The sequence below is a fragment of the Pseudomonas sp. NBRC 100443 genome, assembly GCF_030268185.1.
Taxonomy (GTDB): domain Bacteria; phylum Pseudomonadota; class Gammaproteobacteria; order Pseudomonadales; family Pseudomonadaceae; genus Pseudomonas; species Pseudomonas citronellolis.
Genome location: NZ_BSQE01000008.1, coordinates 170700 through 228370 on the forward strand (window position 1 = coordinate 170700; position 57671 = coordinate 228370).

General features: G+C 67.8%; 25 protein-coding genes, 1 other RNA gene and 1 pseudogene (1 of these 27 only partly in view). 5 read left to right on the forward strand and 22 right to left on the reverse strand.

Annotated elements, in window-relative coordinates; translation table 11 throughout:
• A protein-coding gene (locus QSJ95_RS12945) for a metal-dependent hydrolase (protein WP_009619445.1) crosses the window boundary here: on the forward strand, positions 1 to 569 show its 3' portion. The gene continues 262 nt to the left of window position 1, outside the view; only the last 569 of its 831 coding nucleotides appear in the window; its start codon lies off the left edge, out of view; its stop codon occupies positions 567 to 569.
• Positions 570 to 1146: 577 nt separating this feature from the next.
• Here QSJ95_RS12945 and QSJ95_RS12950 read toward each other — a convergent pair.
• Positions 1147 to 1836: a TetR family transcriptional regulator gene (locus tag QSJ95_RS12950; RefSeq protein WP_043314432.1), complete on the reverse strand. Its 690-nt coding sequence runs from the start codon at positions 1834 to 1836 to the stop codon at positions 1147 to 1149.
• A gap of 78 nt (positions 1837 to 1914) precedes the next feature.
• Between QSJ95_RS12950 and QSJ95_RS12955 the strand changes: the two are divergent.
• Positions 1915 to 3499: pseudogene (locus QSJ95_RS12955) on the forward strand (flavin-containing monooxygenase).
• Positions 3496 to 4380 carry an SDR family NAD(P)-dependent oxidoreductase gene (locus tag QSJ95_RS12960; RefSeq protein ID WP_285642850.1) on the forward strand — a complete coding sequence of 295 codons (885 nt, stop codon included), beginning with the start codon at positions 3496 to 3498 and terminating at the stop codon, positions 4378 to 4380. Before QSJ95_RS12955 ends, QSJ95_RS12960 begins: the two are co-directional and overlap by 4 nt.
• A 423-nt stretch (positions 4381 to 4803) precedes the next feature.
• On the opposite strand, the gene QSJ95_RS12965 is transcribed toward QSJ95_RS12960, so the two are convergent.
• From QSJ95_RS12965 to dnaX, 4 genes are all read right to left on the reverse strand, one after another.
• Positions 4804 to 5952: an acyl-CoA dehydrogenase family protein gene (locus tag QSJ95_RS12965; protein ID WP_285642862.1), complete on the reverse strand. Its 1149-nt coding sequence runs from the start codon at positions 5950 to 5952 to the stop codon at positions 4804 to 4806.
• A gap of 105 nt (positions 5953 to 6057) precedes the next feature.
• Positions 6058 to 6654, reverse strand: a complete 597-nt coding sequence (gene recR, locus QSJ95_RS12970; protein WP_009619440.1) for a recombination mediator RecR — start codon at positions 6652 to 6654, stop codon at positions 6058 to 6060.
• A 155-nt stretch (positions 6655 to 6809) separates the two neighbouring features.
• Positions 6810 to 7136, reverse strand: a complete 327-nt coding sequence (locus tag QSJ95_RS12975; protein WP_009619439.1) for a YbaB/EbfC family nucleoid-associated protein — start codon at positions 7134 to 7136, stop codon at positions 6810 to 6812.
• Between the two features lie 43 nt (positions 7137 to 7179).
• The gene (gene dnaX, locus QSJ95_RS12980) at positions 7180 to 9336 is read right to left on the reverse strand and encodes a DNA polymerase III subunit gamma/tau (RefSeq protein ID WP_285642869.1); all 2157 of its coding nucleotides are present in this window, start codon (positions 9334 to 9336) and stop codon (positions 7180 to 7182) included.
• A 140-nt stretch (positions 9337 to 9476) separates the two neighbouring features.
• Here dnaX and QSJ95_RS12985 point away from each other — a divergent pair, with 140 nt between their 5' ends.
• A complete protein-coding gene (locus QSJ95_RS12985) occupies positions 9477 to 10199 on the forward strand; it encodes a substrate-binding periplasmic protein (RefSeq protein ID WP_269963449.1) in 723 nt (240 codons plus the stop codon).
• A 76-nt stretch (positions 10200 to 10275) separates the two neighbouring features.
• Here QSJ95_RS12985 and QSJ95_RS12990 read toward each other — a convergent pair whose 3' ends face one another.
• From QSJ95_RS12990 to ffs, 15 genes are all read right to left on the reverse strand, one after another.
• Entirely contained in the window at positions 10276 to 11523 is a 1248-nt protein-coding gene (locus QSJ95_RS12990) for a tetratricopeptide repeat protein (RefSeq protein WP_285642870.1), read from the reverse strand.
• Between the two features lie 11 nt (positions 11524 to 11534).
• Entirely contained in the window at positions 11535 to 12734 is a 1200-nt protein-coding gene (locus tag QSJ95_RS12995) for an HlyD family type I secretion periplasmic adaptor subunit (RefSeq protein ID WP_009619435.1), read from the reverse strand.
• Between the two features lie 53 nt (positions 12735 to 12787).
• Entirely contained in the window at positions 12788 to 14953 is a 2166-nt protein-coding gene (locus QSJ95_RS13000) for a type I secretion system permease/ATPase (protein WP_009619434.1), read from the reverse strand.
• A complete protein-coding gene (locus QSJ95_RS13005) occupies positions 14950 to 16362 on the reverse strand; it encodes a TolC family outer membrane protein (protein WP_043266663.1) in 1413 nt (470 codons plus the stop codon). The genes QSJ95_RS13000 and QSJ95_RS13005 overlap by 4 nt, the downstream gene beginning before the upstream one ends.
• Before the next feature lie 294 nt (positions 16363 to 16656).
• A complete protein-coding gene (locus tag QSJ95_RS13010) occupies positions 16657 to 16977 on the reverse strand; it encodes a hypothetical protein (RefSeq protein WP_061561332.1) in 321 nt (106 codons plus the stop codon).
• A 117-nt stretch (positions 16978 to 17094) separates the two neighbouring features.
• Positions 17095 to 17484: a hypothetical protein gene (locus QSJ95_RS13015; RefSeq protein ID WP_058072141.1), complete on the reverse strand. Its 390-nt coding sequence runs from the start codon at positions 17482 to 17484 to the stop codon at positions 17095 to 17097.
• A gap of 352 nt (positions 17485 to 17836) precedes the next feature.
• Positions 17837 to 19246 (reverse strand): TolC family protein, encoded by a 1410-nt coding sequence (locus QSJ95_RS13020; protein WP_043266667.1) that lies wholly within the window; start codon positions 19244 to 19246, stop codon positions 17837 to 17839.
• A complete protein-coding gene (locus tag QSJ95_RS13025; protein ID WP_064583561.1) occupies positions 19243 to 21387 on the reverse strand; it encodes a peptidase domain-containing ABC transporter in 2145 nt (714 codons plus the stop codon). Before QSJ95_RS13025 ends, QSJ95_RS13020 begins: the two co-directional genes overlap by 4 nt.
• Positions 21388 to 21400: 13 nt before the next feature.
• Positions 21401 to 22657 carry an HlyD family secretion protein gene (locus QSJ95_RS13030; RefSeq protein ID WP_043267881.1) on the reverse strand — a complete coding sequence of 419 codons (1257 nt, stop codon included), beginning with the start codon at positions 22655 to 22657 and terminating at the stop codon, positions 21401 to 21403.
• Positions 22658 to 22946: 289 nt separating this feature from the next.
• Positions 22947 to 27035, reverse strand: a complete 4089-nt coding sequence (locus QSJ95_RS13035) for a VCBS repeat-containing protein (protein ID WP_285642880.1) — start codon at positions 27033 to 27035, stop codon at positions 22947 to 22949.
• A 1668-nt stretch (positions 27036 to 28703) separates the two neighbouring features.
• Entirely contained in the window at positions 28704 to 38846 is a 10143-nt protein-coding gene (locus QSJ95_RS13040; RefSeq protein WP_285642882.1) for an Ig-like domain-containing protein, read from the reverse strand.
• Between the two features lie 1150 nt (positions 38847 to 39996).
• Positions 39997 to 43071, reverse strand: a complete 3075-nt coding sequence (locus QSJ95_RS13045; RefSeq protein WP_285642884.1) for an Ig-like domain-containing protein — start codon at positions 43069 to 43071, stop codon at positions 39997 to 39999.
• Between the two features lie 288 nt (positions 43072 to 43359).
• The gene (locus tag QSJ95_RS13050) at positions 43360 to 54951 is read right to left on the reverse strand and encodes an Ig-like domain-containing protein (protein WP_285642886.1); all 11592 of its coding nucleotides are present in this window, start codon (positions 54949 to 54951) and stop codon (positions 43360 to 43362) included.
• 336 nt (positions 54952 to 55287) lie between these two features.
• Positions 55288 to 56007: a response regulator gene (locus tag QSJ95_RS13055; RefSeq protein WP_307761690.1), complete on the reverse strand. Its 720-nt coding sequence runs from the start codon at positions 56005 to 56007 to the stop codon at positions 55288 to 55290.
• Between the two features lie 235 nt (positions 56008 to 56242).
• Positions 56243 to 56339: signal recognition particle sRNA small type (gene ffs, locus QSJ95_RS13060), an RNA gene on the reverse strand.
• Positions 56340 to 56573: 234 nt separating this feature from the next.
• On the opposite strand from ffs, the gene QSJ95_RS13065 reads away from it, so the two are divergent.
• Positions 56574 to 56948 carry a fimbrial protein gene (locus QSJ95_RS13065; RefSeq protein ID WP_009619420.1) on the forward strand — a complete coding sequence of 125 codons (375 nt, stop codon included), beginning with the start codon at positions 56574 to 56576 and terminating at the stop codon, positions 56946 to 56948.
• 41 nt (positions 56949 to 56989) lie between these two features.
• On the opposite strand, the gene QSJ95_RS13070 is transcribed toward QSJ95_RS13065, so the two are convergent.
• Both QSJ95_RS13070 and QSJ95_RS13075 read right to left on the reverse strand, forming a co-directional pair.
• The gene (locus QSJ95_RS13070; RefSeq protein ID WP_043266688.1) at positions 56990 to 57367 is read right to left on the reverse strand and encodes a cbb3-type cytochrome c oxidase subunit 3; all 378 of its coding nucleotides are present in this window, start codon (positions 57365 to 57367) and stop codon (positions 56990 to 56992) included.
• Between the two features lie 12 nt (positions 57368 to 57379).
• Positions 57380 to 57658, reverse strand: a complete 279-nt coding sequence (locus QSJ95_RS13075) for an HU family DNA-binding protein (RefSeq protein WP_009619418.1) — start codon at positions 57656 to 57658, stop codon at positions 57380 to 57382.
• Between the last annotated feature and the right edge of the window lie 13 nt (positions 57659 to 57671).

Below are 57671 nucleotides of genomic sequence, written 5' to 3' on the forward strand. Positions count from 1 at the left end.
CGGCCTACAACGAATACGCCGAGGAACACGGCATCGACCTGGAGCGCCTGGAGCTGCGCATCAAGCACCTGCTCGGCGCGATCAGCAAGGTCACCACCAAGAAGCAGGACCTGGCCATCACCTGCGCCCTGGAGCACTTCACCGCGACCATGGCCGAGCGCCTGCTGCGCCGCGAGGACCTGAGCACGCAGATGCGCTCGCCGAAGATGTACAAGCTGTGGATGTGGCACGCCATCGAGGAGAACGAGCACAAGGCGGTGGCCTACGACGTCTACCAACAGGTCTACGGCGGCTACTTCACCCGCACCGCGGTGATGCTGCTGACCACGGTGATCTTCCTCGGCGTGATCGGCGGCTTCCAGATCCACCTGCTGCGCCGCGACCGCCAGCTGTTCAACTGGCGCAGCTGGAAGCACGGCCTGGTCACCCTGTTCGGCCTGCGCAACGGCTACTTCACCCAGCTCGTGCTGCCCTGGCTGGACTACTTCCGCCCCGGCTTCCACCCCTTCGACCACGACACCAAGACGCTGGAGAAGTACTGGAAGGACAAGCTCGACTTCGCTGGTTGAGCGCCCCTTCATCTGTAAGCGGGCCCTGCCCGCGAATCGCGCGCAGGGCGCGCTCCTACAGGTGCAGCACGGCTTCTCGTAGGAGCGAGCTTGCTCGCGAACAGACTCTCCCTACTCTCCCTGCAAGGACGGATCTCGGAACAACCGCGTTCCCTCACCCCAGCCCTCTCCCAGAGGGAGAGGGAGCCGTCCGTGCCGAGATGAGCAATGCATTGCGCCGGAAACCTCTGCGGCCGCCGGCTAACGCCATGACAGCCAAGCACACCGAACGGTCCCCTCTCCCTCTGGGAGAGAGAGGGAGCCGTCCGTGCCGGGATGAGCAATGCATTGCGCCGGAAACCTCTGCGGCCGCCGGCTAACGCCATGACAGCCAAGCACACCGAACGGTCCCCTCTCCCTCTGGGAGAGAGAGGGAGCCGTCCGTGCCGAGATGAGCAATGCATTGCGCCGGAAACCTCTGCGGCCGCCGGCTAACGCCATGACAGCCAAGCACACCGAACGGTCCCCTCTCCCTCTGGGAGAGGGTTAGGGTGAGGGAGCAGAGTCGGGTTCCGCACCCTGCACGACAGGAACGCTCCTACAACCCCAACGCCTGCAACACCGCCGCCCCGGTGAACAGCAGCAGCACCTGCCGCTCCGCCAGCGCGCAGACCTCGCCCCGTTGCCCTTCCGGCAATTCCAGGTAATCCAGCGACAGCTGGAACAGCTGCCGGCTGATCAGCCGCGACAGCTGCGCCACCTCCTGCGCCGGCACCTCCGGCAGCAGGCGGAACAGGGCGATGTCCTCGGCCATGTCGGCGCCGAAGTCGTCCATCACCTGGCCCAGCGCCTCGCGCAGCACCGCCGAAGGGCCGTGCAGTTCGCGCACGCCGATGATGAAGGCCTCGGGGTGACGTTCGACGAAGTCGAAGAACAGCCGCACAGTCTCCTCGCACACCCGCTGGCCACGGGCGAAGTCCAGGCCCAGCGGGGTGGCCGCCGCGCCGCCCGCCGCCGGCGCGCGCCCGGCCGCTTCGCGGCGCAGTTCGCGCAGCGGCTGGCGCAGCTGGGTGGCGATGTCGCGGATGATCGCCAGGCCCAGGTCGTCGACGTCGGCGAAGTGGCGGTAGAAGGTGTTGGGGTTCAGCCCGGCCTCGCGGGCCAGTTCGCGCAGGCCGATGCTGCTCAGGCTGCGCCGGCTGGAGGCCAGGCGCAGCGCCGCCTCCATCAGCAGGCGCTTGCCCGGTGCATCCTGGCGTTGTGTTACCGCATCCGGTTCCAGACTCATCCTTGCCCCACCTCGCCCACCCTAAAGATTGGTTGCCCGCGAAGTATACAGATGTCTACATTGGCACCACGTAGACAGTTGTATACGCCTGCACACAAGCATAACAGGAGCCAGGTAAATGGGAACTCAACCTAAGACTGCCGCGGTCAGACACTGCAAGGTGGCCATCATCGGCACCGGTTTCTCCGGCCTGGGCATGGCCATCCGCCTCAGCCAGGAGGGCGAGGACGACTTCCTGCTGTTCGAGAAGGACGCCGGCGTCGGCGGCACCTGGCGGGTCAACAACTACCCCGGCTGCGCCTGCGACGTGCAGTCCCACGTCTACTCCTTCTCCTTCGAGCCGAACCCGGAATGGACGCGCATGTTCGCCCGCCAGCCGGAAATCCGCGGCTACCTGGAGAACTGCTGGAAGAAATACCGCCTGGAAGGCCGCACCCTGCTGAACACCGAGATCCAGCGCCTGGAATGGGACGAGGCGCGCGACCTCTGGCACCTGCGCGACGCCGCCGGCAACCACTACACCGCCCAGGCGGTGGTCTCCGGCATGGGCGCCCTGTCGATCCCCTCGATCCCCGACCTCAAGGGCCTGGACAGCTTCAAGGGCCACGCCTTCCACTCGCAGCACTGGGACCACGACTACGACCTGAAGGGCAAGCGCGTGGCGGTGATCGGCACCGGCGCCTCGGCCATCCAGTTCGTTCCGGAAATCCAGCCGCTGGTGGCCAGCCTGGACCTCTACCAGCGCACCGCGCCCTGGATCCTGCCCAAGCCCGACCGCGCCATCAGCGACAAGGAACGGGCGCGCTTCAAGCACTTCCCGCTGGTGCAGAAGCTCTGGCGCGGCGCGCTCTACAGCATGCTCGAAGGCCGCGTGCTGGGCTTCACCTTCGCGCCCTGGGCGATGAAGATGATCGGCAAGCTGGCGGTGCGCTACATCCACCAGCAGGTCAAGGACCCGGAACTGCGCCGCAAGCTGACCCCGGACTACACCATCGGCTGCAAGCGCATCCTGATGTCGCCGAACTACTACCCGGCGCTGGCCGCGCCGAACGCCTCGGTGATCACCGACGGCATCCGCGAGATCCGCGAGCACAGCATCGTCACCGCCGACGGCCAGGAGCGCGAGGTGGACGCGATCATCTTCGGCACCGGCTTCACCGCCAACGACCCCATCCCCCGCGGCACCGTGTTCGGCCGCGGCGGCGTGGACCTGCTGGACACCTGGCCGCAGGGTCCGGAGGCCTACAAGGGCACCGTCACCCGCGGCTTCCCCAACCTGTTCTTCCTGATGGGCCCGAACACCGGCCTGGGCCACAACTCCATGGTCTACATGATCGAGTCGCAGATCGCCTACGTGCTCGGCGCGCTGAAGCTGATGCGGCGCCGCGAGCTGCTCAGCCTGGAGGTCAAGGAAGACGAGCAGCAGCGCTGGAACCTCAAGCTGCAGCGCGGGCTCAACCATAGCGTGTGGAACACCGGCGGCTGCAAGAGCTGGTACCTGCACCCGGTGAGCGGGCGCAACTGCACTCTGTGGCCGGGCTTCACCTGGCGCTTCCGCCTGCTCACCCGCAGTTTCGACGCCGCCGCCTATCATCTGAAGGCCAGGCCGTTCGAGGAAACCGCAGTCACCCAGCAACCCCGCGCCGAGGAGGTCCCGGCATGAAGTCCTTCGAGAACAAAGTCGCCGCCATCACCGGCGCCGGTTCCGGCATCGGCCGCGCCCTGGCCCGCGAGCTGGCCTCGCGCGGCTGCCACCTGGCGCTGGCCGACGTCAACGCCAGCGGCCTCGAGGAAACCCGCCAGGCCCTGGCCTCCTACGGCGTGCGCATCTCCACCGAGGTGGTCAACGTCGCCGAGCGCGAGCAGGTCCACGCCTGGGCCGACAAGGTGGTGGCCGAGCACGGCAAGGTCAACCTGGTGTTCAACAACGCCGGGGTGGCCCATGCCGGCACCGTGGAAGGCAGCGAGTACGAAGAGTACGAGTGGATCACCAACATCAACTTCTGGGGCGTGGTCTACGGCACCAAGGCCTTCCTGCCGCACATCAAGGCCAGCGGCGAGGGGCACGTCGTCAACGTCTCCAGCGTGTTCGGGCTGTTCTCGCAGCCGGGCATGAGCGCCTACAACGCCACCAAGTTCGCCGTGCGCGGCTTCACCGAATCGCTGCGCCAGGAGTTGGACATGGAAGGCGGCGCGGTCTCGGCCAGTTGCGTGCACCCCGGCGGGATCAAGACCAACATCGCCCGCACCGCGCGGATGAACGACAGCCTGGCCAAGGTCACCGGGCAGAACGCCAACGCCGCGCGCCAGCAGTTCAACGACCAGCTGCTGCGCACCACCCCGGACAAGGCGGCCCAGGTGATCATCCGCGGCGTGGAGCGCGACGCACGGCGCATCCTCATCGGCGCGGATGCCCATGCCATCGACGTGATGCTGCGGCTGTTGCCGGTCTGGTACCAGAAGGTGGTTACCGTCAGCATGCGTCTGGCGGCGCGTTTTGCGCCCAAGGGCAAGGCGCGGACGGAGGGGTATGAGGCCAAGTAGGGAGTAGTGAAAGGGGAAGCCCGCTTCTTGGAGCGGGCTTTCTTTTTGATGGGTATCGCTTCGCTCAACGCCATCCTACGGGGTGCTTGCTCTTCGCTCTTCGTAGGAGCGAGCTTGCTCGCGAACAATGGCGTTTCCCGGCGGCTGCGGTGTTTGGGATTGACTCCGCTCCCTCTCCCCAGCCCTCTCCCTGAAGGGAGAGGGGGCAGTCCGTGCCGAGAGAAGGAATGGTTTCAACCGGAAACCGTCGGAGTTGCCGGCTGACTCCAGAACACCGAACTCTGCCCAACGGTCCCCTCTCCCTTCAGGGCGGGGCGCGCAGCCGAGGGTTAGGGAGAGGGGCGTAGTTGAACCACACACCAGCGCAGCCAGGTAACTCCATGGGTTCGCGAGCAAGCTCGCTCCTACAAACAGCCCGCCCCCTCAGAGCCCCATCTGCTTGGCGATGATCTCGTTCATGATCTCCCGCGTCCCGCCGCCGATGGAGAGGATGCGGTTGTCGCGGTACAACCGCTCCACCAGGCTCTCGCGCATATACCCCATGCCACCCAGCAGTTGCACCGCGTCATAGACCACCCGGTCGGCAACATCGGTGGCGAAGTTCTTGGCCATGGAGATTTCCTTCACCACGCTCTGCCCAACGGCCATCTTCGCCGCCTGGCGGTAAGTGAACTCGCGGGAGACTTCCACCTGGGTGGCCATCTCCGCCAGGCGGTGCTTGAGCACCTGGAACTTGCCGATGGGCTTGCCGAAGGCTTCGCGCTCGGCGCCCCATTTCAGGGCTTCTTCCAGGGCCAGTTGGGCGGTCATGTTGGCCATGGTGGCCAGGGCCAGGCGCTCGCTCTGGAAGTTGGCCATGATGCAGGCGAAGCCCATGTTCTCCATGCCGATCAGGTTTTCCGCCGGCACCTTGCAGTCGTCGAAGAACAGCTCGGCGGTGTCCGAGGCCCACCAGCCCATCTTCTTCAGCTTGCGGCCCACCGTGAAGCCGGGCGTGCCCTTCTCCACCAGCAGCAGGCTGACGCCGCCGTAGCCTTCGCCGCCGGTGCGCACCGCCACCGTGTAGTAGTCGGCGCGCACGCCGCTGGTGATGAAGGTTTTGCTGCCGGTCACGCGGTAATGGTCACCGTCGCGCACGGCGCGGGTCTTCAGGCTGGCCACGTCGGAGCCGCCGGAGGGCTCGGTGACCGCCAGGGCCATGATCTTCTCGCCGGCCAGCACCTGCGGCACGATGCGCTCGCGCAGTTCCGCGCGGCCCCACTTGAGCAGCGGCGGCAGGCCGATGTCCAGCGAGCCCAGGCCGGCCACCAGGCCGCCGGAGCCGCTGCGCATCAGTTCCTCGCTGGCCGCCAGCTTGGCGAACAGGTCGCCCTCGTGGCTGCCGCCGTAGGCTTCGGGGTAGCCGATGCCGAGGATGCCGGCCTCGCCGGCCTTGCGGTAGAGCTCGCGGGGGAACTCCTCGGCTTCTTCCCAATCGGCGATGTGCGGGAGGATTTCCCGCTCGACGAAACGCCGCACCGAGTCGCGGACCAGGCGGTGGCTGTCGTCGAAGTATTCGGTGAATGCGGACATGGTGGGCCTCCAGGCGGGTTGCCTGAAAACTTACCGAGCGCTTGCTTGGTTTTCAAGGCGAGACTTGCGCCATCGCCTGGGCCGTTTCGGCCCGATGCCTCTGGACTAGACGATCGGCCGGCGCCCGGCCAGGGCGTGGGCCAGGGTGCCGCCGTCCACCAGCTCCAGCTCGCCGCCCAGGGGCACGCCATGGGCGATGCGGCTGAGCACCAGGCCGCTGCCGGCCAGCAGCTGGGCGATGTAGTGGGCGGTGGCCTCGCCTTCCACCGTGGGGTTGGTGGCGAGGATGATCTCGGCGAAGTTGCCGGCCTTGATCCGCGCTTCCAGCTCGGGAATGCCGATGGCCTCCGGGCCCAGGCCGTCCAGCGGCGAGAGGTGGCCCTTGAGCACGAAGAAGCGCCCGCGGTAGCCGGTCTGCTCCACCGCGAACACGTCCAGCGGGCCTTCCACCACGCACAGCAGCGAGTCGTCGCGGCGCGGGTCGGCGCACTGCGGGCAGAGTTCCTCCTCGCTCAGCGTGCGGCACTGCTTGCAGTGCCCTACCCCTTCCATGGCCTGGGTCAGCGCCTGGGCCAGGCGCAGCCCGCCCGTGCGGTCACGCTCCAGCAACTGCAGCGCCATGCGCTGGGCGCTCTTCTGCCCCACCCCGGGGAGAATGCGCAGGGCGTCGATGAGTTGGCGGATCAGCGGGCTGAAGCTCATGGAAGTATCTGACTGCAAGGGGTGAAAGAAGGGCTAAAAGCTGGAAGCTGGAAGCTGGAAGCTGGAAGCTGGAAGCTGGAAGCTGGAAGCTGGAAGCTGGAAGCTGGAAGAGCCTGCGGCTTTTGCTTCTGGCCTCCAGCTTCCAGCTCACTTGCTTAGAACGGCATCTTGAAGCCGGGGGGCAGCTGCATGCCGGCGGTCATGCCCGCCATCTTCTCCTGGTTGTTCTGCTCGATCTTGCGCACGGCGTCGTTCACCGCGGCGGCGATCAGGTCTTCGAGGATTTCCTTGTCCTCCTGCATCAGGCTGTCGTCCAGGCTGACGCGCTTGACGTCGTGCCGGCCGGTCATCACCACGCTCACCAGGCCGGCGCCGGACTGGCCGGTGACTTCGGCGTTGGCCAGCTCCTCCTGCATCTTCTGCATCTTTTCCTGCATCTGCTGGGCCTGCTTCATCAGGCCGGCCATGCCACCTTTCATCATATCGATCACCTTCTGTCGTTCAGGGTTGGTTGGGCGCCGGCCTTCAGGCCTTCGCCGCCAGGGGTTCGATGGTACCGGCGCGAACCACCGCGCCGAACTGCTGCCGCATCTGCTGCACGTAAGGGTCCGCCTCGATGGAGCGCTCGGCCTCGCGCTGGCGCTCGGCGCGCTTGCGCGCCGCGGCCTGGGCCGGGGTTTCCTGCTCGGGCTTCTGGATGGTCACTTCCAGCTTCAGGGTGCGCCCGTGGTACTGGCTCAGCGCGTCGTTCAGGCGGCGCTGCTGGGTGGCGTTGTACAACGCGCTCTGCCCCGGGTCCAGGTGCAGGTGCCAGGTGTCGTCCTCCACCGCGACCAGGGTGCAGTTGGCGCCGATGCTCGCGGTCAGGCCGCCCAGGCCCAGGCGCGGGAACAGGTCCAGCCACTCGGCGGCAAGGCCGGTGGCCGGCAGGGCCGCCGGTTCCGGTTCGGGCTCGGGTTGGGCGCTGGCCTGCGACTCGTCGCCGCCTTCCAGGTAGCTGAGCGAGTCCATGTCGACTTCATAGTAGTCCTCGGCCGGCGGCGGCTCCTCGTCGCGGTCGTCGTCCTCGCTGTCGAGCATGGCGATCGGCGCCGGTTCGTGCGCCGCAACGGGCTCGGGCGCAGGTTCGGGCTCGACCGGCGGCTGCGCGGCGGCGGCCGGCGCGGCGGGTTCTTCCCAGGGCAGGTCGACGACGGGCGGCGGTTCGGCCGGAGCGGCCTGCGCTTCGACCGCCGGCACCTCGACGGGCACGGCCTGCGGGGCGGGCTCGACGGGTGCGGGCGCAGCCTCGACGACAGGCGCCGGCGCAGGTTCGGGCGCAACCTCGGCTACCGGAGCCGGAGCCGGAGCCGGAGCCGGAGCCGGAGCCGGAGCCGGAGCCGGAGCCGGAGCCGGAGCCGGAGCCGCCACAGGCTGCGGCGCGGGTGCCGGTTGCGCAACGGCGGCGGGCACGGTGGACACCACCGGCACGCTGGCCGCGCTGGCAACGGCTGCCGGCGCCGCGACGGCGGCGCCGGCCACTGGGTTGCGGTTGGAATCAGCCGTGGCCGTGCTGATCCCCACCTCCTTTAGCGGTGACCTCGGTGGCGCCCCGCCATCGGCCGGGCGGAAGGCCAGCATGCGCAGCAGCACCATCTCGAAGCCGCTGCGCGGGTCCGGCGCCAGGGGCAGGTCGCGGCGGCCGATCAGGCCCATCTGGTAGTAGAACTGCACGTCCTCGCCGGGCAGCGCTTGCGCCAAGGCCAGCACCCTGTCACGGTCGCCCTGGCCGTTGTCGACGGCGTCCGGCAGCACCTGGGCAATGGCCACGCGGTGCAGCACGTTGAGGATCTCGGCCAGCACCCCGCCCCAGTCCGGGCCTTGTTCGGCCAGGTGGCGCACGGCATCCAGCAGCGCCCGGGCGTCGCCTTCGAGCAGCGCGTGGAGCACGCCGTAGACCTGGCCGTGGTCGAGGGTGCCGAGCATGGCGCGCACGTCGGCGGCCAGCACCTTGCCCTCGCCGAAGGCGATGGCCTGGTCGGTCAGGCTCATGGCATCGCGCATGGAGCCGTCGGCCGCGCGGCCGAGCAGCCACAGGGCGTCTTCCTCGAAGGGCACGTTCTCGGCGCCGAGCACGTGGGTCAGGTGCTCCACCACGCGCTCCGGCGGCATGTTCTTCAGGCTGAACTGCAGGCAGCGCGAGAGGATGGTCACCGGCAGCTTCTGCGGGTCGGTGGTGGCCAGCAGGAACTTGACGTGGGGCGGCGGCTCTTCGAGGGTCTTGAGCAGGGCGTTGAACGAGTGCGAGGAGAGCATGTGCACTTCGTCGATCAGGTAGACCTTGTAGCGCCCGCGGCTCGGCGCGTACTGCACGTTGTCCAGCAGTTCGCGGGTGTCCTCGACCTTGGTGCGGCTGGCGGCGTCCACTTCGATGAGGTCGACGAAGCGGCCCTCGTCGATCTCCCGGCACACCGAGCACTGGCCGCAGGGGGTGGAGCTGATGCCGGTCTCGCAGTTCAGGCACTTGGCCAGGATGCGCGCGATGGTGGTCTTGCCCACGCCGCGGGTCCCGGTGAACAGGTAGGCGTGGTGCAGGCGCTGGTTGTCGAGCGCGTTGATCAGGGCCTTGAGGACGTGGGTCTGGCCGACCATTTCGCGGAACGAACGCGGACGCCATTTGCGGGCAAGAACCTGATAACTCATTGAAATCCATCGCGGCTGGTAGGCGGAAGTGGGCTAATCCTAGCGAAGAGGACCGGAAATTGCACCCGATGCCGGGCCAGGCTTGGCAAGAACCCTCCGAAACAGGCATTGTGTCCTGCTTCCGCACGTCCGGAGCCCGAATGCGCGCACTCCTCCCCGCCCTCCTGCTGGTCGCCGGCCTGGCCCAGGCCGATCCCCGGCAGCTGAGTTTCTCGGTGATCGAGGGCTGGGCCATGCCGCTGGCGCAGGTCGAGGACGGCCAGCTGACCGGCGGTATCCTCTTCGAGCTGTTCACCCGCACCGCGCACAAGGTAGGCATGGCCCCGTCTTTCCATATCCTGCCGCGGGCCCGGGTGGAACAGGCGCTGCACAGCCACAGCATCGACGTGCGCTGCTACATCGCCCCGGCCTGGCTCAGCGAGGCGTTCAGCGACTACCGCTGGAGCGTGCCGCTGCTGACCCAGCGCGACCTGCTGGTGGCCCGGGAGCGGGCGCCGGTGGAGGTCGCCACGCTGGCCGGGCAGAGCATCGGCACCGTGCTGGGCTATTCCTACCCGCACCTGCAGCGCTCGTTCGCCAGCGGGCGCCTGCACCGCGACGATGCGCGCAACCAGGAGCTGGTGCTGAAGAAGCTGGAAGCCGGGCGCTACGACTATGCGGTGTCCAGCGAGGTGGCGCTGAACTGGTTCAACCTCCAGCGGCCGGTCGAGCGCCGCCTCTACCCCGCCGCCAAGCTCGATCAGGCCGAACTGGGCTGCATGGTCCTCGACGATCCGCAACTGCCGACCCAGGCGGTGCTCGACGCCCTGGCCGAGCTCAAGGCCTCCGGGGAAATCGAGCGCATCCTCGATCATTATCGCTGATGGCCGCGCCAGGGCTGGCGATGACGTTGGCGATGAGGAAGGTGAAGCGGCGGATAACCGCGAACGGTTATTCGCCCTACACTTCCGGGGCCACCCCTATGCGGGCTTCGCCGCGACGGATCCACTCGGCATAGCGTGCCGGGATGTGCCCTTGCACCCTGCCTGCGTTCACCGTGGCGGCGTAGTCGCAGATCGCCTGCTCGCCCTCCCCTTCGCGCCGGTACAGGGTCCAGCGCACCCGGCTGCCTTCGGCCAGGGCGCAGGGCAGTTCGAAGCGGGGCGAGCCTTCGGCGTAGCCGACGTGGAAGTCGTCCGGCATGGGCCCGCCGGGGAAGCCGGCGGCGTCGAGGAAACCGAACATCGAGTCGTGCTGCAGCAGGCTGCGCCGGGCATAGGGCCAGACGTAGCGGCGCAGGAAGTGCTGGTCGGCGAAATGCCGCGAAGCCACCGGTTCGGCGAAGAACAGCCGGGCCAGTTGCGCCAGCGGCGGCAGCGCCCCGCCGACGACGCCCCAGAGCCCGGCCAGCAGCAGTTCGGTATGGGTGCCGTTGTCGCGCAGCGCGTGGAAGTGCTTGTCGCTGGCCAGCCACTGGGCCACCGCCTCGGCCTCGCGCTCGCTGATCACCGAGTCGGCGTCGCGGAACAGGATGCGCTGGGCCTGGGCGTCGTCCAGGGCGAGGAAGCGCCACATCGGCCCCGGCCACTGGCGCGCGGCCTCGTCCACCCGCACCACCTGGCCACCGTTGTCGAGCAGGCGGCGGACGATGGCCTCGGGCACGCTGTCGTCGATATAGAAGCGGCAGGTCCAGTGCGGGTAGATGCGCGGCTGCTCCAGCACGTTGAGCACCGCCGTCTCGCAGTATTTGGCGCTGGCGCCGAACAGCGAGAAGGCGATCAGGTTGCGCTCGCGGGTGGCGGCGCCGGGCGGCGGCGGCAATGCCGGCAGGGCATGGGCGATCGGCGGTTCGACGCCGAACTGGCGCTCGCGCAGGCTCAGCGCGTGCAGGCCATGGCGGCGCACCTGGTCCCACTGGCGCAGGGCGCAATGGGCGTGGGACAGGGCGTCGAACAGCGCCAGGCTGTCGCCGCCGGCGGCCAGGGCGCGGCCGGCATGCTCGATGGCTTCCTGCCAGCGCTCCAGCTTGATGCAGTTCACCGCCGCGTCGGTCCAGGCCACCGCCAGCTGCGGCCAGCGCCGGGCGGTCTGCAGGCACAGTTGCAGGGCCTGCTCGTGCCGGCCCTGGGCGTAGAGGGCGCTGGCGCGCCGGCCGGCGGCCTCGACCTCGCGGCGTTCGCGGTAGCTGGGCGTGCGTTGCTTGGCCATGCTTGCCCTCCTCAGCGTTCGCGCAGCGCTTCGCGGGCGCGGTTGAGCGGCTTGGTCAGGTAGTCCCAGACGGTCTTGCTGCCGGTGTGCACGTCCACCGTGGCGACCATGCCGGGGAAGATCGGGAAGCTCTTGCCGTCCTTGTTCTGCAGCGAGTCGGTCTCGGTGCGCACGAACACCCGGTAGTAGTACTGGTCGCGGCGCACCTCGTCCTGGATGGTGTCCGGCGAGATGTGCGTCACCTTGCCCTCCAGGCCGCCGTAGATGGCGTAGTCGTAGGCGCTGATCTTCACCGTGGCGCGCTGCCCGGGGTGGATGAAGGCCACGTCGCGCGGGGAGATGCGCGCCTCCACCAGCAACTGGTCCTCCACCGGCACTATGACCATGAAGCGGCCGTTGGGCGGGATGACGCCGCCGACGGTGTTCACCTCGATGTCCTTGACGATGCCGCGCACCGGCGAGAGCACGGTCAGGCGCGTCAGCGAGTCGGCGCGCCCGCGCGTCACCGACTGCTGCGCCTCCACTTCGCCGTTGGCCTTGGCCAGCTCCTCGCGGGCCTTGACGTAGTATTGGTTGCGCGTCTCGGTGGCCTTGAGTTCCAGCTCGTTGGCCTGGCGCTTCAGGCGCAGCACCTCGACGTTGCTCGCCGCGCCGATCTCGGCCAGGCGCGTGGTCAGCTTGAGTTCCTTGTCAACCAGGGCCAGGGCCTCGTTGATGCCCTTGAGGCTCTTCTCCAGGCTGTTGCGCCGCGACTTGTACAGGGCGGTCTCGGACTTCACCAGGTCCGGCTCCTCCAGCACTTGCGCGGGAAACACCAGTTCGCCGCCGTCCACTTCCGCCCGCAGGCGCGCGGCCATGGCCAGGGCGGCGCGCAGGCGCGAGGTGCTCTCGCCCACCGAGGATTCGGTCTTGGTGCGGTCGAGCTGGGCGAGCACCTGGCCCGCGTCGACGCGGTCGCCCTCCTTGACCCGCAGCTCGGCGAGGATGCCGCCCTCCAGCGACTGCACCACCTGCTCGCGGGAGCTGGGGATCACCTTGCCGGTGCCGGTGGAAACCTCGTCGAGCTCGAACAGGTAGGCCCAGGCGAACAGCAGCAGCATGCCGCCGAGTACGCTCCAGATCAGCCAGGTGGCGCGCGGCGCGTGCTCCTTCGCCTGGAAGTAGGGGGCCAGGGGCGCGGCCCCGGGCGCTTGAATCGAATTGGCTTGCATGGTCACTCCCGACGCGGGCCAGGGCCCGCGTCCTCTGCGAATTCAGTGGTGGCTCAGGCGACGGCCGGGGCCTTCTCGCCGGGCTTGGCCGCCGGCCCGCCGGCGAGCTTGGCCAGCACCGCCTGCTTGGTGTCGTCGAGGACGACGCGGCCGTTGTCGACCACGATGATGCGGTCGACCCACTTGAGCACCGCCGGGCGGTGCGTCGCCACCACCAGGGTGCGCGAGGCCAGCCAGGGCTCCAGGTGGCGGATCAGGCCCTGCTCGCCGACTTCGTCGAGCCAGGCGGTGGGTTCGTCGAGCAGCAGCACACGCGGCTGGCGCAGCAGCGTGCGGGCCAGCAGCAGGCTCTGGCGCTGGCCGCCGGAGAGGCCGCGGCCGCCTTCCTGGACCATGTGCTCCAGGCCGTCGGGCAGCGCCTGCACCATGCCCAGGGCGCCGCTCAGGCGCAGGGCCTCGAGCAGTTCCTCGTCGCTGGCGTTGGGCCGGCCCATGGTCAGGTTGTCGCGCAGGGTGCCGAAGAACAGGTTGGCCTGCTGGCTGAGGAAGGCCACGTCGCGGCGCACGTCGTAGGGGTCGATCAGTTCCAGGCGCAGCGAGTCGAGCAGCAGGCTGCCCTCCTGCGGCCGGTACATGCCGGCCAGCAGTTGCAGCAGGCTGGACTTGCCGGCGCCGTTGCGGCCGAGGATGGCCACCTTCTCGCCGGCGGCGATGCGCAGCTGGCCCACTTCGATGGCCGCGCGCTTGTCGTCCTGGCCGTAGCGGAAGCGCACGCCTTCGAGCTGGTAGTCGCCGTGCAGCACCGGGCGGTGCAGGCGCTTGCCGCCCTCGGCGCTTTCCACCGGGCGCTGCATCAGCTCCTCCAGGCCCTCGCGAGCGACCTTGGCCTGCTGCCAGCGCGACATGATCCCGGAGATCTGCGCCAGCGGCGCGATCATCCGCGAGGACAGGATGGACATGCCGATCAGCGCGCCGGTGGTCATGTCGCCGCTCATCACCTGGAAGCAGCCGACCAGCACCACCAGCACGTAGACCAGCGTCTGCACTTCCTGGGTCCAGGCCATGAGCGCGCCGGAGATGAAGCGCTGGCGCATGCTGACGGTGGCCGAGACCTCGTTGAGGTGGTTCCACTGGTTCTGGAAGCGCTGTTCGGCGCGCAGCTGCTTGACGTCTTCGATGCCCTGCACCGCCTCCACCAGGATGGCGTTGCGGATCGCCGACTCGCGCATGCCTTCCTTGGACAGCCGCGCCAGCGGCTTCTGCGCCAGCAGGCCGGGGATCAGCAGCAGCGGCAGCACCGCCAGCGGCACCAGGGCCATGACCCCGCCCACCGACCAGAGCACCACCAGGAACAGGAAGAAGAACGGCAGGTCGGCCAGCGCGCCCAGGGTGGTCGAGGTGATCAGTTCGCGCACCTGCTCCATCTCGCGGATCTGCGAGATGAACGAGCCGGTGGACTTGGACATGGCCTCGTTGCGCAGGCGCAGGGCGTGGCCGAAGACGCGGTCGGAAATGCGCAGGTCGGCGCGCTTGCCGATCAGGTCGGAGATGTGGGTGCGCGCCAGGCGCATGCCAAAGCCGATGAGCACCGCCAGCAGCACCCCGCCGAACAATACCCAGAGGGTCGGCTCGGACTGCGACGGCACCACGCGGTCGTAGACCTGCATGGAGAACAGCATGGAGGCCAGGGCCAGGACGTTGGCCACCAGCGAGGCGAGCATGACGTCGCCGTAGCGCCGCCAGTCGCGCAGCACCAGGCTCCAGAACCAGTTGGGCTGGTAGGGCTTGATGTAGTCGTCGACGCGCACGTCGGCCACCGCGACCTCGGGGCGCAGGCAGTAGACGCGCTCCACCCGCTCGACCACTTCCTCTGCCGGCAGGGCCTGCAGCACGCCCTGCTCGCCGCTCAGGCGCACGCCGACGCGGCCCTGGCCGTCGATGCTTTCGATGACGCCGACCTGGCCGCCGGAGAACTGCGCCAGCACCGGCAGGCGCCAGGGGTCGAGCACGCCCTTGTCCAGGGCTTCGGCGCGCAGCGTCAGACCCATGTCGCGGGCCATGTGCTGCAGCTGCCCGTCCAGGTCCTGGCCCTGGCGCCATTGCAGGCCGACGCGGACGCGTTCTTCGGAAACGTCCAGGCGGTAATGCCGGGCCACCATCAGCATGGCTTCCAGCCACGGGCTGCTGACGGCATCCGGGCGTTGCGCTTGCGCGGTCATAGGGAATCACTCTCGAGTTGGAAGACGTCGTGCATCCGCCCGGTGGCGTTGATGAAGGCCACCTGGGCGCTCCACAGGTCGTGGCGGGCGTTCACCGAATCGCTCTGCGCCTGGTAGATCTCCTGCTCGGCGTTGAGCAGGTCGAGCAGCGTGCGGGTGCCCAGCGAGAGGTACTGCTCGCGGTACAGGCGCTGGGTGTCGACGATGCTTTTCTGGCGGTCGGCGAGCACGCGCAGGCGCTCGTCGAGGCCGCCCATCTGTTCCTGCAGGGCGACCCACTGGTCGCGGGCCTCCAGCTGCCGGGTGTGCAGGCGCTCCTCGGCCGCCCGCAGCGCCTGGCCGGCGCCGCGCACCCGCGCCGAGGGCGCGCCGCCGGCGAAGAGGTCGTGCTTGACGCCGAGGGTCAGGGTGTAGACGCGCTCGCCGGCCATGTCGCCGGCATTGCCGAAGTACTTGTTGACGCCGCCGTCGACGGTGAAGGTCGGCCGCGTGTTGGCGCGCGCCAGGGACAGCTGGGCCTCGGCCTCCTCGCGCTCGGCCACCGCCATGCGCACGCCGACCGGCATCCGCGGGTTCGGCTCGATCAGCCGCACGGCCTGTTGCAGGCGCTCGGCGGGCACGTCCACGGCGGCCTCGTCCACCTCGCGGCCGATCATGGTGCGCAGCTTGCTCTTCTGCTGGCGCAGCTGCGTCTCGATGGCCAGCAGCGAGGCTTCGGCCGCCTCCACCCGCGACTGCGCCTGGATCAGGTCGGCCTGGGTGCTGGCGCCTTCGCTGGCGCGCTGCCGGGCCAACTGGCGCAGGCGCTGCAGGCCGTCCACCAGGGTCCGGGCGCTGTCGCGCAGGGCGCGGTAGCGGGCCACTTCGATCAGCGCCTGGGCCGACTGCCGGGCGACCTCGTCCACCTCGCTCATCAGCTGGAAGCGCTGCACCTGCACGCCGGCTTCGGCGCCCTTGACCGCGTTGGCCACCTTGCCGAAGTCGTAGATCATCTGCGAGGCGGACAGCGACAGGTTCTGGCCGCTGCCGTAGGCGCCCTGCTTGCCGGTGTTCAGGCCGGTCTGGATGGTCGGCAGGTAGCCGGCCCTGGCCACGTTGATGGCCTCGCGCTGCTGGTCGAGCTGGGCCGCGGCATCGCGGATCGACGGGTAGGTCTGTACCGCCAGGCTGACCGCATGCCACAGGTCCAGGGTACCGCCCTGCCCCGCTCCGGCGTCCGACGACTGCCAGTCGCGGGTCAGGTGGTCGACCGACAGGTCCAGTTTCTTCCGCGGGGCATCCTGCCACCCGCATTCGGGCTGGCAGAGCAGGCGCTTGCCGCCCTTGCCCTCCGGCTCGGCGCCGAGGACCACCAGCGGGGTGAATGCCAGCCAGGCCAGCGCACCCCAGTGCAACTTGTTGAGAAACATCTGAACCACCCTGAAAAATCGAGCCGCAATGCTACGAGTCAGGTCGTGGACATTCTTCGGGGATATCCTGAAAAAGCCTCGAACCGCTAAAGAATCAGGCAATAGGCTATTACGCGAGCCGAATAGCCAGACAGTGGAGAAATCCAACCTGACTTGTAGGAAATCTCTTATAGATAAAATTAAGAAAATTCCGATTGATATATTTAAGAAATCAACCAGGGACTATCGCCAGACAACAAAAAAAGCCACTACCGAAGTAGTGGCTTATTTTCGATAAGACAGCGTACTGCGATATCAACGCGGCCCGTTTCCAGAGCCGGAATTATTGCCGGAGAATGGATTGCCCAAGAGACTTCCCAAGGATTGGAGTTGCGAGGAAGTCCCCTGTGCCAGGCCATTGAACAACCCGGAGATGGCACCGAAGATCGTGCCCACGGTGACGTTGAGGATAGCGCCGATCGGGTTGCCGCCCAGCAGGCTGGAAAGCCCCTGGGTGATGCCCCCCAGCGCACCGCTCAAGGTGCCGAAGAGCGCACCGCCGATGCTGTCGAGGAAGCCGGAAGAGGCTCCGCCGGCGACCATTTCCAGTTCCTGCCCATTGAGTTCTTTCATCATGCCTCCATCATCGAGCGCATAGAGGAGCCTGCCGGATACCGGCAGGCTCCCTGTTCCACCGAACAGATGGGAATGCCACCCAGCCAAGCGGTGGCATTCATTCGGGTCGATGCCGGATCAACGCGGGCCGGTGGAGGAACCGCCGCCCAGCAGGCCGCCGAGCAGACCGCCGCTATTGCCGACCTGCGGAGCCGGATAATCCATACGCCACCAGCCTTCGGCGTTGGAGTTGAAGGTTTCCAGCGACATGCCCCAGCCATTCACCAGGCCGTAGGTAACGGCATGGATAACGCCGAGAACGCCACCGATGACGCCACCGAAGGCACCGCTGGCGACGCCGACGCCCAGAATGCCGCCCACCGAACCACCGGTTACCACGCCCTTCGCCACGCCGGTGCTGAGGGACAGCGGAATCAGCATGATGGCGGCGCCGATGCGGCCGACAACGTCTTCGATGATGCCGGCGCCGGCGACCATCTCTACTTCGTGAATGTTCAACTCTTGCATTTTCATACTCCTTGCACATTGAGTGCTTATGTTGGCTTTCTTACTGCGCTACCACTTATGTGGCGCGACCAGGTCATTGTTCTGTATGGAAATACCCATGACAACCTTAAATCGGCGAACTCAATCGCCATTCAGATTTCCTGGCAAAAGGCCATAAAAATACAACCAGCGAACCTGGAAGTTTCGTACAAGACAATCTCATAAATAGCGGACAAATATGATCCAAAAGATAATTCGAGCGCCGCCTATATAAATGGCCACCCTCCCCTAACGACAAAAAAGCCGCTTCGATTCATACCGAAGCGGCTTTCTTATTTACCGGCCGGAAATATCCGCTACTTGCCGCCGCGCCTCACTGAAGCGCCCAGAACCCCAGACGGCCCAATCCCGCCGCCAGTTGCAGGCGGGCATTCTGCCAGTCGGCCAGGGCGCGGATGTGCTGCTCCTGGGCATCAGCGTAGGCGCTCAGGGCGTTGAGCAGTTCGATCATGCTGCCGACCCCGGAACGGTAGCGCCCGCGGGTCACCTCCAGGGCCTGGCGCGATTGTTCGACCAGGGCGTCGGTGCTCTTCAGGCTGCGGGTATCGACCATCAGCCGCTGGTAGCTGCCCCACACCAGCAGCGACACCTGCTGCTCGGCGCCGGCCAGGGCCGCGCGGCTGGCCTCGACCTGGGCCCGCGCGCCACGCACCCGGTAGTTGCGTTCGAAGCCCTCGAACAGCGGGATGTTCAGTTGCAGGCCCAGGCTCGAATCGCGCTGCCGGGTGTCGCCGTTCAGCGCCAGCGGCAGGTCGTTGCGCGCATGGCTGAGACTGCCGGTCAGGGCCAGGGTCGGCCGGCCTTCGGCGCGCGCCTCGCGGACCTTTTCCTGGGCCGCGTCCAGCCGCGCCTGGGCGGCGATCAGCTCGGGGTGATGGCTGCGCGCCTGGGCCAGCAGCCGGTCGATGGCGCCGACGAAGCCGGTATCGGGCATCGGCGTCAGTTCGCTGGACAGCTTCAGCGCGCTGTCCGGCGCCAGCCCCATGCGCAACGCCAGCGTGCCCAGGGCGTTGTCCAGGTTGCCGCGGGCGCGCACCAGGCGCAGCTCGGACTGGGACGCGGCGGTCTGCGCCTGCAGGCGGTCGGAAAGCGCCGCCGCGCCGGCCCGGTACTTGGCGTCGGCGGCCTGGAAGTTCTCCTCGGCCATGTCCTTGACCTGCTGCGCCGCGGCCAGGGCATCCTGGGCGGCCAGGGCGTCGTAGTAGACCTGGGCGGCGTTGACGAAGGCGTTCTGCAGTATCGCGTCGTGGCTGGCGTTGGCCGCCACCAGCAGGTGCCGGGCGCTGCGCAGCGCGGCGCGGCGCTTGCCGAAGTCGAACAGCACCCAGCTCAGGTCGAGGCGGGCATCGAGGCTCTTCTGGCGGGTCGAGGTCTCGACGCCGTCGAAGTCCAGGTAGTCGGTGCGGCTGCGACCGTCGCTGGCGCCGACGCTGGCGCCCAGGCGCGGCAGGTAGGCCGACCAGGCGACGCCCATCTGCGCCGCCTGGGCCTTGGCCTCGGCCCAGGCCTGGCGGGTCTGCGGGTCCTGGCAGAGCATGCGCTCGATAGCCTCGTCCAGCGCCAGTTCCGCCTGGACGCCGTTGAACAGGCAGGGCACGCCGCCGTGCCGCGCCTCGCTGACCGGCGCCTGGGGCAGCGTGCGCTCGGTGCGGAAGACGTCCGGCCCGGCCAGGGCCTCGGGGCCCGCGGCCAGCGCCAGGGCGAACGGGAGGATGCGCTTCATGCCGGCTCGCCCTCCAGCAGCCCGGGGTCGACGGCCCGCTCGCCCACCACCTTGCCGCCGGCGATGACCACCACGCGGTCGGCCGAGGCGATGGTCTCGGGACGGTGGGCGACCATCACCCGGGTGATGTTCAGCGAGCGGATGGCCTCGTTGACGCGGCGTTCGCAGTCCACGTCGAGGTGGCTGGTGGCCTCGTCGAGGAACAGGATCTGCGGCCGCTTGTACAGCGCCCGGGCCAGCAGGATGCGCTGCTTCTGGCCGCCGGAGAGCACCGTGCCCATGTCGCCGACCAGGGTGTTGTAGCCCATGGGCGCGATCATGATCTCGTCGTGGATGGCCGCCAGGCGCGCGCACTCCATCACCCACTCCATGTCCATCGCAGGATCGAAGAAGGCGATGTTCTCCGCCAGCGAGCCGGCGAACAGGCTGTCGTCCTGCAGCACCGTGCCGACCACGCTGCGCAGGCCGTCGAGGCCGATCTGCGACAGCTCCATGCCGGCCACGCGGATCGTTCCGTCGGACGGCGGCAGGATGCCGAGCATGATGTTGACCAGGGTGCTCTTGCCGCAGCCGGAGGGCCCGACGATGGCCACCGACTCGCCGGCGCGGATGTCCAGGTCGATGCCGTCGAGCACGTAGGGCTCGTGTTCCGAGTAGCGGTAGCGCAGGCCGCGCAGCTCGATGCCGAACTCGCGCTGGCGCAGCAGGTCGGGGTCGATGCCGCTGCCGCCCTGCTCCGGCGCTTCGAGGACGATGTCGGCCAGGCGCTCGCCCTGCAGCTGCAGCATGCGCAGCTCGAAGAACTTGTCGATCAGGCTGCCCACGCGGCTGTCGAACTGGCCCTTGTAGGACTGGAAGGCCATGAGCGCGCCCACGGTGAAGTGGCCGTCCATCACCATGTTCGCCCCCAGGTAGATCACCAGCAGGTTCTCGATGCCGAACAGCAGGCCGTTGACCTGGCCGTAGAGCAGCCCCAGCTTCTGCGTGCGCAGGCCGGCGTTGACCTGCTCCACCAGCAGGCTCAGCCAGGTGGCGCGGCGCTCGGTCTGGCGCTGGAACAGCTTCAGCGGGCGCACGCCGCGCATGGTTTCGAGGAAGTGCGTCTGCTGCCGCGCGCCATGGATGATCTCTTCCTCGGTGGCGTTGCGCAGCGGCTGGTACGAGACCCAGCGCACCAGGGCGTAGAGCACCATGCAGACGATGGCGATGCTGGCCAGCAGCGGGCTGTAGACCAGCATCATGCCCAGGGTGGCGATGGTCATCAGGCCGTCGAGCACCGCCACCAGGAAAGCCGAGGTCAGGGTCGACTGGATGCTGTCGACGGCGCCGAAGCGCGAGACGATGTCGCCCAGGTGGCGCTTCTCGAAATACTGCGTGGGCAGGTTGAGCAGGTGGGTGAAGACGTTGGCCCGCCACTGCACGTTGAGCAGCGTACCCATGTGCATGCCCACCCATTGGCGCACGGCGCCGATGATCTGCTGCATCAGCATCATCAGGCCGAAGCCGATCAGCAGCGTGGTCAGCAGGTCGCGGTCGTTGCTGGGGATGACGTTGTCGATGGTCCACTGCATGAAGAACGGGCTGACCAGGGCGAACACCTCCAGGGCCAGCGACAGCAGCAGCACCTGGCCCAGGGAGCGGTACAGGCCGCTGACCTTGCCGAGCATGCCGAGCAGGCGCAGGTTCGGCTTGGCCTCCTTCTTCTCGAAGGCGGCGTCGGGCCACAGCTCCAGGGCCACGCCGGTGAAGGAACGCGACAGCGTCTCCACGCCCACCTTGCGGATGCCGTGGGCCGGGTCGTGGATCACCGCGCCGCGGCGGCTCACCGACTTGAGCACGACGAAGTGCTTGAAGTCCCAGTGCAGGATGCACGGGGTGCGCAGCTTGGGCAGGTCGGCCAGGCCCAGCTTCAGCGGGCGCGTGGCCATGCCCATCTGCTGCGCCGCCTCGATCAGTTGCTTGAGGGTGATGCCCTTGAGCGAGACGTTGAAGCGCTGGCGCATTTCGCGCAGGTCGTGGTGGCTGCCGTGGTAGCCGGCGACCATGGCCAGGCAGGCGATGCCGCACTCGGCGGCCTCGGTCTGCTGGATGCTGGGCAGGCGCCGGCCGAAGCGCAGCGCGAGGGAGTCGAAGATAGCCATACGGCGCGATACCTCAGAGTTTGCCGGACAGGCTGTAGAGGGGTTCGAGGACCCATTCGTAGAGTTTGCGGGTTTCCTGCAGCAGGTCGGCCTCCAGCAGCATGCCGCTCTGCAGCGGGCGCGGCTGGCCGTAGGCGCGCACCTGCTGTTCGTCCAGTCGCACGCGGATGCGGTAGTACTGCTCGCCGCTCTGGCCGACGCCCGGCACGCTGCCGGCCATGGCCGCCAGCTCGTTGTACGGCAGCGAGGTGCGCGAGATGGACAGCACCTTGCCGTTGTACTGGCCGAATTTCTGGTAGGGGTAGGCCTGGTAGCGGATCCGCGCCGTATCGCCAACCTTGATGAAGCCCACCGCGCGGCTCGGCGCATAGAGTTCGGCGATCAGTTCTGCATTCTCGGGGACGATACTCAGCAGCGGCCGCGAGGGGTCGACCAGTTGGCCGACCTCGGCCAGCACGGCGGTGGCGATGCCCGCTTCCGGCGCGACGATGCGCAGGGTGCGCTTGGCCTCGCTCTCGCCCAGTTGCTGGCGCACGCCGTTGAGCTGGCGTTGCAGCTCGGCGCGCTGGTTGGCGTGGCGCGCATCGAGCCCGTCGAGGGTGGCCTGTTGTTCGCGCAGTTGCTGTTGCAGCGCCGTGCGCTCGCGCTCCAGGCGCTGCAGGGTCTGGCGCTGGCCGAGCAGCTCGGCCTGGCGCTGCTGGAACTGGTCCATGGAGATGTAGCCCTTCTCCATCAGCCCGCGGTAACGGCCCTCGGCGTCGCTGGCGATGGCCAGCAGCTTGCGCTGGCTCTGCAGCTGGGCGGCCTGGGTGGCCAGCTCCTCGCGCAGGCTGACGACCTTGGCCTGCAGGCTGCGGCGTTCGTCGGCCTGCAGCCGCTGCAGCTTCTCCAGCTGCTGTTCCAGGGACTCGCGGCTGGCCTCCAGCTGATGGCTGATGCCGGCCTGCACCGCCTGGTCCTGGCCACTGTAGCGTTCGCTGGACAGGCGCAGGAGGGTCTGGCCGCGCTCGACCTTCTGCCCTTCGCGGACGGATTTCTCGATGATCACGCCCATCTGCGGCGCGTGCACCTTGGCCTGGCCGTTGACCGGCAGCAGTTGCCCGACCACGGTGCTGCGCTTGGTGTAGCTGCCCCAGATGAAGAGACCCGCCACCAGCAGGGCGAACAGGGTGGCCAGGGCGGTGAGCACGCTGAAGGATAGCGGGCGTATGAGGATGATCGGGCCCAGCCAGTGGGCGCCCTGCCCTTGCAGGGCCTCGGTGCGGAACAGGGGTGTTTCGGTACTCAAGGTCAGGAGCCTTTGGGTTGTCGTTCGGCGATGGGTCTTTCTACCGATGGAGCCCGGGCGGAAACACCGGGGATGTCCGAATCTGGGGAAGCAAAACGACCTACATCAGCCAGATTTTTCTGAACTTCGAAGAAAGGCCGCCAGGCCGATGTGGGGTCACGAGCCTGCTCGCGCCCGGAAAGAAAAAAGCGGCGCCACCAAGGGGGAGAAAATTCGGCGCCGCTGAAAACGAATCGGTGCCCCGGCGCAAGCGCCGGGGCGGTTCAGGGCCTCAGACCATGATCTGGTGGTTCTGGATCAGGTTCAGCAGGTCGGTACGCACACCCATCAGGGTGATCAGGTCGGTGGAACCGACCTGTTGGCCGATGCCGTCGCGGTCGACGCTGATGATGGTGTTGTTGCCCTCGACGCGGCTCGACAGGTAGTCCAGCAGCCCCTGGGACGAGGCATCCAGCTGCAGCACGCCGTCATCCCGGACCAGGCTGACCGGGCCGCCGTAGCCGAGCATCCCGCGCAGGTCGATGATGTCGGCGTTGCTGTTGTTCAGCACGTTGCCCAGGCCGAAGCCGAACACCATGTCGTGGCCGTTGCTGCCATCGGCGGAAACGTCCCAGGCATCGACCGGACGATAGGCCAGGGTGTCGTTGCCACCGCCGAAGAGGTAGTAGACGTCGTCGCCACCGCGGCCTTCGAAGCGGTTGCTGGCGGCGTTGTCCATGAAGGCGTCGGCGTACCAGCTGCCCTTCACGGCCTCGATGCCGATCAGGGTGTCGTTGCCCATGCCCAGCGACTGGCCGCTCTGCAGATTGACCTGCACGCCCTGCTTGGCGAACTGGTAGTCCACTTCGTCCAGGCCCTGGGTGGCGCTCCACTGCTTGCTGCCGTCGGCCAGCAGATTCCAGCCGCCGCCGCCGTTGATGACGTCGTTGCCCTCGGTGGCCATGAAGCTGTCGTTGTAGCCGGTGCCCACGGTGCCCGCGCCCTGGCTGTCGAAGCTCACGGTCGGCTTGCCGGCGGTCAGCACGTAGGCGTGCTCGGCGGCGCCGGTGACCAGGTTGCCCCAGGTCGGGTTGATCAGGCCCAGGTCCTCTTCGAAGCGGCCCGGGACCATGTTGCCGTTGCCGATGGCAGGCTCGGCCAGCAGCTTGGCGCTGTAGGTCTGGTTCGCGTCCAGACCGTAGAAGTACACCAGGCCGGAGCTGTCGTTGGTCACCCCGGACTGCGGGTTGAGGATCTGGGTGGCGACCAGGCGGCCCGCCGCGTCGAACAGCTGCACGGTGTTGCCGAAGTAGCTGTTCATGCCGTTCTTGTCGAGGATGCGCAGGATCAGGCTGGTGCCTTCCGCCACGTGGTTCTCGTTGCGGATCAGCACCGTGGGCGACGAAGCGGTATCCAGGCCCACATGGTCCTTGCCGGAGGTGCGGTACAGCAGCAGGTCCACGGCGCCGTCGAAGTCGTAGTCCACCGCCACCGCGCCGGTGACGTTGTCGTAGGCCTCGTTGCCCAGCAGCTGGCCGCTGTTCATCCAGTCGCCATTGCCCTGGTTGATGAACAGCACCGGCGTCATGGCGGCATTGGTGGAGGACCAGGCGGCGTTCTGCCGCGGCGCCTCGATGACGTCCATCTTGCCGTCATGGTTCCAGTCCACGGCGAAGGACGGGCCGCCGTCGAAGTGCACCAGGTTGCCTTTCTGGTCCTGGCCGAGGGCGTCGTTGAAGAACAGCGGGTTGTCGTTGTCCATCCCCAGCCACTTGCCGTTGGCATCGGTGCCCTTGTTCAGGTAGATGCGGCTGTCGTCGGAATTGCCGTTATGGCCGGTGGAGCTGCGAGCACCGCGGGCCAGGAACAGGTCCAGGTCGCCGTCGCCGTCGAAGTCGGCCCAGGTCATGGAGGAGGCCAGGTTGTTGTATTCCGTGCTGCCGGCGCTATCGCTGCGGAACATCCTGCCGAAGGTCTGCTCCTTGCTCCAGCTGCCGTCGCTCTGGGTCAGCAATACGCCCAGGGCGGTGTTGCCGTGCTGGTCGTTGTGACCGGCCAGGTCCACGGCGCCGTCGTTGTTGAGGTCGACGCCGCTGATCTCCGAACCCCACCAGGTGTTGCCCTTGCGCTCCCCTTTCAGCACGCCGTTGTCGTTGTGGATGAGGTTGAAGCCCCAGCTACCGATGGTGTTGTCGACCACGATGAAGTCGGTGTAGCCGTCGCCGTTGCCGTCCCAGGCGATCACGCCGCCGATGTTCAGCCGGTTGGGGTTGTTGACCGAGCCTGCGGTGTAGGTGCCGTCCGCCTTGGCGGTCCATACCGGCAGGTCCGCGGAGTTGCCACTCACATTGGCGATGACGTCCATCAGGCCGTCGCGGTTGTAGTCGGCGAAGGTGGCCTTGGAGATCATGTGCCCGTTGCCGTCCGAGGTGACCTTCAGCGGCTCGCTCAGGTAGCTGGCGCGGTACTCGTCACGGTCCAGGCCGCTGAAGACGTGGCCGGCGTTCTTGTAGGCGGTGGAACTCAGGGCGTAGCCGGTGCTCTGGAAGAACGACCAGGTGCCGTCGGCGCTCATGGCCATGGCCGCGGTGTTGGAGCCGCGCACCGAGGCGACCGTGCCGCCCCAGCCGGTGTCATGGACGCTGAAGCCGGCCTCGTTGACCGGGCGGTGGGCGTCGGTCAGCACCTGCGGGCCGAAGCCGGAGTTGTTGCCGGCCACGTCCCAGGTGACGAAGCCCAGTTGCTGCTGGCCTTCGGGCAGGATGGCGTCGAAGCTCCAGCGGCCGTCGTTGCCGGCCACGGCGTAGCCGACGATCTTGTCCAGGCCTTCCTGGTAGCGGCCGTCGCGGTTGACGTCCTGCACCAGGGCCACGGTGGCGCCGGCCTCGGCCAGGCCGTACTGGGCGCTGGAGTAGTAGGCGCGCTCGCCGCTCAAGGCCTGCGCACCGAGCTGCGGGGCGAAGGCGAAGGGCACCGGCGAGTCGATGTCGACGACCAGGGTGCGCTCGCCCAGCTCGACGCTGTTGCCGGCGTTGTCGGCCACCCGCAGTTTCACGCCCAGCTGCTGGCTGGCCGACAGCGGTTCGCTGGTGTAGCTCCACAGCTGGCCGCCGTTGGACATCAGCGTCTCCCAGGTCTTGCCGCCGTCCAGGGACAGTTGCAGGTGCTGGCCGATCTGCAGCGCGGCGCTGAGCTTGCCGGACAGGGTGACGCTGTTGTCACGGGTGATGAAGTCGTTGTTCTGCGCGCTCTGCGCGTTGCTGTACTGGCCGGCGATCTCCACCGCGGTGTCGGTGCCCAGCTCGATGCTGGAGTACATGTCCGGCAGCGGGTTGCCGGCGTCGAAGACCACGTCCTGGGCCGCGTAGCTGCTGGCCACCGGGTTGCCCTGGGCGTCCAGCACGCGCATTTCGTAGCGCACCTGAGTGCCGAGGTTGTGCACGCTGGGGTCGATGTAGATCCAGTCGGTGCCGAAGGCCTGCACGGTCTTCCAGCTGTTGCCGCCATCGACGCTGACCTGCAGCTTGGCGCCGGCCGGCAGTTCCTCGCTGAGGGTGCCCAGCAGGGTGATCTTCGAGGCGCTGGTGATGTAGTCGCCTTCCACGCCGGTGTCCGGGGTGATGCCGATGATGCTGACCTTGATGCCTTCCACCGGCTGCGGGGTCACCTCGCGGCTGACGGTGATCTGCTGGGCGGTCATGGCGCCCTGGTTGCCGGCGGCGTCGATGGTGCGCAGCAGGTAGGTGTAGTTGCCGTTCTGCAGCTCGCGCACGTCCTGGTATTGCCAGTAGGCGCCGCTGACGGAGGCGACGTCCTGCCAGGTGGCGCCGGTGTCCAGGCTGATCTGCAGCTTCTCGTTGGCGGCCAGGGCGGTGCTCAGGCTGCCGAACAGCATGGGCGTGGAGTCCACGGTGACCAGCGGTTGCTCGGGCAGGGCTTCGGAAACGTTCTGGATGGTGGCCTGGGCGCTGGGCGGGGTCAGGTCGAGGATGAAGCTGAAGGGCGGGCTGAAGTCGCTTTCCAGACCGTTGCTGCTGTCGGTAGCGGTGGCGCGCAGCACTTGCACGCCCTCCTCGCGCAGTTCCTCGGAGGGGGTGAAGCGCCAGGAGCCGTTGCCCTGGACGATGGTGCTGCCGATCACCCGGTCGCCGTGGTAGACCTTGATCAGGTCGCCGGCGGCCGCGCCGTTGCCGATCAGCGTCGGCGTGGTGTCGTCGGTGTAGCCGTTGAGCTGGACGATGCCCTGGTAGGCCGGCGTACCGGCATCGTCGAGCACGTAGCTGATGTGCGGGGCGGGCGGCGCCACGGGCACTTCTAGCGGATCGTTCTGGGCGAGCACGGAAGCGGCCGCCTCGCGGGACAGGTTCTTGCTGACAGTCATGTGGTACTCCTGAGTCTAGTGTCGAACGGCGGCGGGCCGGGCCCGCCGCCGTTCGTTTGGCAGGCCTGCCGCTTGGCCCCGTCTGTGCGGGCGTCCGGCAGGCGAGGGAGGATGCTAAAAGGCCATCGCTGCCGTGTATCTAAGGCGCTCCCTAAAGTCCGGCGGCATTGGTCGGCGGCTGTCGGTGGGGGGCGGAAAAGGTTGTTCGCGGAGGGGGTGGGGCGTTCATGGCGGGACGGGGGGAGCCTCGGCATCCCCATGGAGAGCGGTGTTCTGGCCGGCGGCTCCAGGGGCGCATGGTCGTGGCGTGTCCCGTATTCGCGGGAATGACGAGGGGGCTGGGAGTCTCAGGATGACTCCGAATTCACCGCTCGCTCCGAACGGCCCCCTCTCCCGCTTGCGGGAGAGGGCTGGGGAGAGGGTGCTCTTTTGCAGAGCCTCAACCTTTGTCCCGACCTCAATCCCCGTCATTCCAGCGAACGCGAGGCGCGGCTCCATCGCGAACAGCGCTTGTGCTGGCCCGAAGGGGAATAACCTAGCTGCCTCGGCTTGGGTGTTTCTGCGCCGCTCCGAGTTTGCCCGACCGTCTTGTTTCGCCCCCTCGGGCGAGTCCCTTTTGTCAGACGCCACAAAAGGAACCAAAAAGGCTTGCCCCGACATACGGGCCCGATGGAGCCGGGCTACCCTCACGAACTCCCCCGCCACGGAGGCCCGCCCCGAGGGTACGTCCCTGTAGCCCATCGGGGCTCTCGCGACATCCATGTCGCATGACCTCCTGAGCGCCGGTTTCGCTCGGCCTTCTGAAGGGGCACTCCGGTGCGCTCGGCTATTTCTCTGGAAGTCCAAGAGCAAACGCGCTTTTGCTTTTGCTTTTCGTAGGAGCGAGCTTGCTCGCGAACCCTGAGTTTGCGTTCTCGGGAATGACGAGAGGAGGCAGGTGTTCCGGGATGACTCCGAACTCCCCGCACGCTCCGAACAGCCCCCCTCTCCCTTCAGGGCGAGGCGCGCAGCCGAGGGCTGGGGAGAGGGTCAAGGACATCAACACGGCTCCGGAGTTGAACCTGGCGCCGTTGTTCGCGAATGGAGTTCCGCCGGGAAGGCATGACGTGGCTTCGAAGAACGCCCTCTCCCTAACCCTCTCCCTGAAGGGAGAGGGGACCGTTGGGCAGGGTCGGGCATTCTGGAGTCAGCCGGCAGCTCCGGCGGTTTCCAGCTGAAACCATTTCCTCTCTCGGCACGGACAAGCCCCCTCTCCCTTCAGGAAGAGGGAACCGTTGGGCAGGGTCGGACGTTCTGGTGTCAGCCGGCTAGCACAGAGATTTCCAGCTGAAACCATTTATCCTCTCGGCACGAACAGCCCCCTCTCCCTCCGGGAGAGGGTTGGGGTAAGGGCAACGGACTTCGCCGATGCTCCATCATTGAAACCTCCGTCCGCCGGCCAACCATGGCGATGGGTATCGCTTCGCTCAACCCATCCTACGACAGTATTTTCCCAGCGTCGGTAGGAGCGGACTCTGTCCGCGATTCGCGCGCAGGGCGCGCGCCTACAGGCCCGCTCGATAATGGGCGCAGCGTGTTTTTCAGGCGAAAAAAAACGGCACGGGCTTGCGCCCATGCCGCCTGAAAACCGGGCCGCCCGGCGCCGAAGCGCCGGACGGGCCGGGTCGGTCAGACCAGCTGCTGCTGTTGCAGCGCCAGCAGGTCCTGTTTCACCAGCATGCTGTCGGGCACTGGCGCCTCGGCTGCCGGCGGGGTTGCCGCCACGCCCGGAGCCTGTGCCCCGGCCGGTGCCTGCAGCAGGCCCTGCAACGACAGCGGCTGCGCTTGCGCGACCGGCTCCTGGTGCAGTTCCAGCGCCGCGAACAGCCCGGCCATCAGCGCTTCCTCGCCCCCCAGGGGCTCGGCCAGCACCTGCGGTTGCAGCACGCTGTCCTCGAGGAAGATGGTGAACGGACCGGTGGGCGCCAGCCCTTCGGCCTCGGCCACCAGGCTCACGGAACCGTCGGGGTTGGCCAGAAGGCTCAGGTCGCTGGTGGTGATGTACCAGTAACCATCCTCATCCACCGTCTGCGAGCCCACCGCTACGCCGTTGGCATAGAGCGTCACTGTGGTGCCCAGCGGCGAGGAACCCTTGACCGTCAGAGTCACGTCCTCGGTGAAGTCCTCCTTCTGCAGGTAGACGCCAGCGACGTCGTCGCGCACGTTGATGATCGACGGGTCGGCAGCGATCGGCAGGGCGATGGTGAAGTCCCAGGGCTCGCTGAGCGGGCCCACGTTGCCGGCTTCGTCCACCGCGCAGGCCTGCAGGCTGTGCTTGCCCGACTGCAGCGGCAGGCGCGGTTCGAACGCCCACTCCAGGGTGGTCTGGTTGACCGTGGCCGAGCCGAGGAACTTGCCATCGTCGTAGACGTACACGTACTTCACGCCGAAGGTGTCGACCTGGCCATAGAAGTTCGGCCAGGGGTCGTCGGTCTTCCCGCCCTTCGGCACATCGCCCCAGTCCGTCTCGGGGTTCGGTCCGATCATGTCGTACAGCCCCAGGTTGGTGACACGGCCCGGTGCGGTGACATCCACGGTGAAGTTCCAGCCGACGCTACGCTCGCCTTCGTTGCCGGCCTCGTCCACGGCGGCGGCGCTGAAGCGATGCACGCCTTCGTAAAGCGCCTCCTCCGGCGTGAAGCTCCAGTTGCCCTCGGCGTCCACCGAGACACTGGCGATCAGCAGGCTGCCGTCGTAGATGTTCACCCACTTGGCGCCGATGGCCTGGCCGCTGAAGGTCGGCGTGGCGTCGTTGGTCAGGCCGCTCTGCTCGATGGTGCCGGTGATCAGCGGTTCGTCGTCGACCAGGTCCAGGCCGGTGACGGCCTCCGGTGCCTGGGTGTCGACGGTGAAGCTCCACTCCAGGCTTTCGCTCGGCGTGCCGCTGGCGGTTTCGGCCACCAGGCTCAGGCTGTACTCGCCGTCGGCCAGTTCCGGCAGCTCGAACTGCCAGTTGCCGTCGCCATCGACCAGTGCGCTGCCCAGCAGCGTCTGGCCGTCATGGATGAGCACCCGCACCGCGCCGTTACCGGCCGTGCCGGAGAGCATCGGCTGGGCGTCGTTGGTCAGCCCGCCCTGGGCGATCTCGCCGAGGATGCCTTCGACATCGTCGTAGACCGAATCGAGGCTAAGGGTCGGCACCTGGGCCTGCACCGTGAAGTCCAGCGACTCGCTCGGCTCGCTGGCGTTGCCGGCCGGGTCGGTGACCACCACGCTGATGCTGTGGTCGCCCTCCTCCAGCGGCTGTTCCGGAGTGAACGCCCACTGGCCGTTCTCGTCGATCACGACCGTGCCGATCACTTCACCGTTGTCGAGGACGCTCACGGTGTCGCCCGGCTCACCCGAACCACTGAGGGTCGGCTGGGTTTCGTCGGTCACGCTGCCCGGCTCGATGGGACCGGTGATGGCGCCGGTGTTGTCCTCGGCGGTCACCATGCCCGGCTGTTCCGGCGCGGTGGTGTCGAGGATGACGCTGACCGGTGCAGTCTCGTCGCTGTGGCGGCCAGCTTCATCCTGCGCCTTGGCGGTGATGACCTGTTCGCCATCGCCGGCCAGCGGCAGTTCGGCGCTCCAGTTGCCCTGCTCGTCGGCCACCACGCTGGCGGCCAGTACCCCACCGACATACAGCAATACGAGGTTGCCGGCATCGGCGCTGCCCTTGAGCGACAGGCTGGTGTCGTCGGTGACGTCGCCGTCGTTCAGCAAGCCGGTGACCGAGCCCTGGTCGTCGCGGATTTCATCGATGACCGGCAGCTGCGGCAACGGGGTTTCCTCGCCCACCACGGTGAAGGCGATGCTGTCGCTGGCCTCGCCCACTTGGCCGATGGCGTTCACCGGACGGACCGAGATCGCGTGTTCGCCGGAAGCCAGTTCCGGCGCCTGGAAGCTCCAGTTGCCTTCGGCGTCCACCGCGGCGGTGCCCAGCAGGGTTTCGCCATCGTAGACCTCCACGTACTTCGCCTCGCCTTCGACATGGCCCTGCACGAGCGGGGTGGCGTCGTCGGTGGAGCTGCCGTTGGCGATGGCGCCTACGACCGGACCGAAGTCGTCGAGCAGTTCGATACGGTCGATGACCATGGCCGGTACGCTGCTGTCGACGCTAAAGTCCAGGGACTCGCTCGGCTCGCTGGCATTGCCGGCTGGGTCGGTGACTACCACGCTGAGGCTGTGGTCGCCCTCTTCCAGCGGCTGCTCGGGAGTGAATTCCCACTGGCCGTTCTCGTCGATCACGACCGTGCCGATCACTTCACCGTTGTCGAGGATGCTCACGGTGTCGCCCGGCTCGCCCAAACCGCTGAGGGTCGGCTGGGTTTCGTCGGTCACGCTGCCCGGTTCGATCGGCCCGGTGATGGCGCCGGTGTTGTCCTCGGCGGTCACCATGCCCGGTTGTTCCGGCGCGGTGGTGTCGAGGATGACGGAGACCGGGGTGGTCTCGTCGCTGTGACGGCCGGCTGCATCCTGCGCCTTGGCGGTGATGGCGTGCTCGCCATCGCCGGCCAGCGGCAGTTCGGCGCTCCAGTTGCCCTGCTCGTCGGCGGTGGCGCTGGCGACCAGTTCGCCGTTCACATACAGCAGCACCAGGTTGCCGGCATCGGCGCTGCCGTTGACGGTCAGGCTGGTGTCGTCGGTGACATCGCCATCGTTCAGCAGGCCGGTGACCGAGCCCAGGTCGTCGCGGATTTCATCGATGACCGGCAGCTGCGGCAGCGGGGTTTCCTCGCCCACCACGGTGAAGCCGATGCTGTCGCTGGCCTCGCCCACTTGGCCGATGGCGTTCACCGGGCGGGCGGAGATGCTGTGCTCGCCGCTCTCCAGTTCCGGCGCCTGGAAGCTCCAGTTGCCGTCGCCGTCCACCAGGGCGGTGCCCAGCAGGGTCTCGCCATCGTAGATTTCCACCCAGGCGGCTTCGCCTTCGACATGGCCCTGTACCAGCGGCGCGGCGTCGTCGGTGGAGTCACCGTTGACGATGGCGCCGGTGACGGGATCGACGTCGTCGATCAGCTCGATACGGTCGATGACCATGGCCGGCACGCTGCTGTCGACGCTGAAGTCCAGCGACTCGCTCGGCTCGCTGGCATTGCCGGCCGGATCGGTGACCACCACGCTGATGCTATGGTCGCCCTCCTCCAGCGGCTGCTCGGGAGTGAATTCCCACTGGCCGTTCTCGTCGATCACGACCGTACCGATCACTTCACCGTTGTCGAGGACGCTCACGGTGTCGCCCGGCTCGCCCGAACCGCTGAGGGTCGGCTGGGTTTCGTCGGTCACGCTGCCCGGCTCGATAGGCCCGGTGATGGCGCCGGTGTTGTCCTCGGCGGTCACCATACCCGGCTGTTCCGGCGCGGTGGTGTCGAGGATGACGGAGACCGCAGCGGTCTCTTCGCTGTGGCGACCGGCCGGGTCCTGCGCCTTGGCGGTGATGGCGTGCTCGCCATCGCCGGCCAGCGGCAGTTCGGCGCTCCAGTTGCCCTGCTCGTCGGCCACCACGCTGGCGGCCAGTTCGCCGTCGACGTACAGCAGCACCAAATCGCCCGCGGCAGCGCTGCCGTTGACGGTCAGGCTGGTGTCGTCGGTGACGTCGCCGTCGTTCAGCAGGCCACTGACCGAACCCAGGTCATCGAGGATTTCGCTGATGACCGGTGCCTCCGGCTGTGCGACCTCCGGGCCCACCACTTCGAAGCGGATGCTTTCGCTGGCTTCGCCGGTCTTGCCGAGGGCGTCCACCGGTACGGCGCTGAAGGCGTGCTCGCCGCTTTCCAGCTCCGGCGCCTGGAAGCTCCAGTTGCCCTGGGCGTCCACCGCGGCGGTGCCCAGCAGGGTTTCGCCGTCGTAGACCTCCACGTACTTCGCCTCGCCTTCGACATGGCCCTGCAGCAGCGGCGTGGTGTCGTCGGTCTTGTCGCCATCGGCGATCAGGCCGGTGAGCGGACCGAAGTCATCCACCAGCTCGATGCTGTCGATGACCAGGTTGGCCACCGCGGTGTCCACGGTCAGTTCGAACGGACGGGTCGGCTTGCTTTCGTTGCCTGCGACATCGCTGGAAGTAACGGTCAGGCTATGGGCGCCATCGGCCAGTTCCGGCAGTTCCAGGCTCCAGTCGCCGTTCTCGTCGGCGAGGGTGCTGCCGACCAGGACGTCGTTGTCATAGACCTTGACCAGGCCGTTGGGCTCGGCCTCGCTGCCCTGCAGGGTCGGGGTGGCGTCGTCGGTGGTGTCGCCGCTGGCCAGCGCGCCCTGGAGCAGGCCGGCGTTGTCCAGCACGGTGTCGAGGATCGGACGGTCCGGGGCATCGGTGTCGATCAGCAGGCTGAACTCGGCCTGGGCGGTGGCGCCGGTGGCGCTCTGCACCTCGGCGATGTAGTGGTGCTCGTCGTCGGACTGGCCCACCGACAGGCGCAGGCTCCAGTTGCCTTCGGCATCGGCGACCACACTGCCGAGAACGAGCCCGGCCTCGGAGATGATCACCAGCGCGCCCGCGGTAGCGGTGCCCACCAGAGTCGGCTGCCGGTCATTGGTGATGCCGCCGTTGGCCACCTCGCCAGTGATGCTCTCGACCTGATCGAGGGCCATGTCGATGGTGACGAACACGGGCGTGGAATCCACCACGAAGTCCAGGGCCTCGCTGGGTTCACCGACGTTGCCGGCGGCGTCGGTGATGACCACGCTGATGCTGTGGTCGCCGTCCTCCAGCGGCTGTTCCGGGGTGAACGTCCAGTTGCCGCTCTCGTCGACGGTGGCGGTGCCGATCTCCTCGCCGTTATCGAGGATGCTCACGGTATCGCCCGGCTCGCCCGAACCGCTGAGGGTCGGCTGGGTTTCATCGGTCACGCTGCCCGGCTCGATGGGCCCGGTGACGGGGCCGGTGCTGTCCTCGGCGATGACCATGCCTGGCTGTTCCGGCGCGGTGGTGTCGAGGGTGACGGAGACCGCAGCGGTCTCTTCGCTGTGGCGACCGGCGGCGTCCTGCGCCTTGGCGGTGATAACCTGTTCGCCATCGCCGGCCAGCGGCAGTTCGGCGCTCCAGTTGCCCTGCTCGTCGGCCACCACGCTGGCGGCCAGTTCACCGTTCACGTACAGCAGCACGAGGTTGCCGGCTGCGGCGCTGCCGTTGACGCTCAGGCTGGTGTCGTCGGTGACGTCGCCGTCGTTCAGCAGGCCGGTGATCGAACCCTGGTCGTCGCGGATTTCGTCGATGACCGGCGGCTGCGGCAGATCGGTTTCCTCACCCACCAGGGTGAAGGCGATGCTGTCGCTGGCTTCGCCGACCTGGCCGATGGCGCTCACCGGGCGGGCGCTGATGCTGTGCTCGCCGCTCTCCAGTTCCGGCGCCTGGAAGCTCCAGTTGCCTTCGGCGTCCACCAGGGCGGTGCCCAGCAGGGTCTCGCCGTCGTAGACCTCCACGTACTTCGCCTCGCCTTCGACATGGCCCACCACGGTCGGGGTGGCGTCGTCGGTGAAGCTGCCGTTGGCGATGCTGCCGACTACCGGACCGAAGTCGTCCTGCAGTTCGATGTGATCGATGACCATCGGCGCCACGCTGCTGTCGACGCTGAAGTCCAGGGATTCGCTCGGCTCGCTGGCGTTGCCGGCCGGATCGGTGACCACCACGCTGATGCTATGGTCGCCCTCCTCCAGCGGCTGCTCCGGAGTGAACGCCCACTGGCCGTTCTCGTCGATCACGACCGTGCCGATTACCTCGCCATTGTCGAGGACGCTCACGGTGTCGCCCGGCTCGCCCGAACCGCTGAGGGTCGGCTGGGTTTCGTCGGTCACGCTGCCCGGCTCGATGGGGCCGGTGATGGCGCCGGTGTTGTCCTCGGCGGTCACCATGCCCGGCTGTTCCGGCGCGGTGGTGTCGAGGATTACAGAGACCGGCGCGGTTTCGTCGCTATGACGGCCGGCTTCATCCTGCGCCTTGGCGGTGATAACCTGTTCGCCATCGCCGGCCAGCGGCAGTTCGGCGGTCCAGTTGCCCTGTTCATCGGCGGTGGCGCTGGCGACCAGTTCACCGTTCACATACAGCAGCACCAGGTTGCCGGCATCGGCGCTGCCGTTGACGGTCAGGCTGGTGTCGTCGGTGACGTCGCCGTCGTTCAGCAGGCCGCTGACCGAGCCCTGGTCATCGAGGATTTCGCTGATGACCGGTGCGTTCGGCAGGGCGACCTCCGGGCCCACCACTTCGAAGCGGATGGTTTCGCTGGCTTCGCCGGTCTTGCCGAGGCTGTCCACCGGTACGGCGCTGAAGGCATATTCGCCGCTTGCCAGCTCCGGCGCCTGGAAGCTCCAGTTGCCCTGGGCGTCCACCGCGGCGGTGCCCAGCAGGGTTTCGCCGTCGTAGATTTCCACGTAGGCGGCATTCGTCCCTTCGACGTGGCCCTGCAGCAGCGGCGTGGTGTCGTCGGTCTTGCCGCCGTCGGCGATAAGGCCCTGGACCTCGCCGAAGTCGTCCACCAGCTCGATGCTGTCGATGACCAGGTCGGCCACCGCGGTGTCCACGGTCAGTTCGAACGGACGGGTCGGCTTGCTTTCGTTGCCCGCGGCATCGCTGGAGGTGACGGTCAGGCTATGGGCGCCATCGGCCAGCTCCGGCAGCTCCAGGCTCCAGTCGCCGTTCTCGTCGGCGAGGGCGCTGCCGACCAGGGTGCCATTGTCGTAGACCTTGACCAGGCCGTTGGGCTCGGCCTCGCCGCCCTGCAGGGTCGGGGTGGCGTCGTCGGTGGTGTCGCCGCTGGCCAGCGCGCCCTGGACCAGGCCGGCGTTGTCCAGCACGGCGTCGAGGATCGGGCGGTCCGGGGCATTGTTGTCGATCACCAGGACGAAGTCGGCCTGGGCGAACTCGCCGGTGGCGCAACGGACTTCCGCGGTGTAGGTGTGCGAGCCTTCGGACTGGTTACGGTCCAGGGTGATGCTCCAGTTGCCCTCGGCGTCGGCGACCGCGCTGCCGAGCACCAGCCCGGCCTCGGAAAGGACCACCAGCGCGCCGGCGGTGGCGGTGCCCACCAGGGTCGGCTGCAGGTCATTGGTGATGCCGCCGCTGGCCACGTTCTCCAGGCCCGGCTCGACGTCGTCCAGGGCGTGGTCGATGCTCACCTGCGGCGCCTCGCTCCAGACGCTGAATTCCAGCGCGTCGCTGGGCTCGCTGAGGTTGCCGGCGGCGTCCTGGGCCTGCACGGTGATGCTGTGCGAACCATCGGCCAGCGGCGGCTCGGGGGTGTAGCTCCAGTTGCCCTGGGCATCGGCCACCACGCTGCCCAGGGGCACGCCGTTGTCGCTGATGATGACCGTGGAGCCCGGCTCGGCCTGGCCGCTGAATTCCGGGGTGTTGTCGTTGGTGGCGCCATGCTGGGTGATCGGGCCCTGCACCACGCCTTCGTTATCGTCGGCGCCCACCTGTTCCGGCTTGTCCGGCGCGGTGGCGTCGAGGGTGATGGATACCGGAGCGGTTTCGTCGCTGTGGCGGCCGGCATCGTCCTGGGCCTTGGCGGTGATGACCTGTTCGCCATCGCCGGCCAGCGGCAGTTCGGCAGTCCAGTTGCCCTGCTCGTCGGCCACCACGCTAGCGGCCAGTTCGCCGTTCACGTACAGCAGCACGAGCTTGCCGGCCTCGGCGCTGCCCTTGAGCGACAGGCTGGCGTCGTCGGTGAGGTCGCCATCGTTCAGCAGGCCGGTGAATGTGCCCTGGTCGTCGAGGATCTCATCGATGACCGGCAGTTGCGGCAGCGGCGTCTCGTCACCCACCAGGGTGAAGCCGATGCTGTCGCTGGCTTCGCCTTCCTGGCCGATGGCGCTCACCGGGCGGGCGCTGATGCTGTGCTCGCCGCTCTCCAGTTCCGGCGCCTGGAAGCTCCAGTTGCCGTCGCCGTCCACCAGGGCGGTGCCCAGCAGGGTCTCGCCATCGTAGATTTCCACCCAGGCTGCTTCGCCTTCGACATGGCCCACCACGGTCGGGGTGGCGTCGTCGGTGAAGCTGCCATTGGCGATGGCACCGACTACCGGACCGAAGTCGTCCTGCAGTTCGAGATGGTCGATGACCATGGCCGGTACGCTGCTGTCGACGCTGAAGTCCAGGGACTCGCTGGGTTCGCTGGCGTTGCCGGCCGGGTCGGTGACCACCACGCTGATGCTGTGGTCGCCCTCTTCCAGCGGCTGTTCCGGGGTGAATTCCCATTGGCCGTTTTCATCGACCACGACAGTGCCGATCACCTCGCCGTTGTCGAGGATGCTGACGGTGTCGCCCGGCTCGCCCGAACCGCTGAGGGTCGGCTGGGTTTCGTCGGTCACGCTGCCCGGCTCGATGGGGCCGGTGATGGCGCCGGTGTTGTCCTGGGCATCCACCATGCCCGGCTGTTCCGGCGCGATGGTGTCGAGGGTGATGGACACCGGGGCGGTTTCGTCGCTGTGGCGACCGAAGTCGTCCTGGGCCTTGGCGATGATGACATGCTCGCCATCGCCGGCCAGCGGCAGTTCGGCAGTCCAGTTGCCGTTTTCGTCGGCGACTGCGCTGGCGGCCAGTACCCCACCGACATACAGCAATACGAGGTTGCCGGCCTCGGCGTGGCCCTTGAGCGACAGGCTGGTGTCGTCGGTGACGTCGCCATCGTTCAGCAGGCCGCTGACCGAGCCCTGGTCGTCACGGATTTCCTCGATGACCGGCAGCGACAAGGGCGGCACATCCGGCCCGGCCACTTCGAAGTCGATGGAGGCACTCTTGCCATAGTTCTCGGCGGCGTCCAGCGGGAAGACTTCGAAGCGATGCGCGCCGGAAGCCAGTGCGTCCGGGGTGTACTCCCAGTTGCCCTGCTCATCCACCGGCACCCGTGCCAGGACGTTGCCGTCGAGGCGAATTTCCACCCACTTGACGCCGTTGGCGGCAGCGTTCGCCACCTGGCCCTCGAGCCTCGGGGTGGTGTCGTCGGTCTTGCCGCCGGCGGCGATGACCCCGGTGACCGGGCCGAAGTCGTCGTGCAGGGTGAAGCTCACCACGGCATCGTCACCGGGCGGCATCGTGTCGAGCGTCAGTTCCAGTTGCTGGAAGGGCTTGTACTGTCCCCCCTCGGTATGCACGTTGCCGGCGGCATCGATCATGAAGAACTTGAGCGTATAGTCCCCCTGCTGCTCCGCCAGCTCCTTTGGCCACTCACAGCGCCAGGAGCCATCACTGCCGATCTCGGCCGTGACAGTGACGAGTTGCGTGCCATAGTGAATTTCCAGCAGCACGGCATACATGTCCGCTACGCTGGCCTGGCCGGCGAACTTGCCCACGAAGCTCGGCTGCGCATTGGCCTGTACCTGGCCACCGTCCATCGCCAACGGGCGCTCGCCGGCCAGCACTTGCAGGGGCTCTTCCAGCTCGACCGGCTCCGGCAACTGGTTATCGAAGGTCACCCGGTAGGGGTCGGAATCGACGCCGTCGACGGTGATGTAGAAATCGACCACGCCATCCTGGAACGGCATGTCGATGTCCAGGGACCAGGTGCCGTTCTTGCGTACCACGGCGCTGCCCAGGTCCTGCACCTCACCGGATTCGAGAACGACGCGGATGAACACTTCCTGGTTCACCGTAAGGCCGGAGCCCGTGAAGGTCGGCGTCTTGTCGTTGGTATATCCGCCCGACTCGACCACGCCCTTGAGCTTGCCGATATCGTCCACGATGAGGAATTGGGGCTTGTCCGCACGCGGCGCGGGCGCGCCCTGTCCGGCGGATGCGTCCTGCGCAAAGGGCAGGCTGGCCTGCGGCCGGTCCTGATCGTCGTTCCAGTTCTTGTCGGTCATGCGCCGAGACTCCTTCAAATCGTCAATTGGCAGTCATCGCCACCCGGTGTGCGGGAGGCTGAAATCAGCGGGCAACGAACGCCAGCGCCGCCGGCGATGCCCCACCGGCGATCCTAGGCAAATCGCCAGCGACCTCCCTTCAGGAATCCCTTAAAGGCCGGGGCATTCAGGTGGATGTCTGAGGGGTGGGTGGAAGCACGGCGTGGCGGTACCCTGCCCCGTTTGCGGGGAGGGTTGGGGGCGGAGTGCAGGTTTGGGGATGGAGTAGCGGCGGAGTCCGTTGCCCTCACCCCAGCCCTCTCCCGGAGGGAGAGGGGGCTGTTCGTGCCACCGGAGCGTCCGGCGTGGCCGGTGAATCCAATCGCGGACGGAGTCCGCTCCTACGCCCGTGCTTCCCTGGAGCCGTAGGAGCGGACTCTGTCCGCGATTCGGCGGATAACGCCGTAGGCGTTATGCGCCCTACGGATTTCCGACGGGGTTGGGGCTCTGCAAAGAGCGCCCTCTCCCCAGCCCTCTCCCGCAAGCGGGAGAGGGGGCTGTCCTGAGCGAAGGGAGAATCCTGAGTCATCCTGAAACACCTGCCCCCCACATCGTCATTCCCGCGAACGCGGCAACCCAGTGACTGCGGGGTTCGCGAGCAAGCTCGCTCCTACGAAAAGCAAAAGAGCGTTTGCTCTTGGACTTCCAGAGAAATAGCCGAGCGCACCGGAGTGCCCCTTCAGAAGGCCGAGCGAAACCGGCGCTCAGGAGGTCATGCGACATGGATGTCGCGAGAGCCCCGATGGGCTACAGGGACGTACCCTCGGGGCGGGCCTCCGTGGCGGGGGAGTTCGTGAGGGTAGCCCGACTCTGTCGGGCCCGTATGTCGGGGCAAGCCTTTTTGGTTCCTTTTTGCGGGGGTGGCCTTCCACCGATTGACAAAAGGGACTCGCCCGAGGGGGCGAAACAAGAAACATCCGAGCACTCGGAGCGGCGCGCTACACCAAACCCCCAACCCAAAAGTCTCTGGGTTATTCCCCTTCGGGCCAGCGCACGCGAAGGGCAAGCCCTCACAAGGCCCGGAAAGCGCCCGCCGCGAACAAAAAAGGGCGCGAACCCAAGGTTCGCGCCCTTCGTGACGAACCCCGCCGCGGGCGGCGGGAGCCGGGCGTCAGAGCACCAGTTGCTGGCTGTGCTGCAGGCCGAGCAGGTCGAGGCGCTCGCCCGACGACAGCGGCGCGAAGACCTCGCCGGTGGGCTCGGTGATGTCCCGGGGCCCATCAGCCTCCAACTGGAACTGCCGCGGCAGCCGGATATCGGTCAGCAACCCGGCCAGGTCCGGCTCGGGGCCGGCCGGCAGCGCGGCCCCCGTGCCCACGGCCAGGCCGAGCACCTGCTGGATCAGCCCGGCGCCCTCGTCCTCCGCCACGCCCGGCTCCTGCGGTTCGTCCAGCGCCGATGACAACGAACGCAACTGCTCCGGCGCGGCGGGATCCTCCAGGTAGATGGGGTATGCCCCGGTGGGCGCCGGGCGGTCGCCACCCTCGTTATAGGAAGAGGCATAGAGGAACTTCATGCCATAGCCGCCATACTGGGCCAGGTCGTCGGACTCGATCTGCCAGTGGCCCTTCGCATCGATCACGGCCGAGCCAACCAGGTAGGCGGTTCCCAGATTCAGCGCGCCGTCCTCCAGTTGCAGGTAGAGCTCCATGACATCACCGGGACGCCCGGTGCCACGCACCACCGGCGTGCTGTCGTCGGTGAAGTCTTCCTTCTGCAGGGCGCCCTGTTCGGCACCGTAGTCGTCCCGGACGCCGGTGATGCTCGGTTCCAACGACGGCGGCACGTAGGTTTCATAGGACCAGGCGTCGCTCAACGGGCTCTCGTTGCCTGCCGCGTCCACCGCTATGACCTGCAGGCTGTGCTGGCCTATGCCCAGCGACGAGACGGGGGTGAAGGACCAGGTGCCGTCCGCGTTGACCGTGGCGGTTCCGATCGGCATGCCCTTGTCGAAGAGCTTCACGTAAGTCGCATCGCCACCCTCGACGCGGCCGCTGATCTCCGGCCAGAAATCGTCGGTCACGCCATTGGGTTCGATGTCGCCGTGCTGGTCCCCGAGGTTGTCGTAGACCCGCTCGATGACCGGCCGGGCCGGCGCCTGGGTGTCCAGGACGATCTCCACCACCTCGCTGCGCGGGCCGCTCGGCCCGCCGGCGCTGGCCTGGTCGGCGCTGATGCGCTTGGCGCCATCGGCGCCCAGGTCGGCGATGGCGATTTCCCACTTGCCGTCCTCGCCCACGGTCACGCTGCCCACGGCCTGGTCGTCGACGTACAGGGTCAGCAGGCTGCCCGGCACGCCGCTGCCGCCGACGATGGGACTGCGGTCGTTGGTGCTGTCCCCGGGTTGCAGTTCGACCACCAGCGGCTCCTGGTCGTCCTGGACCCAGTCGATGCTTGGCGCCTCGGGCGCATCGGGAAGCTCCAGGGTGAAGTCCCAGGGTTCGCTCTTGGCGCTGCGATTGCCGGCGGCGTCCTGCAGTTCCACCTGGAACTGGTGGGCGCCCGCCGCAAGATCGCTTTCCAGGGGGAAACTCCATTTGCCCGCGGTGACGGTGGCGCTGCCCAGCAGCGCGCCGTCGAAGTAGATGAAGGCCAGCACGGCATCGCTGTCGGCGCCGCAGTCGCCAATCACTTCGGGACGCGCGTCGTCGGTCACGCCGCCCTTGGCGATCTCGCCCGTCACCTCGCCGATGTCGTCGATCAGTTGCAGCCACTCGTGCCCTTCGGGCAGCACGGGCGGCAGCAGATCGGCCGGGTCGGTGATGGTCGGCGGGCTGACGTTGCCCGCGGGGTCGGTAATGGTGACGCTGCCGGTCTCGCCGTTCTCCAGCGGGTTTTCCGGGAATTCCCAGTTGCCGCTTTCATCGACGATGGCCGTGACGGTGCTGCCGTCCGGCAGCTCGACGGTGACGATGCCTTCCGGCTCGCCGGTGCCGCCCAGGCCGTTGCCGTTATTTTCGGTGACTACGGGCGGTTCCGGCGCAACCACGTCGGCCGGCTCGGTGACGGTCGGCGGGCTGACGTTGCCCGCGGGGTCGGTAATGGTGATGCTGCCGCTTTCGCCGTTCTCCAACGGGTTCTCCGGGAATTCCCAGTTGCCGTTTTCATCGACGATGGCGGTCACGGTGCTGCCGTCCGGCCGCTCGACGGTAACGATGCCTTCCGGCTCACCGGTGCCGCCCAGGCCATTGCCATTGTTCTCGGTGACCACCGGCGGCTCCGGCACTTCCAGGTCGGCCAGACCGGTATCGACGCTGCCGCTGGAGTTGCCGGCCGGATCCACTTCCACCAGCGAGCCCGACTCGCCATTGCCCAGCGGGTTTTCCGGGAAGCTCCAGTTGCCGTTCTCGTCCACGACGGTGGTGACGGTGCTGCCATCGGGCTTGGTGAGGATGATGGTGTCGCCCGCCTCGCCGGTGCCGGACAGGCCATTGGCGTTGTTCTCGCTGACGACTGGGTCCTTCGGCGGCGTCAGGTCCGCCGGGCCGGTGTCCACCGCCGGGCTGGCGCCGTCGCCGTTGGACGCGGTGACGCTGCCGGACTGGCCGTCCTCCAGCGGGTTGGGCAGGAAGCTCCAGGTGCCATCGGCATTGGTGGTGGCGGTCTCGGTGCTGCCGTCCGGGCGGGTCAGGGTGATCAGGCTGCCGGGCTCGGCGGTGCCGGTCAGGCCCTGCTGGTTGTTGAACAGGATCTGCGGCGCGCCCGGCGCCTGTCCTTCCGGCAGCGGGCCCACCGAGCGCGGGCTGCCGCCGCCACCGCCGTCGCGCTGGGTGAGCATGTTGCCCACGCCGATGGCGCCCAGCCCCGCCGCCGGCACCAGCAGGCCGAAGGCGACGTTGTGGTCGTCCGACTGCAACGCCAGCAGTTCGTCGACGGAATCCAGGCGCGTCAGTTCCATGCCGTCCCAGGGCTCATCGTAGCCGGCCTGCCACAGCTGACCGTCCGGCGCCTGCAGCACCAGGTCGTTGTGTACGCCATCGAAGCCCTGGAAGAAGTTCTCGACGGTGATGACCTTGCCGGTCTTCAGGCGCACCAGCAGGTGGTCGCCGTTGCGGCTGAGGGATTGGACGTCCTCCGGCGCCGCGGCGATCTTCACCACGCCGGGCCGCGACAGGCTCAGGGGGCCATTGCCGGTCACGGGGGTCACCTGCCCCGAGCTTTTCGCGATCAGTTCAATTGCGTCCATCTGGTAATTTCTCCCCGAAGTGAATGAAGTGACATCGCCCATGCGCCATGGGTACTCGCCACGAACCGCGGGCAGACTAGAGCAGCAAGCCGGCGCATGGGTTAGGAAACTCCCTAAAGCCGTAGGAACTCCGACGCCCGGGACGGGCTTTTAGGAAATCCCTCAAGCCGCCCGCTGTTTTTCGGACTCGGGCCGGCGCGCCGGCCGCAATGAAAAACGGCGCGAACGAGGTTCGCGCCGCAGGTGGGAGCCAGCGCGCCGGGAGCGGCCGCCCCGGCGCCGGGCCGCTCAGACCACGTACAGGCCTTCCTGGATCAGCAGGTGCGCATAAGACGCGCTCTTCGAGGTGTAGACGTCGTAGGTGACGGCGCCCTCGGTGACCTGCTGCGCCTGCCGAACCCAGTCCGCGAGGTCGATGTCGACGCTGTCGACCACGCCGTTCTGGCCGCTGTCGCCGGTGATCCTCAGGCTGTGCCGGGCCTCGCCGTCGGGCTCGGTGACCTTCAGCAGGTCGGCCAGGCTCAGCGTCAGCGACTGGCTCAGCCCTTCGCTCAGGCGGATGGCCTCGATGCCCTCCAGTCTGTCGGCGACCTGGCCCAGGTCCAGCGCATTGCGCGAGGCCCAGACCAGGATGTCGTAGCCGGCGCCGCCGTCGATGTGGGCGAAGCCGGTGCCGTCGATGAGGATGACGTCGTTGCCTTCGCCGCCGCTGGCGGTGGTGTAGCCGCGGGCGTCGAGCATGTCGTCGGCGGCCGTGCCCACGGCGTCGGAGACCGGCAGGTAGTCGACGTGGGTGGCGCCGCCCTCGGCCACCGCCGGGGCCAGCCCGAGGGTCTCGTCCAGGTCCACCAGGCGGCCCTTGACGGCGCTGCCGTTGCCATCGCCGACGCCGCTGTCGGTCCAGCTGACGAACAGCTTGCCGCTGTCGAGGAAGGTGGCGTCGACCTGCGTCTGGTCGCCGCTCACCAGTTGGTTGATGTGCAGTTCCTGGCCGACCTTGCGCCCGGCATCGTCGAAGAACTGGGCGTACACGCCATAGCTGCCGGAGCCCGGCGCCGCCTCGCTGCGCGACACGTAGACCACCACGAAGCCGCCGCCCTCGCGGGCCACCACCATGGGCTCGGACTGGTCGCCGGTGGTGCTGTTGGACACCAGGAACTCGCTGCCCAGCGCCGCGCCGGTGACGTCGAAGATGCGCCCCCAGGTGCTGGTGCCGGACTGGTCCGGGCCGCTGTGGTCGTTGGAATCCCAGGTGACGATGAAGTTGCCGTTGGCCAGCCTCGACACCGCCGGCGAGGACTGCTTGTTGGCCGAGGTCTGGTTGGCGCGGATTTCCTCGCCCAGCAGCCCGGTCGCCGGGTCGTAGAGGCGGAAGTAGGACTCCACCCCCGCTGCGCCGCCGATGTCGCGGTTGTAGGCGATCACCACGGTGCCGTCCAGCAGGGTCGCCAGGGACGCCGCGTCCGGCCCCGCCGTGGTGTGGTAGGTGGCGTCGCCCACCAGCCGGTCGCCGCCCACCGGCGAGCCATCGGCGGCGTACTGGCGCATGAATATCTGCCACTTGCCACTGGTGCCGCTGATGTTGGCGCTCCAGCTGACGATGTAGCCGCCGTCTTCCAGCGCGGTGATGCTGGAGAAGCGCTGCTGGCCGACGTCGTTGACGTTGACCCCGGACTCGCCGCCCTGGGGCTGCGCGCCGCTGATGTTGCCGTCGAGGTCGTAGGTGTAGCCGAACTTCTGCTGCATGATCGCGTCGTTGCCGCCGGCATGGCTGGTCCAGCTGACCACGAAGCTGCCGTCGGCCAGCATCGCCACCGCCGGCTTGCCCTGGAAGTCGCCGGTCGTGGCGTTGACCACGAACTCGCCGCCCACCGGCATGCCGGCGGCATCGAACAGCTGGGCCATGATGCAGTCGCTGGAATCATCGCCCGCGGCCGATTCCCAGACGACGATGAAGCCGCCGTTGGGCAGGCTCGCGGTGGCCGGATGGTCCTGGGCGCCGCCCAGGGTGCCGTTGACGCGGAACTCGGAGAAGTAGCCGGCGTCGATGTCGATCACCGTGCCCTCGATGCCCCAGCCGCTGCTGTCGGACTTGTCGCTCTGCCAGGTCACGTAGACGTTGCCGTCGGCCATCAGCGTCGCATCCAGCACGTTCGAGCCGGCCTCGTTCGAAGCCTGGTTGCCATCGGTGGTCGGGTTGACCAGGAACTCGCGGCCCAGCTTGTGGCCCTGGGCGTCGTAGCGCTGGGCGAAGACCGCCGAACCGCTGCCGTCGCCGCCGGCAGCCCCCCAGATGACCAGGTAGCCGCCGTCGTCCAGCGCCACCGCGGTGGGCTTGTACTGGTCGCCGGCGATGCCGGTGTTGACGCGCACGTCGCCCGGGCCGATCTGCTGCACGGCGCCGGTGGCCGGGTCGACGCTGTAGTGCGCCATGTAGACGTCGAAGCCGCTGCTACCCGGCGGGTTGCCTTCCCAGACCACCACGAAGCTGCCGTCCTTGAGGACGATCACGTCCGGGTTGTTCTGGTCGTTGCCGGCGCCGGCGTTGACCTGGAAGTTGCCGCCCAGCGCGGTGCCGTCGGCCGCGTGGAGCTGGCCGATGACGCCGGTGCCGGAGGCATCGCCCGGGCCGTTGCGGCCGCTCCACACGGTCACGTACATGCCCTGGTGCGCGGCATCGCCGAACACCGCCATGGCCGGAGCGCCCTCGGCGCCATAGGCCTGGCCGCTGCCCGCCAGCACATCGCCGGTGAGTGGCTGGTTGTCGGCATCGAAGGTGCGCTGCGCCACCAGGTCGGTGAAGCCGGAGTCGGGGTTGCTCGTCCAGCTGATGGTGTAGCCGCCGTCCGGGTGCGCCACGGCGCTGGGGTGGCGCTGGTCGCCGGCAGTGCCCAGGTTGACCGCGAACTCGTCGGTCAGCGGCGTGCCGTCGGCGCCATAGCGGCGCGCCATGATGCCGTCGCCGCTGGTGTCCGGGCCCGCCTGGTAGGACTCCCAAACCACCAGGTAGCCGCCATCGGCCAGGGCCACCACCTGCGGGCCGTCCTGGTCGCCGCTGTTGCGCTGGTTGACCTGCTGTTCGCTGCCGACGCGGGTCACCCCGTCGGCCTCGAACAGTTGCATGAACACGTCGGTGCCGGTGCCGCTCTGCCAGACCACGATGATCCGGCCATCGGCCAGGGTCGCCGCGCTCGGGTTGGTTTGCGGGCCGGCCTCGGTGCTGTTCACTTCCACGGTGTGGCGGTCCAGCTGGTAGTCGGCCAGGGCCGCGCTCTGGATGGCCACCGCCGGCGCCTGGTGGCCGGCCCCGTCATGGGCCGACAGGCTGCCCTGCTCGCCCTGGGCCAGCGGGTTGGGGTAGAAGTCCCAGCGGCCGTACTGGTCGGCGACCACCGTGTGGCTGACGCCCTGGGCGTCGACCACGCTGACGGTCGCCCCCGGCTCGGTGCGCCCGCCCAGGCGCTCGGCGCTGTTGGTGTCCAGGCCGACGCTGAGCACGCTGATCTGCGGCGGACTGGCCGGCACGTAGTCGAGGCCGGTGGCGCCCTCGCCCAGCGGCGGCGGCGGAATCAGCCCGAGGCTCTCGTCGAGGTCCACCAGGCTGCCCTTGATGGCGCTGCCGTTGCCATCGCCGACGCCATTGTCGGTCCAGCTGACGAACAGCTTGCCGCTGTCGAGGAAGGTGGCGTCGACCTGAGTCTGGTCGCCGCTCACCAGTTGGTTGATGTGCAGTTCCTGGCCGACCTTGCGCCCGGCAGCGTCGAAGAACTGGGCGTAGATGCCCCAGGTGCCGGCGCCCGGCGCCGCGTCGGTGGCCGACTGGTAGACCACGACGAAGCTGCCGTCCGCGCGCGGCACCACCACCGGCATGGCCTGGTCGCCCAGGGTGCTGGTGCTGAGCAGGAACTCGTTGCCCACCGGCACGCCGGCGGCGTCGAAGATGCGCCCCCAGATGCCGTAGCCGGACTGGTCCGGGCCGCTGTGGTCGTTGGAATCCCAGGTGACGATGAAGTTGCCGTTGGCCAGCCCCGATACGCTGGGCGAGGCCTGGCTGTTGGCGGTGGTCTGGTTGGCGACGATCTCGGGCCCGAAGCTCTGGGTGTTCGGATCGTAGATGCGGAAGTAGGCGTCGCCGCCGCCGAGGTTGCGCGCGTAGGTGAACACTACGCGGCCATCGGCCAGGGTGCTGATGGAGGCGCCGATGATGTCGCTGGTGTAGTGGGTGGCGCTGACCAGCAGGTCGCCGCTGGCCGGCGAGCCGTCGGCGTCGTACTGGCGGGCGTAGATGCGCCAGCCGCCGCCCTCCCAGGACTTCCAGGTGAGCATGTAGCCGCCGTCTTCCAGCGCGGTGATGCTGGAATAGCGCTGGCTGTCGGCATCGTTGAGGTTGACCCTGGACTCGCCGCCCTGGGGCTGCGCGCCGCTGATGTTGCCGTCGAGGTCGTAGGTGTAGCCGAACTTCTGCTGCATGATCGCGTCGTTGCCGCCGGCGTAGCTGGTCCAGCTGACCACGAAGCTGCCGTCGGCCAGCACCGCCACCGCCGGCTTGCCCTGGAAGTCGCCGGTGCTGGTGTTGACCACGAACTCGCCGCCCAGCGGCATGCCGCTGGCATCGAACAGCTGGGCCATGACGCAGTCGTTGGAACCATCGCCCGAGGCCGACTCCCAGACCACCACGAAGCCGCCATTGGGCAGGCTCGCGGTGGCCGAATGGTCCTGGGCGCCGACGAGGGTGCCGTTGACGCGGAATTCGGAGTAGTAGCCGGCGTCGATGTCGATCACCGTGGCCTCGATGCCCCAGCCGCTGTTGTCGGCCTTGTCGCTCTGCCAGGTCACGTAGACGCTGCCGTCGGCCATCAGGGTGGCGTCCAGCAGGTTCTTCATGTCGACGTTGTCGCCGGCCCAGCCCTGGTTGCCCTCGGTGGTCGGGTTGACCAGGAACTCGCGGCCCAGCTTGTGGCCCTGGGCGTCGTAGCGCTGGGCGAAGATCGCCGAGCCGCTGCCGTCGCCGCCGGCCGAGCCCCAGATGACCAGGTAGCCGCCGTCGTCCAGCGCCACCGCGGTGGGCTTGTACTGGTCGCCGGCGATGCCGGTGTTGACGCGCACGTCGCCCGGGCCGATCTGCTGCACGGCGCCGGTGGCCGGGTCGACGCTGTAGTGCGCCATGTAGACGTCGAAGCCGCTGCTGCCCGGCGGGTTGCCCTCCCAGATCACCACGAAGCTGCCGTCCTTGAGGGTGATCACGTCCGGGTAGTCCTGGTTGTTGCCGGTTTCTGTGTTGACCTGGAAGTTGCCGCCCAGCGGGGTGCCGTCGGCCGCGTGGAGCTGGCCGATGACGCCGGTGCCGGAGCTGTCGCCCGGGCCGTTGCGGCCGCTCCACACGGTCACGTACATGCCCTGGTGCGCGGCATCGACGAACGCCGCCATGGCCGGCGCGCCCTCGGCGCCATAGCCGGTGCCGCTGCCCACCACCACGTCACCGCCGAGCGGCTGGTCGTCGGCATCGAAGCTGCGCTGAACGATCCTGTCGGTGGAACCGCCATCGGGATCGCTGATCCAGGAGATGGTGTAGCCGCCGCCCGGGTGCGCCACCACGGAGACCGACAGCTGGCCGCCGGCGGTCAGCTGGTTGACGGCGAATTCGTCGGTCAGCGGGCTGCCATCGGCGCCGTAGCGGCGCGCCATGATGCCGTCGTTGCTGGTGTCCGGGCCGGCCTGCCAGGACTCCCAGACCACCAGGTAGCCGCCATCGGCCAGGGCCACCACCTGCGGGCTGTCCTGGTTGTAGCTGCTGCGCTGGTTGACCTGCTGCTCGCTGCCGATGCGCGTCACGCCATCGGCCTCGAACAGCTGCATGTAAACCTCGGCATTGTTGCTGGCGGTGTCGCCGCCCTGCCAGACCACCGCTATCCTGCCGTCGGCCAGGGTGGTGACGCTGGGGTTGGCCTGCGGGCCGGCCTCGGTGGTATTGACCTGGCTGGTGTAGCGCGTGAGGTCGTAGCTGGCCAGCACGTCGCCCTGGATGACGATGGGCTGTGACTGGTTGCCCGCCGCGTCCGCCACCGAAATGCTGCCGTCCTCGCCCAGGCCCAGCGGGTTGGGCTGCAGGCTCCAGCGGCCGTTCTGGTCGGCGGTGACGCTGTGCGCCGTGCCGGCCTTGTCGATCACCGTGACGATCGCCCCCGGCTCGGTCTGCCCGGCCAGTTGCTCGGCGGTGTTGATGTCCAGGCCGACGTTCGGCGCCAGGGTATCGATCACGAACAGCCAGGGCGCGCTGGGCTCGGTGACGTTGCCCACCGCGTCGGTGAGGGTCGCGGTGAGCGCGTGCGGGCCGTCGGCCAGCGGCTCTTGCGGGGTGAAGCTCCAGTTGCCGGCCTCGTCCACCAGCGCCGAGCCGAGCGCCTGGCCGTTGTCGTAGACCAGCACCAGCGAGCCCGGCGCGCCGCTGCCGGAAATGCTCGGCGTGGCGTCGCTGGTGAGGTTGCCGCAGACCTGGCTGGTGAAGGCCTCGGTCTCCAGCGCCAACAGTTGCGGGGCTTCCGGCAGCGCGGTGTGCAGCGCCACCGGGAAGTCCTCGCTGGGCGCCTCGCTCAGCTGCCCCGAGGGGCTTTGCGAGCTGGCCCAGAAGTATTTCATGCCGTCGCCGCCGAACCGGGCGAGGTCGTCGGTGGCCAGGCTCCACTCGCCGTTGGCGTCGATGACGGTGGAGCCCAGCAGTTCGCTGGGCGCCTGCGGGTCGTCGCTGAGGCGCACGTAGAGGAACAGGGTGGCGCCGGCGCTGCCGGTGCCGCTGAGGTTCAGGCTGACGTCGTCGGTGCTGGCGCCCTTGTCGAGGTCGCCCTGCTGCGGGCCGAAGTCGTCCTGCACGCGGGTGATGCGCGGCGTCTCGGGCAGCGCGGTGTCGACCACGAAGTCCCAGGCCTCGCTGCGCGGGCCGAGGTTGCCGGCGGCGTCCAGCGCCTCGGCCTGGAAGCTGTGCGCGCCATCGGCCAGCGGCGGCTGCGGCTCGAAGCTCCAGTTGCCGGCTTCGTCCACGCTGGCCGAGCCGATCAGCTCGCCGTTGTCGTAGATGCGCACCAGCACGGCGCCGCCTTCGACATGGCCGCTGTAGGTCGGCGTGGCGTCGTTGCTCGGCTCGCCCAGGGCGATGCCGCCGAAGGCGCCGCCTTCCACGTCGTCGAGCAGTGCCAGGTCGGTGATGGCGCCCGGCGCGGTGGTGTCGACCACGAAGCTCAGCGCCGGGCCCTGCGCGCTTTCGTTGCCGGCGGCGTCGATGGCCGAGGCGCTGATCGCGTGCTCGCCTTCGGCCAGCGGGGTTTCCGGCTTGTAGCTCCAGTTGCCGTTGGCGTCGACGATGGCGCTGCCGATCGGGCTGCCGTTGTCGTGGATGGTGATGAGGTCGCCGGGGTTGGCGCCGCTGCCGCTGATCACCGCGGCGCTGTCGTCGCTGGCGGCGCCCGCCTCCAGGGCGCCCTGCTGCGTGCCGACGTTGTCGGTCACCACGACCAGCGCCGGGGCGTCCGGGGCCTGGGTGTCGATGGTCAGCTCGAAGCGGGTGCTGGCTTCGTTGCCGTTGGCGGCGGTGGCCAGGATGTCGTAGACGTGGCTGCCGTCGGCCTGCTCCGGCAACTCCAGGCTCCACTGGCCGGCGGCGTCGGCGAGCACCGAGCCGAGCAGCGTCGAGCCGTCGAGGATGCTGACGATGGCGCCGGCGCTGGCGGTGCCGGCCAGGCTCGGGCGGTTGTCGTCGGTGAGTGCCTTGTCGGCCAGGTCGCCCTGCTTGGCGCCGACGTTGTCGCTGGCCTTGACCACGCTGACGCTGATGGGCGCGGTGTCGACGCTGAACGCCAGCGCCGGGCCGGGCTCGCCGGCGTTGCCCGCGGCATCGGCGACCTGCGCGCGGATGCTGTGCTCGCCATCGGCCAGCGGCTGCGCCGGGGTGAAGCTCCAGTCGCCATTGGCGTCGGCGGTGACGCTGCCCAGCACCTCGGCGCCATCGAAGAGAGTGACGATGGCACCGGCCTCGGTCCTGCCGGAGAACACCGGCAGGGCGTCGTCGGTGACGCCGTCGGCGGCGATCGGGCCGCGGACCAGGCCCTGGTCGTCAGTGGCCACTACCACTTCCGCGGACGCCGGCGCGCTGCCGTCGATGGTCAGGCTGAATTCGGCGCTGCCGCTGTTGGCGCCGTTGGAGACGCTGGCGGTATAGCTGTGTTCGCCGTCGGCCTGTTCCGGCAACTGGAAGCTCCAGTTGCCCTCGGCATCGGCGCTGACGCTGCCGATCTCGACGCCGCCTTCGGAAATGACCACGAGCGCGTCGGCGAGGGTCTTGCCGACCAGGGTCGGGGTGGTGTCGTTGGTCAGGGCGGCGTTGCTCAGGCTTTGGGTTTCGCCCACGTCGTCGATGGCCGCCTCGATGCTGACCACCACGTCGCTGGTGTCGACCAGGATCGTCAGCACGTCGCTCGGCTCGCTGACGTTGCCGGCCGCGTCGCTGGCGCTCACGCTGATGGCGTGCTCGCCGTCGGTGAGCGGCTGCGCCGGGGTGAAGCTCCAGTTGCCGTCGCCATCGACCGTGGCGGTGCCCAGCACCTCGTCGCCATCCTTGATGGTGATGACGCTGCCCGGCTCGGCGTTGCCGCTGAAGGTCGGGGTGGAGTCGTCGGTCACGCCGTTGTCGATGGGGCCGGTGACGTCGCCCTGGTTGTCGACGGCGAGGATCGCGCCGGGTTTCTCCGGCGCGCTGCCATCGATGCTCAGTTCGAAGCGGGTGCTGGCGCTGTTGGCGCCGTTGCTGGCGGTGACGCTGTAGAGGTAGCTGCCATCGGCCTGCGCCGGCAGCTCCAGGCTCCAGGCGCCGGCGGCATCGGCCACGACCGAGCCGAGCACGCTGGCGCCGTCCATGACGGTGACCAGGGCGCCGGCGGTGGCGCTGCCCACCAGGGTCGGCGTGCGGTCGTCGGTCACCGCGCCGTTGCCCAGCTCGGCGGTCAGGCTGCCGGCATCGTCCAGCGCCTTGGCCACGCTGACCTGTAGCGGCCGGGTGTCGACCACCAGCACCAGCGCGTCGCTGGGCTCGCTGGCATTGCCGGCGGCATCGGTGACTAGGGTGCTGATGCTGTGCTCGCCCTCCCCCAGCGCCTCGGCCGGGGTGAAGCTCCAGTTGCCGTCGCCGTCGACGATGGCGGTGCCCAGCACGTTGTCGCCATCCTTGATGGTGACGGTGGCGCCCGGCTCGGCGCTGCCGCCGAATGTCGGGGTGCTGTCGTCGGTCACGCCGCCGGCGATGGGGCCAGTGACGGCGCCGACGTTGTCCAGGGCGCTCGGCGCGTCCGGGACGGCCGGCGCGCTGGTGTCCAGTAGGATGTCGAAGCCACCGGTGGCCGGGCTCCACTGCCCGGCCGAATCCACGGCCTTGGCGGTCAGGGTCTTCAGGCCGTCGGCGCCGAGGTCGGCCAGGTCGATCGACCAGTTGCCCTCGGCGTCGGTGGCGACGCTGCCGACCTCGCTGCCATTGACGTAAAGATGCACCACGGTGCCCGGCTCGGCGGTGCCCTTGGCGGTCGGGCTGCGGTCGTCGGTCTGCGCGCCCGGCTGCAGGTGACCGCTGGTGATCGGCGCCTGGTCGTCGATGACGTGCTCGATGGAGGGCGCCGCCGGCGGCGTCAGCTTGAGGCTGAAGGGCCAGTCGGCGCTCTTCGGCCCTTCGTTGCCGGCGGCATCCACCAGCGCGGCCTGGAAGTTGTGCTCGCCGGCCAGCAGCGGCAGCGCCGGCTCGAAGCTCCACTGGCCGTCGCTGACGCTGGCGCTGCCGATCAGCACGCCGTTGTCGTAGACGTTCACGCTGACGATGTCGGCCGGTATGCCGCTGCCACCGAAAGTCGGCCTGGCATCATCGGTCACGCCACCGCAGACGATCTCGCCGGTGACGCTGCCGACGTCGTCGAGCAGGCTCAGCGAGCCGCCCTCCTCCGGCAGCTCGACGGGCGCGAGGGTGTCTACGGTGAAGCGCCAGCCGTCGGCCGGCAGCAGCTCGCCGACATTGCCGGTGGCATCCATCGCGCTGGCCTGCAGGTTGTGCTCGCCATCGGCCAGCGGCTGGGTGGGAATGAAACTCCAGCTGCCGTCGGCGGCGACCAGGCTGCTGCCGATCAGTTCGCCGTTGTCGTAGATGTTCACCAGCACGGCATCGCCGCCGACCAGTTGGCCCTTGAACTCGGGCTGGTCGTCGTCGGTATGGCCGCCCTGGGCGATAGGCCCGGTGATGGCGCCGACATCGTCGATCAGGCTGAGGCCCGCCTCGGCCTGGGAGATATCGGGGGCGGCGGTATCCGCGGGTTCGGTGATGGTTGGCGGGCTGACGTTGCCCGAGGGGTCGGTGATGGTGATGGTCCCGCTCTCACCATTCTCCAGCGGGTTTTCCGGGAATTCCCAATTACCGTTTTCGTCGACGACGGTGGTCACGGTGCTGCCATCCGGCAGCTCGACGGTGACGATGCCTTCCGGCTCGCCGGTGCCGCTCAGGCCGTCGCCGTTGTTGTCGGTGATGACTGGCGGCTCCGGCGCGATCACGTCGGCCGGTTCGGTGACGGTCGGCGGGCTGACGTTGCCCGAGGGATCGGTGATGGTGATGCTGCCGGACTCGCCGTTCTCCAGCGGGTTTTCCGGGAATTCCCAATTACCGTTTTCGTCGACGACAGTGGTCACGGTGCTGCCATCCGGCAGTTCCACGGTGACGATGCCTTCCGGCTCGCCGGTGCCGCTCAGGCCATTGCCGTTGTTGTCGGTGATGACTGGCGGCTCCGGGGCGATCACGTCGGCCGGTTCGGTGGTAATCGGCGGGCTGATATTGCCCGACGGGTCGGTAATGGTGATGTTGCCGGACTCGCCGTTTTCCAGCGGGTTTTCCGGGAACTCCCAGTTGCCGTTTTCATCGACGACGGTCGTGACGGTGCTGCCATCCGGCAGCTCGACGGTGACGATGCCTTCCGGCTCGCCGGTGCCGCTCAGGCCGTCGCCGTTGTTGTCGGTGATGACGGGCGGTTCCGGTGCAATGACGTCGGCCGGTTCGGTAGTAGTCGGCGGGCTGACGTTGCCCGAGGGATCGGTGATGGTGATGCTGCCGGACTCACCGTTCTCCAGCGGGTTCTCCGGGAATTCCCAATTACCGTTTTCGTCTACGACAGTGGTCACGGTGCTGCCGTCCGGCAGCTCGACGGTGACGATGCCTTCCGGCTCGCCGGTGCCGCTCAGGCCGTCGCCGTTGTTGTCGGTGATGACTGGCGGTTCCGGAGCGATCACGTCGGCCGGTTCGGTGACGGTCGGCGGGCTGACGTTGCCCGGGGGCTCGGTGATGCTGCCGCTCTCGCCGTTTTCCAGCGGACTCTCCGGAAATGCCCAGTTGCCGCTCTCATCGGCGACGGTGGTAACGGTGCCGCCGTCCGAGCCACCGCCGCCACCACCGCCCCCCGCCGCTGCGGCCAGGCCGCCGACACCCAGGGCGCCGAGGCCGGCAAGCGGCAGCACGCCGAAGACGGCGTAAGTGTCGTCGCTGCGTTCCGCCAGCAGTTGCTCGATGGAGTCCAGCTCGGTGGTCACCCAAGGCTCGTTCTGGTCCGCCAGCCACAGCTCGCCGCCGGGGGCCTCCAGCACCAGGTCGTGGCGCACGCCGTTCACGGCCTGGAAGAAATTGTCAATATTGATGACTTCGCCGTTCTTCAGACGGATCACCAGGCTGTCGCCATTTCGGCCGATGGACTGGATGCTGTCGGGCGCGGCCGCGATCTTCACCACGCAAGGGTGCGCCAGCGACAACAGGTTCTTGCCGCTGACATCGGTAACCTGCCCCGAACTTTTCGCAATCAGTTGAATTGCGGCCATGTGAGCTCCCGCCTGATAAGGCTATTTCTTCAATTTCGTGAACACGGGATGACTCGAAAAGGAATTGTCCCAGTGCCATGTAATATCCAGTCCGGGCCATTCAATAGCGAACTCGGAAATTCCTTTTCAGCGATGGGCAGTATTAAAAATTCATCACCGGCAATAATTAGGATTATCCTGAACCAACCCAAGCCGATAAATTCCGATATGCCATCGGAAAATTCTTAACCCATTCTGAAAATCAAACTGTCGCCACATCGCCACGGATGAAAAATGGAAATAAAAAAGCGGGCTGCATAGGCCCGCTTTTTCCGAGTGGCTGGAGGTTGTTGGCCATCAGTCGAAGAAATGCTTCTCCAGGCAGCAGGCCAGCAGTTCCTGGTCCGTGGTCACGCCGAGACGGCGCTTGGCCGATGCCTTCTGCGCGCTGATGGTCTTGTCGCTGCGCCGCAGCAGGCGCGCTATTTCACACACGCGCAAGCCCGAGACGAACAGCCGCAACACCTCGTATTCCTTGACCGAGAGCGAGGTCAGGCGGCTGTGCAGGTCGCCGCCGTCCCCCGTGCAGGGGTTGAGCACCCGGCGGCCCTTGCACAGGGCGTCCAGGGCCGACAGCAGCTGGGCCATGCCCGCATCCTTGCGCACCACGCCCTGCACCCCGAGCTCGCACAGGCGGTCCAGCACCAGGCGGTTGGACAGCATGGTGAAGACCAGGAACCTCACCTCGGGGAAGTTGCGCACCAGGTAGCCGATGAAGCGCACACCGTCCCCGTAGACTTCGTCCCCGGGCATGCTGAAGTCGATGATCGCGATATCGAAATGTTCCCGTCGCAATGCCTCGACCAACTCACCAGAAGTTCGCACCTCACATGCCACTTGATATTGCGGATGGCGCTCCAGAATCCCACGGACTCCCATCAATACGACTGCGTGATCATCCGCCAGAACGATCTTGATCTTTTTCAAGGAAACCTCACAAACGACGATAACTCGATACAACAGCAAATTTTCTCGGCTGCCTAATCTAATGGAAGCTCCTGAAAAACGGCACCTCAAAAGCGCCTATTCAATCAATATAAGAAAAATCCCACATGGCACCCAAGTACCAGTGGATGACGGAAAACAAGGCGAACCAAGGCCGACGCGCGGCTACGGGTTCGTTCAACAGGAACAGAGAGGTCGGCTATGCCGTAGGGAAAAATCAGACGAGCCCGAAGGCAAAAAGGGGGGAGGTGGAAGGCGTACACGGGGAATTGTGGCTAGGAAAAGCGCCCCCCGAAAATGGAGGTGGCCCCGCCAGCCACACCCCGGCACACGATGTCACCGCTGCGGCTGCTCCCTTCCGGGCCTGACCGGGTTCACGGCTGATCGTTGCGGGGGGACCGACAGGGCCACCATAACGAAGCCCGCCTAGGTGGCGGGCGGCGACATTGTACCGAGCCCAGCGCAAGTTACAAGCACTTCAAGCACTTACCGGTGAATTCCGCGATGGCATACACATAAATAGCATTTTGATATCACTTTGCCCCGCGACATGATGGCACACTGCCATGGCACTGGTGAGGTGGAGGGGAAGGACTCCCCCTCGGCGCTTCAGCCCTCAACGCTTTGGGAGAATTCCGATGATCAAGTCTGCTTTCGCTGTTCTGGCCCTGGGCCTGTCTCTCTCTTCCACTGCCTTCGCCAATGGCGGCACCATCAGCTTCAGCGGGCATGTCTACTCGCCGCCGTGCAAGATCATCGACTTCACCAGCCAGGCCAGCACGCAACAGGCACGCCTGGACCTGGCCGGCTGCGGCGAGACCTCGCGCCTGTCGTTCAGCGAACCGTCCGGGCAGGAAGCGGCCCGCCAGCTGGCGGTGACCGACCTGGACGGCCGCAAGGTCGACCTCGGCGCCGAGAACGAGGCGCAGGACGGCGGCATGAACCTGGTGCTGCGCAACCTGGACGGCCGCAGCAGCGGGCGGCCGCTGATGCTGAACATCACCTACCTCTGAGTTTCCCCTCCCCCACTCGCCCGGCGGCGTGGGGGATAGCCTCATTCGGCGCGGATCATGCCGCCGGGAATCGGCTGGGTGGAGACCTCCAGGTTCGGCCCCAGGTAGAGGTCGCTCTTCTCGAAGCCGGGCCGGCTACTGAAGCTGGCGTACTTCTCCTGCCCGCGGTGGAAGGTGAAGGCCACGCGGTAGTCGCTGCCGCGCAGCAGGCGCAGCGGGAAGTTCAGCACGGCGCCCGGCTGGATTTCCCCGGAGAGGGTTTCCTCGCCGTTCTCCTTGAAGCTGTAGCTCGCCGGCGCGCTGGCGTTGGCGTCGTAGTGCAGCTGGATCTGCGGACGCTCGGTCCAGGCCACGTAGAGGGCGAACAGCAGGACCAGGGCGATCAGCCCCGCGAGCCGCTGCTTTCTAGCCTTGTCCATCGCCGCCTCCGGTCAGTTGAGGCTGTCGGCCAGGGCCTTGGCCGGGACGAAGCGCACCACCTTCTTCGCCGCGATCTCGATGCTCTTGCCGGTCTGCGGGTTGCGCCCGGTGCGCGCGGCGCGCTCGCTGACCTTGAGCTTGCCGATGCCCGGCAGGGTCAGCTCGCCGTCGTTCTCCAGGCTGTCCTGGACGATCTGCGCCAGTTGCTCGAACACGCCACGCACCGAGGCCTGGGTCAGGTCGAGGGACTCGGCGATGTCGCGTACCAGTTGTTCCTTGGTCATTGCCATGTGTTGCTTCTCC

Bases quoted from the DNA above. Each gene is read 5' to 3' on its own strand.
- QSJ95_RS12950 (WP_043314432.1), bottom strand. From the start codon at position 1,836: ATGAGTCTGGAACCGGATGCGGTAACACAACGCCAGGATGCACCGGGC.
- QSJ95_RS12995 (WP_009619435.1), bottom strand. From the start codon at position 12,734: ATGCAAGCCAATTCGATTCAAGCGCCCGGGGCCGCGCCCCTGGCCCCC.
- QSJ95_RS13025 (WP_064583561.1), bottom strand. From the start codon at position 21,387: ATGGCTATCTTCGACTCCCTCGCGCTGCGCTTCGGCCGGCGCCTGCCC.
- QSJ95_RS12985 (WP_269963449.1), top strand. From the start codon at position 9,477: ATGCGCGCACTCCTCCCCGCCCTCCTGCTGGTCGCCGGCCTGGCCCAG.
- QSJ95_RS13035 (WP_285642880.1), bottom strand. From the start codon at position 27,035: ATGACTGTCAGCAAGAACCTGTCCCGCGAGGCGGCCGCTTCCGTGCTC.
- QSJ95_RS12990 (WP_285642870.1), bottom strand. From the start codon at position 11,523: ATGGCCAAGCAACGCACGCCCAGCTACCGCGAACGCCGCGAGGTCGAG.
- QSJ95_RS13075 (WP_009619418.1), bottom strand. From the start codon at position 57,658: ATGGCAATGACCAAGGAACAACTGGTACGCGACATCGCCGAGTCCCTC.
- QSJ95_RS13065 (WP_009619420.1), top strand. From the start codon at position 56,574: ATGATCAAGTCTGCTTTCGCTGTTCTGGCCCTGGGCCTGTCTCTCTCT.
- QSJ95_RS13070 (WP_043266688.1), bottom strand. From the start codon at position 57,367: ATGGACAAGGCTAGAAAGCAGCGGCTCGCGGGGCTGATCGCCCTGGTC.
- QSJ95_RS12965 (WP_285642862.1), bottom strand. From the start codon at position 5,952: ATGTCCGCATTCACCGAATACTTCGACGACAGCCACCGCCTGGTCCGC.
- QSJ95_RS13015 (WP_058072141.1), bottom strand. From the start codon at position 17,484: ATGCAAGAGTTGAACATTCACGAAGTAGAGATGGTCGCCGGCGCCGGC.
- QSJ95_RS13020 (WP_043266667.1), bottom strand. From the start codon at position 19,246: ATGAAGCGCATCCTCCCGTTCGCCCTGGCGCTGGCCGCGGGCCCCGAG.
- QSJ95_RS12960 (WP_285642850.1), top strand. From the start codon at position 3,496: ATGAAGTCCTTCGAGAACAAAGTCGCCGCCATCACCGGCGCCGGTTCC.
- QSJ95_RS13000 (WP_009619434.1), bottom strand. From the start codon at position 14,953: ATGACCGCGCAAGCGCAACGCCCGGATGCCGTCAGCAGCCCGTGGCTG.
- QSJ95_RS13040 (WP_285642882.1), bottom strand. From the start codon at position 38,846: ATGACCGACAAGAACTGGAACGACGATCAGGACCGGCCGCAGGCCAGC.
- QSJ95_RS12975 (WP_009619439.1), bottom strand. From the start codon at position 7,136: ATGATGAAAGGTGGCATGGCCGGCCTGATGAAGCAGGCCCAGCAGATG.
- QSJ95_RS13005 (WP_043266663.1), bottom strand. From the start codon at position 16,362: ATGTTTCTCAACAAGTTGCACTGGGGTGCGCTGGCCTGGCTGGCATTC.
- recR (WP_009619440.1), bottom strand. From the start codon at position 6,654: ATGAGCTTCAGCCCGCTGATCCGCCAACTCATCGACGCCCTGCGCATT.
- QSJ95_RS13010 (WP_061561332.1), bottom strand. From the start codon at position 16,977: ATGATGAAAGAACTCAATGGGCAGGAACTGGAAATGGTCGCCGGCGGA.
- dnaX (WP_285642869.1), bottom strand. From the start codon at position 9,336: ATGAGTTATCAGGTTCTTGCCCGCAAATGGCGTCCGCGTTCGTTCCGC.
- QSJ95_RS13050 (WP_285642886.1), bottom strand. From the start codon at position 54,951: ATGGCCGCAATTCAACTGATTGCGAAAAGTTCGGGGCAGGTTACCGAT.
- QSJ95_RS13045 (WP_285642884.1), bottom strand. From the start codon at position 43,071: ATGGACGCAATTGAACTGATCGCGAAAAGCTCGGGGCAGGTGACCCCC.